The 57671-nt window shown below is 58.7% G+C and carries 48 protein-coding genes and 1 pseudogene (2 of these 49 running past the window's edge); 29 read left to right on the forward strand and 20 right to left on the reverse strand.

Features of this window, described 5'->3' with window-relative positions:
• The 11 genes from HUW35_RS02440 to HUW35_RS02490 form a co-directional block, all read left to right on the forward strand.
• Positions 1-424 carry the 3' end of a NarK family nitrate/nitrite MFS transporter gene (locus HUW35_RS02440; RefSeq protein ID WP_181254117.1) on the forward strand. It extends 1043 nt beyond the left edge of the window, so the window shows 424 of its 1467 coding nt (coding positions 1044-1467); the start codon falls outside the window, past its left edge; the stop codon is at positions 422-424.
• A 222-nt stretch (positions 425-646) separates the two neighbouring features.
• The gene (locus HUW35_RS02445; RefSeq protein WP_255463431.1) at positions 647-2368 is read left to right on the forward strand and encodes a bifunctional protein-serine/threonine kinase/phosphatase; all 1722 of its coding nucleotides are present in this window, start codon (positions 647-649) and stop codon (positions 2366-2368) included.
• 328 nt (positions 2369-2696) lie between these two features.
• Complete coding sequence (gene nirB / locus HUW35_RS02450) at positions 2697-5225, forward strand: nitrite reductase large subunit NirB (protein WP_181254119.1); 2529 nt, start codon at positions 2697-2699, stop codon at positions 5223-5225.
• Positions 5226-5486: 261 nt separating this feature from the next.
• A complete protein-coding gene (gene nirD, locus HUW35_RS02455) occupies positions 5487-5843 on the forward strand; it encodes a nitrite reductase small subunit NirD (protein ID WP_181254120.1) in 357 nt (118 codons plus the stop codon).
• A 34-nt stretch (positions 5844-5877) separates the two neighbouring features.
• Positions 5878-8589 carry a nitrate reductase gene (locus HUW35_RS02460; protein ID WP_181254121.1) on the forward strand — a complete coding sequence of 904 codons (2712 nt, stop codon included), beginning with the start codon at positions 5878-5880 and terminating at the stop codon, positions 8587-8589.
• A 269-nt stretch (positions 8590-8858) separates the two neighbouring features.
• Positions 8859-10112 (forward strand): gephyrin-like molybdotransferase Glp, encoded by a 1254-nt coding sequence (glp, locus tag HUW35_RS02465; RefSeq protein ID WP_181254122.1) that lies wholly within the window; start codon positions 8859-8861, stop codon positions 10110-10112.
• 199 nt (positions 10113-10311) lie between these two features.
• On the forward strand, positions 10312-10605 hold the full coding sequence (locus HUW35_RS02470; RefSeq protein ID WP_181254123.1) for an antibiotic biosynthesis monooxygenase: 294 nt from the start codon (positions 10312-10314) through the stop codon (positions 10603-10605).
• A gap of 213 nt (positions 10606-10818) precedes the next feature.
• Positions 10819-11505 carry a tRNA (guanosine(18)-2'-O)-methyltransferase TrmH gene (gene trmH / locus HUW35_RS02475; protein WP_181254124.1) on the forward strand — a complete coding sequence of 229 codons (687 nt, stop codon included), beginning with the start codon at positions 10819-10821 and terminating at the stop codon, positions 11503-11505.
• 145 nt (positions 11506-11650) lie between these two features.
• Positions 11651-12379, forward strand: a complete 729-nt coding sequence (locus HUW35_RS02480; RefSeq protein WP_181254125.1) for a dienelactone hydrolase family protein — start codon at positions 11651-11653, stop codon at positions 12377-12379.
• Positions 12380-12476: 97 nt separating this feature from the next.
• Complete coding sequence (locus HUW35_RS02485; protein ID WP_181254126.1) at positions 12477-13421, forward strand: ABC transporter ATP-binding protein; 945 nt, start codon at positions 12477-12479, stop codon at positions 13419-13421.
• Between the two features lie 13 nt (positions 13422-13434).
• Complete coding sequence (locus HUW35_RS02490) at positions 13435-14196, forward strand: ABC transporter permease (RefSeq protein WP_181254127.1); 762 nt, start codon at positions 13435-13437, stop codon at positions 14194-14196.
• A 115-nt stretch (positions 14197-14311) separates the two neighbouring features.
• Here the strand turns inward: HUW35_RS02490 and HUW35_RS02495 are convergent, their stop codons facing one another.
• The gene (locus tag HUW35_RS02495) at positions 14312-14965 is read right to left on the reverse strand and encodes a TetR/AcrR family transcriptional regulator (RefSeq protein WP_181254128.1); all 654 of its coding nucleotides are present in this window, start codon (positions 14963-14965) and stop codon (positions 14312-14314) included.
• 256 nt (positions 14966-15221) lie between these two features.
• Here HUW35_RS02495 and HUW35_RS02500 point away from each other — a divergent pair, with 256 nt between their 5' ends.
• A complete protein-coding gene (locus HUW35_RS02500) occupies positions 15222-16367 on the forward strand; it encodes an efflux RND transporter periplasmic adaptor subunit (RefSeq protein ID WP_181254129.1) in 1146 nt (381 codons plus the stop codon).
• Positions 16368-16455: 88 nt separating this feature from the next.
• Positions 16456-19563, forward strand: a complete 3108-nt coding sequence (locus HUW35_RS02505) for an efflux RND transporter permease subunit (protein ID WP_181254130.1) — start codon at positions 16456-16458, stop codon at positions 19561-19563.
• A gap of 67 nt (positions 19564-19630) precedes the next feature.
• Here HUW35_RS02505 and HUW35_RS02510 read toward each other — a convergent pair whose 3' ends face one another.
• From HUW35_RS02510 to HUW35_RS02535, 6 genes are all read right to left on the reverse strand, one after another.
• Complete coding sequence (locus HUW35_RS02510; protein ID WP_181254131.1) at positions 19631-20542, reverse strand: MBL fold metallo-hydrolase; 912 nt, start codon at positions 20540-20542, stop codon at positions 19631-19633.
• A 13-nt stretch (positions 20543-20555) separates the two neighbouring features.
• Complete coding sequence (locus HUW35_RS02515) at positions 20556-21368, reverse strand: glycerophosphodiester phosphodiesterase (RefSeq protein ID WP_181254132.1); 813 nt, start codon at positions 21366-21368, stop codon at positions 20556-20558.
• A gap of 22 nt (positions 21369-21390) precedes the next feature.
• Complete coding sequence (locus tag HUW35_RS02520) at positions 21391-22815, reverse strand: hypothetical protein (protein WP_181254133.1); 1425 nt, start codon at positions 22813-22815, stop codon at positions 21391-21393.
• 197 nt (positions 22816-23012) lie between these two features.
• Entirely contained in the window at positions 23013-24137 is a 1125-nt protein-coding gene (locus HUW35_RS02525) for an ABC transporter permease (protein ID WP_181254134.1), read from the reverse strand.
• Positions 24134-25087 (reverse strand): ABC transporter ATP-binding protein, encoded by a 954-nt coding sequence (locus HUW35_RS02530; protein WP_181254135.1) that lies wholly within the window; start codon positions 25085-25087, stop codon positions 24134-24136. The genes HUW35_RS02525 and HUW35_RS02530 overlap by 4 nt, the downstream gene beginning before the upstream one ends.
• On the reverse strand, positions 25071-26096 hold the full coding sequence (locus HUW35_RS02535; RefSeq protein WP_219932636.1) for an HlyD family secretion protein: 1026 nt from the start codon (positions 26094-26096) through the stop codon (positions 25071-25073). The genes HUW35_RS02530 and HUW35_RS02535 overlap by 17 nt, the downstream gene beginning before the upstream one ends.
• A gap of 557 nt (positions 26097-26653) precedes the next feature.
• Between HUW35_RS02535 and HUW35_RS02540 the strand changes: the two genes are divergently transcribed.
• The 8 genes from HUW35_RS02540 to HUW35_RS02575 all read left to right on the forward strand — a co-directional run bounded on the left by HUW35_RS02540 (position 26654) and on the right by HUW35_RS02575 (position 33104).
• Entirely contained in the window at positions 26654-27202 is a 549-nt protein-coding gene (locus tag HUW35_RS02540) for a helix-turn-helix transcriptional regulator (RefSeq protein ID WP_255463432.1), read from the forward strand.
• On the forward strand, positions 27199-27690 hold the full coding sequence (locus HUW35_RS02545) for a curli production assembly/transport protein CsgE (RefSeq protein WP_181254137.1): 492 nt from the start codon (positions 27199-27201) through the stop codon (positions 27688-27690). Before HUW35_RS02540 ends, HUW35_RS02545 begins: the two co-directional genes overlap by 4 nt.
• Positions 27690-28109 (forward strand): curli assembly protein CsgF, encoded by a 420-nt coding sequence (locus HUW35_RS02550; RefSeq protein WP_181254138.1) that lies wholly within the window; start codon positions 27690-27692, stop codon positions 28107-28109. Before HUW35_RS02545 ends, HUW35_RS02550 begins: the two co-directional genes overlap by 1 nt.
• Positions 28110-28235: 126 nt before the next feature.
• Positions 28236-29099, forward strand: coding sequence for a CsgG/HfaB family protein (locus tag HUW35_RS02555; protein ID WP_181255437.1), 864 nt, complete (start codon positions 28236-28238; stop codon positions 29097-29099).
• Positions 29100-29156: 57 nt separating this feature from the next.
• Positions 29157-29711: a hypothetical protein gene (locus HUW35_RS02560; protein WP_181254139.1), complete on the forward strand. Its 555-nt coding sequence runs from the start codon at positions 29157-29159 to the stop codon at positions 29709-29711.
• 52 nt (positions 29712-29763) lie between these two features.
• The gene (locus tag HUW35_RS02565) at positions 29764-30687 is read left to right on the forward strand and encodes a hypothetical protein (protein ID WP_181254140.1); all 924 of its coding nucleotides are present in this window, start codon (positions 29764-29766) and stop codon (positions 30685-30687) included.
• A 533-nt stretch (positions 30688-31220) separates the two neighbouring features.
• On the forward strand, positions 31221-32096 hold the full coding sequence (locus HUW35_RS02570) for a hypothetical protein (protein WP_181254141.1): 876 nt from the start codon (positions 31221-31223) through the stop codon (positions 32094-32096).
• A 123-nt stretch (positions 32097-32219) separates the two neighbouring features.
• Positions 32220-33104 (forward strand): hypothetical protein, encoded by an 885-nt coding sequence (locus HUW35_RS02575; protein ID WP_181254142.1) that lies wholly within the window; start codon positions 32220-32222, stop codon positions 33102-33104.
• Positions 33105-33170: 66 nt separating this feature from the next.
• Here the strand turns inward: HUW35_RS02575 and greA are convergent, their stop codons facing one another.
• From greA to dapB, 7 genes and pseudogenes are all read right to left on the reverse strand, one after another.
• Positions 33171-33647, reverse strand: coding sequence for a transcription elongation factor GreA (greA, locus tag HUW35_RS02580; protein WP_181254143.1), 477 nt, complete (start codon positions 33645-33647; stop codon positions 33171-33173).
• Between the two features lie 157 nt (positions 33648-33804).
• Complete coding sequence (carB, locus tag HUW35_RS02585) at positions 33805-37035, reverse strand: carbamoyl-phosphate synthase large subunit (protein ID WP_181254144.1); 3231 nt, start codon at positions 37033-37035, stop codon at positions 33805-33807.
• A 69-nt stretch (positions 37036-37104) separates the two neighbouring features.
• Complete coding sequence (gene carA, locus HUW35_RS02590) at positions 37105-38241, reverse strand: glutamine-hydrolyzing carbamoyl-phosphate synthase small subunit (protein ID WP_181255445.1); 1137 nt, start codon at positions 38239-38241, stop codon at positions 37105-37107.
• Positions 38242-38823: 582 nt separating this feature from the next.
• Positions 38824-39471 carry a YfiR family protein gene (locus tag HUW35_RS02595; RefSeq protein WP_255463433.1) on the reverse strand — a complete coding sequence of 216 codons (648 nt, stop codon included), beginning with the start codon at positions 39469-39471 and terminating at the stop codon, positions 38824-38826.
• 147 nt (positions 39472-39618) lie between these two features.
• Positions 39619-40539: a 30S ribosomal protein S6--L-glutamate ligase gene (gene rimK / locus HUW35_RS02600; protein WP_255463596.1), complete on the reverse strand. Its 921-nt coding sequence runs from the start codon at positions 40537-40539 to the stop codon at positions 39619-39621.
• Positions 40540-40623: 84 nt separating this feature from the next.
• Positions 40624-41025: pseudogene (locus HUW35_RS18815) on the reverse strand (ATP-dependent zinc protease); the annotation flags it as partial.
• Positions 41026-41082: 57 nt separating this feature from the next.
• Positions 41083-41892, reverse strand: coding sequence for a 4-hydroxy-tetrahydrodipicolinate reductase (dapB, locus tag HUW35_RS02605; protein ID WP_181255448.1), 810 nt, complete (start codon positions 41890-41892; stop codon positions 41083-41085).
• A 288-nt stretch (positions 41893-42180) separates the two neighbouring features.
• Between dapB and HUW35_RS02610 the strand changes: the two genes are divergently transcribed.
• Positions 42181-42531: a hypothetical protein gene (locus HUW35_RS02610; protein WP_181254146.1), complete on the forward strand. Its 351-nt coding sequence runs from the start codon at positions 42181-42183 to the stop codon at positions 42529-42531.
• 69 nt (positions 42532-42600) lie between these two features.
• Here HUW35_RS02610 and HUW35_RS02615 read toward each other — a convergent pair whose 3' ends face one another.
• Together HUW35_RS02615 and galU are read right to left on the reverse strand one after the other, a co-directional pair.
• Positions 42601-43950: a phosphomannomutase gene (locus HUW35_RS02615; protein WP_181254147.1), complete on the reverse strand. Its 1350-nt coding sequence runs from the start codon at positions 43948-43950 to the stop codon at positions 42601-42603.
• On the reverse strand, positions 43951-44787 hold the full coding sequence (gene galU / locus HUW35_RS02620; protein ID WP_181254148.1) for a UTP--glucose-1-phosphate uridylyltransferase GalU: 837 nt from the start codon (positions 44785-44787) through the stop codon (positions 43951-43953).
• A 257-nt stretch (positions 44788-45044) separates the two neighbouring features.
• Here galU and fabA point away from each other — a divergent pair, with 257 nt between their 5' ends.
• The gene (gene fabA, locus HUW35_RS02625) at positions 45045-45569 is read left to right on the forward strand and encodes a 3-hydroxyacyl-[acyl-carrier-protein] dehydratase FabA (RefSeq protein WP_078084640.1); all 525 of its coding nucleotides are present in this window, start codon (positions 45045-45047) and stop codon (positions 45567-45569) included.
• Between the two features lie 95 nt (positions 45570-45664).
• Positions 45665-46888, forward strand: coding sequence for a beta-ketoacyl-ACP synthase I (gene fabB / locus HUW35_RS02630; protein WP_181254149.1), 1224 nt, complete (start codon positions 45665-45667; stop codon positions 46886-46888).
• 79 nt (positions 46889-46967) lie between these two features.
• Here fabB and HUW35_RS02635 read toward each other — a convergent pair whose 3' ends face one another.
• From HUW35_RS02635 to HUW35_RS02650, 4 genes are all read right to left on the reverse strand, one after another.
• Positions 46968-47813: a sugar nucleotide-binding protein gene (locus HUW35_RS02635; RefSeq protein ID WP_181254150.1), complete on the reverse strand. Its 846-nt coding sequence runs from the start codon at positions 47811-47813 to the stop codon at positions 46968-46970.
• Positions 47814-47830: 17 nt separating this feature from the next.
• Entirely contained in the window at positions 47831-48415 is a 585-nt protein-coding gene (gene ssb / locus HUW35_RS02640; RefSeq protein WP_181254151.1) for a single-stranded DNA-binding protein, read from the reverse strand.
• 206 nt (positions 48416-48621) lie between these two features.
• Positions 48622-49794, reverse strand: a complete 1173-nt coding sequence (locus HUW35_RS02645; protein ID WP_181254152.1) for an MFS transporter — start codon at positions 49792-49794, stop codon at positions 48622-48624.
• A gap of 140 nt (positions 49795-49934) precedes the next feature.
• Positions 49935-51338, reverse strand: coding sequence for a mannose-1-phosphate guanylyltransferase/mannose-6-phosphate isomerase (locus HUW35_RS02650; RefSeq protein ID WP_181254153.1), 1404 nt, complete (start codon positions 51336-51338; stop codon positions 49935-49937).
• A 141-nt stretch (positions 51339-51479) separates the two neighbouring features.
• On the opposite strand from HUW35_RS02650, the gene uvrA reads away from it, so the two are divergent.
• The 5 genes in view from uvrA to HUW35_RS02675 are tightly spaced (at most 49 nt apart) and all read left to right on the forward strand, a layout consistent with a single transcriptional unit that may run on beyond the window.
• On the forward strand, positions 51480-54308 hold the full coding sequence (gene uvrA, locus HUW35_RS02655; protein ID WP_181254154.1) for an excinuclease ABC subunit UvrA: 2829 nt from the start codon (positions 51480-51482) through the stop codon (positions 54306-54308).
• 49 nt (positions 54309-54357) lie between these two features.
• Complete coding sequence (locus HUW35_RS02660) at positions 54358-55587, forward strand: Nramp family divalent metal transporter (RefSeq protein WP_181254155.1); 1230 nt, start codon at positions 54358-54360, stop codon at positions 55585-55587.
• 39 nt (positions 55588-55626) lie between these two features.
• Positions 55627-56376: a 5-oxoprolinase subunit PxpA gene (gene pxpA / locus HUW35_RS02665; protein ID WP_181254156.1), complete on the forward strand. Its 750-nt coding sequence runs from the start codon at positions 55627-55629 to the stop codon at positions 56374-56376.
• Positions 56370-57152, forward strand: a complete 783-nt coding sequence (gene pxpB, locus HUW35_RS02670) for a 5-oxoprolinase subunit PxpB (RefSeq protein ID WP_181254157.1) — start codon at positions 56370-56372, stop codon at positions 57150-57152. The genes pxpA and pxpB overlap by 7 nt, the downstream gene beginning before the upstream one ends.
• Positions 57149-57671: the 5' portion of a biotin-dependent carboxyltransferase family protein gene (locus HUW35_RS02675; RefSeq protein WP_181254158.1), read on the forward strand. 410 nt of this gene lie beyond the right edge of the window; only the first 523 of its 933 coding nucleotides appear in the window; the start codon lies at positions 57149-57151; its stop codon lies beyond the right edge, outside the window. Before pxpB ends, HUW35_RS02675 begins: the two co-directional genes overlap by 4 nt.

Below are 57671 nucleotides of genomic sequence, written 5' to 3' on the forward strand. Positions count from 1 at the left end.
GGGCGGTCTGATCAGTGACCGTTTTGGGCGCAAGAGTACGCTGCTGATTCTGACGGCGGGCCTGGCGATTGGTTACCTGACCATGAGCATGATCAATTCGGAGTGGCCGTTGTATCTGGCGGTGGCTGCGGCGATGGCCTGTTCTTTCTTCGTGCAGTCTGGTGAGGGGGCGGTGTTTGCGGTGGTGCCGCTGATCAAGCGTCGCCTGACCGGGCAGATTGCGGGGATGACCGGTGCTTACGGTAATGTGGGTGCGGTGTTTTACCTGACTATTCTGAGCATGGTTTCTTACGAGACCTTCTTCCTGGTGATTGCATGTACTGCGGTACTGGGCTTTGTTACCTTGCTGTTCCTGGAAGAGCCGGAAGGCCAGATGGCGGAAGTCATGCCGGATGGTAGTGTTTCTTTGATTGATGTCGCCTGAGTAATCTTAAGCGGTCCCCTGAATTTCAGGGTACCGCTAGTTGGTTACCGGGCGCGCTACGCCGATAAAGGGTTCCGAGACACGCCGTAAACCCATCCCTGGGGGCTCTGCAAAAACATCCTGTTTTTGAAGGTCTCGAAACCCTTTATCGGCGCATCGCTTAACTTCGAATCCCATACTGTTACCGACACTACTTTGAACCAAACCTGCGAAACCACCATCGTGTCAGATTCCGATCTTCAGGCTTCCAACTCTGAAAACCTGGAATTCGCCACCGCTACCGACTGCGGCCCGCGCGCATATAACGACGATGCGGTGGCAGTGTATCGGGCCACCGGCAGTGATCGACGTTATCGCGGTTCACTGGCGGCGATTGCCGATGGTGTTGGCAGTGCGGAGGCCGGAGGGGCTGCGGCGCGGGCGGCAATCAGTGGGTTTATTTCCGATTACTACAGCACGCCGGATTCCTGGTCGGTAAAGCAGGCGGCGGCGCGGGTATTGCACGCGCTGAACGGTTGGTTGTACCGGCAGAGTGGTGGTGCGGATGAAGTGCAGCGCGGCTGGTTGACGACCTTTTCGGCGGTGGTGTTGAAGGGGGCTACGGCGCACCTGATTCATATCGGTGACTCGCGGATCTATCGTCTGCGCGAGGGCAAGCTGGAGTGCCTCACCCGGGATCACAGTCGTGCGCTGGGGCCGGGGCGGACTTTTCTGAGCCGGGCGCTGGGGATGGATGCGCATATCGAGGTGGATTACCGGCGGGAGCCATTACAGGCGGGCGATCTGTTCTGTGTGACGACCGATGGAATTCACGATTTCCTGCCGCAGGCGCAGTTTGCGGAGATTCTTTCCACCCATGAAATGCAGGCGGCGCAGCCGCTTATTGCCGCGGCGCTGGATAATGGCAGCGCGGATAATCTGAGTCTGGCGCTGTGCCAGGTGAATGCGCTGGAGTCCCAGGGCACTGATGACCTGATGCTGGCCACTGGCGATCTGCCCTTCCCTCCTCCCCTGCAGCCCGGCAACAAGATCGAGGGGTACGAGGTACTACAGGAGTTGCACTCGAGCAGTCGCAGTTATCTGTATCTGGTTCGGGATATGGAATCCCAGGAGCTGCGCGCGCTCAAGGCACCTTCGGAAAACTACTCTGACGACCCGGCCTATATAGAGCGTTTTATTGCGGAGGAATGGACCGGGCGCAGGCTGGAGCATCCGGCGGTGGTCAAGGTGTTTCCGCCGCGCAAGGACCGCAAGTTTCTCTACCACATCATGGAATATGTGGACGGCCAGAACCTGCGTCAGTGGATGCAGCTGAATCCAGAGCCGCCACTGGATCAGGTGCGCAATCTGGTACAGCAGCTGGTGAGCGCGTTGCGCCGTCTGCAGCGGCTGGAGATTGTGCACGGTGACCTCAAGCCAGAAAACATCATGGTGGATAGTGATGGGCGGCTGAAGCTGATCGATCTCGGCGGCGCAAATGCGGCGGGCCTGCAGGAGCTGCTTCGTTATCAGGATAGCGCACCGCCGGGAAGCAAAAATTATTGCGCACCGGAATACTTTATGGGGGACGCGGCCAGTCATCGTTCCGATATTTTTTCCCTCGGGGTGATCGCCTATGAGCTGCTGACCGGTCACTATCCTTATAAGGAACGCTTTGGCAGCAGTCACTACCACCTGAAAAGCTACGCCAACATGCGTTACCGCAGCGCACAGCAGCACCGGGATGATCTGCCGGATTGGATCGACGGTGCCCTGCGTCGCGCCTGCGCACCGGATCCGAAAAACCGCTATCCGGCGTTGTCGGAGTTCGTGCACGATCTCAGCACACCGAATAGCAGGTTCATCAATCGTGAAAAGCCGCCGCTGATGGAACGCAACCCCCTGCTGTTCTGGCAGGTAGTGGCCGCACTGGCGATCCTGTCGCACCTTTTGTACTTCCTTTAACCGCCCAGCTGCGCCCACGTGCCAACTTGGGGCGCAAACTCTAAATCCGCACCAATTTGTCGCACCCAATTCCGAAAAATATTTAATAGCCCGCACAAACCCTGAGGTTTCCCTGTGTCTGGCACTCTTCCGCAAGTTGGCACAGAGATTGAATGTTATTTGGCACAATCCGAAATTCTTTTAGCAAGGCAACGGCGCCTGACACTCTTCGACAGAAGAGGGGACGCCCGTGCAGCCTTCCGCTATCCCGGCCCACCCCGCTTTCCTTCTGTCGCGATTGTCAGGAACCAGTACCTGGTACCAGACTTAGTTAAATACGGCAGAGATCATGGTTAAGCAAAAAATCGTCGTCATCGGCAACGGCATGGTGGGTCACCACTTCCTCGAGCAACTGGCAAACCGTCCCGAACGGGAAATGTTCGACGTGCTGGTATTCTGTGCCGAACCCCGCCCCGCTTACGACCGGGTTCACCTCTCTGAATACTTCGGCGGCCGCACCGCAGACGACCTGGCCATGGGCAAGGTTGAGCAGTACCGCGAGTGGGGCTACGACCTGCGCCTGAACGATGCCGCCGTCAGCATCGACCGCGAGGCCAAGGTAATCACTTCTGCGAGCGGTGCCTCCGAATCTTACGATCAATTGGTTCTCGCCACTGGTTCCTATCCGTTTGTTCCGCCGATCCCCGGCCACGAACACGACAAGTGCTTTGTTTACCGCACCCTGGAAGATCTGGACAAAATCCAGGCCGCAGCCAAAAACGGCAAGGTGGGTGTTGTGGTCGGCGGTGGCCTGCTGGGTCTGGAAGCAGCCAACGCTCTGAAGCAGCTGGGTCTGGAAGCCCACGTGATCGAGTTTGCGCCGGGCCTTATGTCGGTACAGCTGGACGAAGGCGGTTCAAAACTGTTGCGCGAAAAAATTGAAGAGCTGGGCGTGACTGTGCACACCAGCACCGCCACCGAACTGATCGAAGAAGTGGACGGTGGTCGTCTCCGGATGAACTTCAAAGGCGACAAATCCCTGGACACCGACCTGATCGTGTTCTCCGCCGGTATCCGCCCGGAAGACAAGCTGGCCAACTCCGCCGGCATCGAGCTGGGCGAGCGCGGCGGCATCGTGATCGACAACCACTGCCGTACTTCCGACAAGAATATCTTCGCCATCGGCGAGTGCGCCCTGTTCGACAACCGTATTTTCGGTCTGGTTGCCCCGGGTTACACCATGGCGCGTACCGCGGTATCCCTGCTATGCGGTGAAGCCGCGGAGTTCAACGGCGCCGACATGAGCACCAAGTTGAAGCTGCTGGGTGTGGATGTCGGTTCCATCGGCGATGCCCACGGCCGCGCGGAAGGTTCTGCGGCAATCACTTTTGTGGATGAGCAAACCGGCGTCTACAAGCGCATGATCACCGACAGCGAAGGCAAGAAACTGCGCGGTGCGGTGCTGGTGGGTGATACCGAAGATTACGACACCCTGCTGCAATACCACCTGAACGATATGGATCTGCCGGAGCACCCGGAACAATTGATCCTGCCTTCCCTGGACGGCGCGGCGCCGGCACTCGGCGCAGATGCACTGCCGGCTACTGCCACCATCTGTTCCTGCCACAACGTGAGCAAGGGCGACATTGTCGGTGCGGTGCAGGGCGGCTGCTGTTCACTGGGCGATGTAAAAGATGCGACCAAGGCATCTACCGGTTGTGGCGGCTGTGCGGCACTGCTGAAAAATGTGGTGGATACGGAGCTGGCGGCGCTGGGCGTAGAGGTCAACAACGACCTGTGCCCGCACTTCCCTTACACCCGCCAGGAAATTTTCCACATGGTGCAGGTGGAGGAGATCAAAACCTTCGATGAGCTGCTGCACAAACACGGTTCCGGCAAGGGCTGCGAGATCTGTAAACCCACCGCGGCATCCATTTTTGCTTCCCTGTGGAATGAACATATCCACGAGAAGCCGCACGTTGGCCTGCAGGATACCAACGATACCTTTATGGCAAATATGCAGAAAAACGGTACCTACTCTGTGGTGCCGCGTATTGCCGGCGGTGAGATCACGCCTGAAAAACTGATTGTGCTCGGTGAGGTGGCGAAGAAATACGACCTGTATACCAAGATCACCGGCGGCCAGCGTATCGATCTGTTCGGGGCGCGCCTGGAGGAGCTGCCGGAGATCTGGCGCGAGCTAACCGATGCGGGCTTCGAGACAGGCCACGCTTACGGCAAGTCCCTGCGTACCGTTAAGTCCTGTGTGGGCAGTACCTGGTGTCGCTTCGGGGTGCAGGACAGTGTGGGCATGGCCCTGACGGTGGAGAACCGCTACAAGGGTTTGCGTTCGCCGCACAAGATCAAGATGGCGGTTTCCGGTTGTACGCGGGAGTGTGCGGAGGCCCAGAGTAAAGATATCGGGGTGATTGCCACGGAGAACGGCTGGAACCTGTATGTATGCGGTAACGGCGGTATGCGTCCGCGTCATGCGGATCTGTTTGCGACGGATCTGAATGATGTGACGCTGATTAAATATATCGACCGGGTGTTGATGTTCTATGTGCGCACGGCGGACAAGTTACAGCGTACTTCGGTGTGGCTGGAGAACCTGGAAGGCGGCCTGGATTATCTGCGTGAGGTGGTGATCGAGGACAAGCTGGGTATCTGTGAGGAGCTTGAGCGCCAGATGGGCAATGTGGTTGGCACTTACCAATGTGAATGGAAAACCGCGATCAACGATCCGGAGATGCTGAAGCGCTTCCGCCAGTTTGTAAACACCGACGAAAAAGACGAGAAGATCGTGTTCGTGGAAGAGCGCAAGCAGCGCCGCCCGGCCACCCAGGACGAAATCGTCAGGATTGCAGAGCCGGCTTAAGTACTTTTTAAGCCCGGTGGCGGTAGAGCACCGGGCGGGAGGTTTCAGGACCGCTGTGAACCCATCCCTGGGCGCTGCGGCGCAAACATCCTGTTTGCGACGCTCCTGAAACCTCCCGCACGGCGCTCCACCTTCATAACGAACTATATGCTTTTACAACATCAGTTCGGTCAGAGCAGAAACCCAGCTCCCCGGAACTGGAAAAGAAAGATTTAAGAATTTCACCACCATATTCTTTCCATAACCATGTGGAGAACCAGAATGAGCGAAGTTGCCATAACCCGCGCCGAATGGCTGCAAGTCTGCAAGCGATCAGATCTTGTAGCAAATTCCGGAGTGTGCGCTCTTGTGGGCGATCGTCAGATTGCCCTGTTTTTTTTACCCGACCAGGAACCCCAGCTGTACGCCATCGATAACTGGGATCCTATTGCCAACGCCGGTGTGATCGGTCGCGGCATTGTGGCGGAAATTGACGGTGAGCTGACCGTGGCTTCGCCGCTGTACAAGCAGCATTACCGCCTCACCGATGGTCAGTGTCTGGAGGAGGAGGACATCAAGCTGGATTCCTTCCCGGTCGCGTTTGAAGGCGACGATGTGCTGATCCAGGTCGATCAGTAAGCCCGATTGAATTTACAAAAGTAAGCAGTGAAAGATGGCTTTAACAGAACTGTTCTCGGCGCGTAAGTCCTGCACTACCTGCCCTTACTGTGGTGTGGGCTGCGGGGTTGCTGCGACGCTGGAGTCGCAGCCCGCTGGTGGCGAGAGTGGCGAGGCGGTGATTCGTATTCAGGGAGATGAACAGCATCCCGCGAACAAGGGCAAGCTGTGTGTCAAAGGGTCCTCCCTGGCCGATACCCTGGGTAACCACGGACGTCTGTTAAAGCCGCGCCTGCACGGTGAGGACTGTGACTGGGACACGGCGCTGGATTATGCGGCGTCGCGTTTTCGGGAAACGATCGAGGAGCACGGGCCGGATTCGGTGGCGTTTTATCTTTCCGGGCAGTTGCTGACGGAGGACTATTACGTTGCCAACAAGCTGATGAAGGGTTTTATCGGCTCCGGCAATGTGGATACCAATTCCCGCCTGTGCATGTCCTCTGCAGTGGCTGCCTACAAGCGCGCGTTGGGTGCAGATGCGGTGCCGTGTAATTACGAGGACCTGGACGAGGCGGAGCTGGTGGTGTTGATCGGTTCCAACGCCGCCTGGACCCATCCGATTCTGTTTCAGCGTATGCAGGCCGCAGAAGCCAAGCTGGTAGTGGTGGACCCCCGCGGCAGTGCTACCAGTGAAATGGCGGATATGCACCTGGCGATTACACCCGGGAGTGATGCTGCGCTGTTTAACGGGCTGCTACATTACCTGACCGAATTCGGTGCGCTGGATCAGGCGTTTATCGACAACCATACGGAAAACTTTACCGACACTCTGTATGCAGCGGCGGAGTGGACGCCGGAAAAGGTGGCAGAATACTGCAGCGTGGAGCTGGATCAGCTACTGGCATTCTATGAGCTGTTCCGCGGCACGGAAAAAACCGTGAGCTTTTATTCACAGGGCGTCAACCAGTCCAGTACCGGCACCGACAAGAACAATTCCATTATCAACTGTCACCTGGCCACCGGACGTATCGGCAAGCCGGGCTGTGGCCCCTTCTCTATCACCGGCCAGCCCAATGCCATGGGCGGGCGCGAGGTAGGCGGCCTGGCAAATATGCTCGCCGCGCATATGGATTTTACCGAGGAAAACATCGACCGTGTGGGCCGTTTCTGGAACGCCAGCAACATGGCCCAGGGTCCCGGGCTCAAGGCGGTAGAGCTGTTCGATGCGGTGGACAGCGGCCAGGTCAAAGCGGTGTGGATCATGGCCACCAATCCGGCGGTGAGTATGCCGGATGCGCGCAAGGTGGCCGCGGCACTGAAAAAATGCCCTACGGTGATTGTGTCCGACTGTGTGGCGGATACCGATACCGCGCGCTGTGCCGACCTGTTATTGCCGGCAACCACATGGGCCGAGAAAACCGGCACCGTCACCAATTCCGAGCGCCGAATTTCCCGTCAGAAAGGTTTCCTGCCGAAACCGGGTGAAGCGCGACACGACTGGGAGATTGTGTGCGATGTGGCAAAGCGCCTCGGCTACGGCGAGGCTTTCGACTATCGTGGCCCGGCAGATATTTTCCGCGAGCACGCCGCCCTCTCCGGTTTCGAGAACAATCGCGAGCAGGCGCGGCGCGCCTTTGATATTTCCGCACTGGCGAATATCAGCGATCAGGAATACGACTTTTTCACTCCGGTACAGTGGCCGGTCAACGCTGCCAACCCCGATGGCACGGTACGCCTGTTTGCCGATGGCGATTTCTATACCCCCAGCGGCCGCGCGCGCTTCGTGGCCGTGAGCCCGCAGTGCCCGAAACAGGAAACCCGCGACGAATACCCGCTGGTATTGAACAGTGGCCGTCTGCGCGACCAGTGGCACACCATGACCCGCACCGGACGCGCGCGCAAACTGCTCGACCACAGCGAGGCGCCTGAGGTACACGTGCACCCGGACGAAGCGCAGAAATTTGGTATAGAGGACGCACAGCTGGTGCGTGTGGAAAGTGAAAAAGGCCAGTTTTTCGGTCGCGCCCGCGTTACCGCCAGCCAGAAACCCGGGCAGCTGTTTGCCCCGATCCACTGGAGCGACAGCCTCGCCCATAACGCCACCGTCAGCGCCCTGGCGCTTCCGTTTACCGACCCCGTTTCCGGCCAGCCGGAGCTGAAGCAGTTCGCGGTGAATATCGCTCCGCTCGATGCCCACAGCTACGCCTGCCTGCTACTGCGCACGCAGACCGCGGATGAATTCCACGGCCGTCTGCAGGCCGGCGACAGGCTGCTGCGGGAAACCATCCTGCACTGGTACCGGGTACCGGTGGAAGGCGGTTACCGGTTCGAGCTGGCACTCAGCCGGCAGCCGGACTGGCAGGCGATTGCCGACCACCTGTTTGCCCTGCACGGTAAACAGGTGAATCGCCAGCGGCTGCAGCTTCCCAGTGGCGAACGCTGGTTGCTGTACAGCGAGCAGATGGAGCTGCTGGTATTCACCACCTCCGACTGGCAGACATTGCCCGACCGCAAAATCCTGGAAGACGCCCTGCAAAACCCCCTGCCGGAAATGCCCGCGCAACTCTTGCAGAACGTTCCCGCCGGCGCGCAGATGGTATGTACTTGCCTGCAGGTTTCGCGCAAGGAAATCGAGGCAGCCATTGCAGACGGCGCGGCCAGTGTGGATGAATTGGGAGAACTACTGGGTTGCGGTACCAACTGTGGTTCCTGCAAACCAGAGATCTCTGCGTTGCTGAATACAAATCTTGCGGTGGCTGTTGGTTAACACTGCAGACAATGTTTCCGCCGCTGCACTGCCTGCTTAGCCTCAACCTGGCCTTGTGGCGGTACCGCTACCGGGTAGCCCCTTCCGAGACACGCCGTAAACCCATCCCTGGGGGCTCTTCTAAAACATCCCTGTTTTAGAAGGTCTCGAAAGGGGCTACCCGGTATCGCCACCTTACCCCAAAGAGTTATGCCACCATCAGGACTTGGCAAATGCTTCTCTTCACAGCTATCTTCCCGAACAAGAAATGGCGAAACAAGGGAATAAACATGTCGGACACCTGTGCAGAAAATGGCCTGCGATCCGTAGAAGCTGCCAAGCAGATACTGGTCGACAGCATCAACCCAATTACAGCGACCGAAACCATTCCTCTGGGCCAGGCCACCGGCCGTGTTCTCGCCGAACCGGTGCTGGCGGCACTCGACCTTCCCCCCTGCGATAATTCCGCCATGGATGGTTACGCCCTCTGCGGTGAGCACGATAGCTACACCGTCATCGGCAAGAGCCTCGCCGGCCACCCTTTTGCTGGCGCCCTGTCATCAGGCCAGGCCACCCGCATCACCACCGGCGCCGCGGTACCGGAAGGCGCGGACAGGGTCCAGATGCAGGAAAACTGCACACTGGATGGCGACCAGCTCAGCATGAATCGCCCCGCCAGGCCCGGCGAGAATATTCGCCGTCGGGGTGAGGATGTTCATACCGGGCAGAGTCTTGTTCCGGTAGGTTCCAGAATCAAAGTCCCCCATATCGCCCTGCTCGCCGGTGCGGGTGTGGCGGAAGTTACGGTGCTGCGCAAACTCACGGCGGCTCTGCTGTCCATCGGGGATGAGCTGAAACCCATTGGCACACCGGCCTCGGAATTGGGTGATGGGGATATTTACGATAGCAATCGCATTGCGTTGCAGGCTGCACTGGAGCAGCTGGATGTGGAGATCCTCGATCTGGGCTGCTGGCCAGATCAGCCAGATAAAATTCGCGAGGCGTTTATTCAGGCGCGGGACAATGCCGACTTTGTGATTACCAGCGGTGGTGTCTCCGTGGGCGAGGCGGACTTTACCAAAACTGTTTTGCAGGAACTGGGTGAAATCGGTTTCTGGAAACTCGCCATCAAGCCGGGCAAACCCTTCGCCTTTGGCCGCCTGCCGAAGGCCGACGGCGAAACCCTGTTCTTCGGACTGCCCGGCAATCCGGTTTCCGCCATCGTTACGCTTGATCAATTGGTTGTTCCCGCACTGGAAAAACTGCGCGGCACCTCAGACCAATTCCGCCAGCCACCACTGCAGATCCGCGCGCGCTTGCTGAACAATATCCGCAAGAAGCCCGGACGCACAGATTTTCAGCGGGGTTTCACCTATCGCGATGAAGATGGCCTACAGGTTGTAGGCACTCGTGGTATTCAGGGAAGCCATATCCTTTCTGGCTTTGCTGAAGCGAACTGTTTTGTCGTACTGCCTCGGGAGGGTAGCGACTGTGAGACCGGGGACTGGGTGACTGTGGAGCCCTTTTCTGCTCCTCTTAAGTAGTTCTGGTAGGTAATTTGGGTTACGGGGTCCCATGTAAGCGGGTTTGGTGGCGGCAAATCACCGGGTACAGGTATTCAGGACCGCTGCAAGTACATCCATGTACGCTGCGTCGGCGACGTCCCTGTCGCCGACGCTCCTGAATACCTGTACCCGGCGCTTTGCCTTCGCGTTTACGCTCATACTTTAATAAGGAAATAATGTGATACTTGAGGTTGCAATACTGGACGTTAAATCCGGCCAGAATGGGGAGTTTGAACGTGCATTTAAAAAGGCTCAATGCATCATTTCTTCAGTGCCGGGTTATATCAACCACCAACTGCAAAAGTGCCTTGAAAAAGAAGACCGCTACATCCTTTTGGTGAACTGGCAAAAACTGGAGGATCACACCGAAGGATTCCGAAAGTCTCCCGAATACCAAGACTGGAAAGCCCTGCTCCATCACTTCTACGATCCATTCCCCGAAGTAGAACATTACTCACTTGTCGAACTGTAAGAACTTCGACGCGAAGGCGCCGATACCGGGTAGACCTTTGCGGGACCGTCTGCGGCCAGGACGGCCGCAGCCGAGCCCCCACGGATGGGTATACGGCGTGTCCCGCAAAGGTCTACCCGGTAGCGGCGCCGCCACCAAACTAGTCAGGTAGGGGCCACAATACCTCAGTGCTATAATCCGCGGTCAGATCAGAAGCCCTAAGATAGAAGTACCATGAGCCGCAGCCGCTACGAGAAATTCAAACAGGTGCTCCGTCAGCGCCAGCACGACATGACCCTGCTTACCGACCAGGTGCACAAAGGCCAGAACATCTCCGCCATGCTGCGCACGGCCGATGCCGTCGGCATCCCCGAAATCCACATGGTACAACCCAGCTACGGCCACCGGATTTACCACAACACCGCCGGTGGCAGCGGCCGCTTTACCGGCAACTCCGTTTACCCGGATATCGAATCCGGCATGGCCGAACTCAAAAGCCGCGGCATGCACCTGTACGCCGCCCACTGGTCCGACCGCGCCATCGACTTCCGCCAGGCCGACTACACCAAACCCTTCGCGCTCATCATGGGAGCCGAAAAACACGGCCTGAGCGACTACGCCGCAGAGCATGCCGACGATCACGTTACCATCCCGATTATCGGCATGGTCGAAAGCTACAACGTCAGCGTCGCCGCCGCGATCATTCTGCAGGAGGCCATGTATCAGCGACAGAAAGCCGGGATGTATGACGACAAGTTACTCGATGAAGAGGATCCGGCAATCAAAGAAATCCTGTTCCGCTGGATGCACCCGAAAATGGTGCGGTACTGCGAACAGCACGGGTTGCCATTTCCAGAGCTGGATGAGGATGGGGATATCATCCCACCGAAAGACCCCAAGTACCGCCAGCCAAATACGTAAGGCTCACTTACTCTTCAACCGGTAATAACTCTGTTGCGGAGGCAAAGCCCCGGGTAGCGCGACTACCAGCGCCGTTGCTTTGCCACTCCCCCCGCACTAATCTGTGCACACCAAATTCGAACGCCCTTTCTCCAAGGAGGACTCAGTGCATACCGAAGAAATCCAATACACCGTCGACGGCGAATCTTTCACCGGCTACCTGGCCTACGACGAAACCATCGAAGGCAAACGTCCCGCCATCCTCCTGGTTCATGAATGGTGGGGACTCAACGACTTTACCCGCGAGGAAGCCGAGCGCCTCGCCGCGGAAGGCTTTACCGCCTTTGCCCTGGACATGTACGGCACCGGTGTCGGCGCCGACAATCCCGGCGATGCCGCCGACCTCATGAACAAAACCCTCGAAACCGAAGGCGCGCCCCTCAAGCGCTTCCAGGCTGCCCTCGACCTGATCAACAATCACGAAACCGTAGAAGCCGGTGAAGTTGCCGCCCAGGGCTACTGCTTCGGCGGCGCCGTGGCCCTCACCATGGCGCGCCTCGGGCTGCCGCTCAAAGGCGTCGTCAGCTTCCACGGTGCACTGGAAACCGAGGTGAAAATCAAACCCGGTGACGTCAAGGCACAGATACAGGTCTACACCGGCGGTGACGACGATATGATCCCCGCAGAGCAGGTCGCCAACTTCGTTCAGGAAATGCAGAGCGCCGGCGTACGCTTCGATGTGATCAGCTACCCGGGTGCCAAGCACGGCTTCACCAATCCCGCGGCAACCGCTCGCGGTGAAAAATTTGGCATCCCCCTCGCCTACAACGAAGACGCTGCCAACGACGCCTATGAGGGCGCTGTCGCCTTCTACAACAAGATTTTCGACTTCTAAACCTTTCAGGCTAGCCGCTTCTCACGGTATCCGGTGGCGCCGGCCACCGCCTTCGGGGCAAAATAGCCGGCGCCAGCGAATTCCATAAGGGGGAAGCGTGCAACCAATCATTTCCGTACAGAACGTCGGCAAGACTTATGCCGGCGGTTTTACCGCACTCAAATCCGTCGATCTCGAAATTAATCCTGGCGAAATTTTCGCCCTGCTCGGTCCCAATGGTGCCGGTAAAACCACCCTGATCAGTATCATCTGCGGCATCGTCAACCCGACCAGTGGCACTGTGCTGGCCGACGGCCACAATATCCAGCGGGAGTTTCGCGCAGCGCGCAGCAAGATTGGCCTGGTGCCCCAGGAACTTTCCACGGATTCCTTCGAAAGCGTGTGGGCCACGGTCAACTTCAGCCGCGGCCTGTTTGGCAAGGCGCCTAACCCGGAATACATCGAGAAGATCCTGCGTCAGCTCTCCCTGTGGGATAAAAAAGACAGCCGCATCATGGCGCTCTCCGGCGGTATGAAACGCCGCGTGATGATCGCCAAGGCCCTGTCTCACGAACCCACCATCCTATTCCTCGACGAACCTACAGCCGGGGTGGATGTGGAGCTGCGCCGGGACATGTGGGAAATGGTGCGCGGGCTGCGGGAATCCGGGGTGACCATCATCCTCACCACCCACTACATCGAGGAAGCCGAGGAAATGGCGGACCGGATCGGCGTGATCAATCACGGCCAGCTGGTGCTGGTGGAAGAGAAAGACACCCTGATGCACAAGCTGGGTAAAAAGCAGCTGGCGGTCCAGTTACAGAACCCGCTGCAGACACTGCCCGCGGCACTGAACGAGTTTGACCTGGAAATTGCGGACGAAGGTAACCAGCTGATTTATACCTTCGACACCCAGCGCGAACACACCGGTATCGCTGAACTGCTGCGCCATCTCGACCAGCAGGGTATCGAATTCAAGGACCTGCACTCCAGTGAGAGTTCGCTGGAAGAAATTTTCGTCAACCTGGTGCACCAGAACCAGACCGAACATCAGGCCGGATAAGAGGGAACAGAGTATGAATATTTATGGTATCCGCGCCATCTACAAGTTCGAAATGGCCCGCACGGCTCGCACCCTGATGCAGAGTATCGCCTGGCCGGTAATTTCCACCTGCCTTTACTTTATTGTGTTCGGCACCGCCATTGGCAGCCGCCTGGGAGATATCGAGGGGGTCAGTTACGGAGCCTTTATCATTCCCGGGCTGATCATGCTGTCTCTGCTTTCGGAGAGTATTTCCAACGCATCGTTCGGCATTTTCTTCCCCAAGTTCAGCGGCACAATTTACGAGGTGCTGTCGGCACCGGTGTCGGCGTTTGAGATTGTCGCGGGCTACGTGGGCGCCGCGGCCACCAAGTCAGTCATCATCGGCCTGCTGATCCTGATCACCGCGCGTTTTTTTGTGGATTATGAAATTGCGCATCCGTTCTGGATGTTCGGCTTTCTGGTGCTGACGGCCATCACCTTCAGCATGTTCGGTTTTATCATTGGCGTGTGGGCAGATGACTTCCAGAAGCTGCAGATCATTCCGCTGATGGTCATCACACCGCTGACCTTTCTCGGCGGCGCCTTCTATTCCATCAACATGCTGCCGGAATTCTGGCAGAAGGTGACCCTGTTCAACCCGGTGGTGTATCTGATCAGCGGTTTCCGCTGGGCCTTCTACGGGGTGGCCGATGTGAATGTGGGTATCAGCCTCGGCATGACAATTCTGTTTCTGTTGATCTGCATGGCGAGTATCTGGTGGATTTTCCGCACCGGTTACAAAATCCGCACCTGAGCAGGTAATCGGCAGGGTAATAACACGGTAAAAAAAGGCCCGTATGGTTACGCCATACGGGCCTTTTTATTGGCAACGAAGCCATCACACTTCGCCGTAATTCATCTTCTGTGCGTCATACACCATAGGCGCTGAAAAATACCTGTACCGCCTCCGCCACATGTTTGCGGTTTTCTTCTTTTCCCGGGGGCGCACAGCACCCGAGCATAATCTGAATATGCCGGCAGCCGCCCTGCAGCATGCCAAAAAACAGCTCCGCCGCATGATCCGGGTCCGGCACATTGAGCTGCTTCAGTTCGTTGGCGCGCTGGAAAAAGCTGGCCATCGCATTCTGCGTACGCTGTGGCCCCGCATCGTAGAACAGCTTCGCCATATCGGGATCGTCGGCCCCCATCGCATTGATCAGGCGCATCAGGCGCAGCGAGTCTTCGCTGTAGATCATTTCCAGGAAGGCTTCACCGATCTTCTGCAGCATTTCCGCCGCGGAGCCATCCGCTTCCAGGGTGAACATTGGCAGCGGCATCAGGTTTTCGCACTTGGCTTCGATCGCCGCGATATACAGCGTCTCCTTGTCGGAGAAGTGGCTGTATACCGTCAGCTTGGAGACGCCGGCCTCACCGGCAACCGCATCCATACTGGTACCCGCGAAGCCGTGGGTCAGAAACAGGGATTTGGCCGCGTCGAGAATCGCGCGGCGTTTGGCCGGGTCTTTGGGGCGTCCACGGCTTGCCGAGGATGTCGCGGGTGTAGGGATAGTCTGTTCGCTCATTGCTTTTGTCGTCGGGTCGCCCGTGCCGCCCTGGAAGGGCGCATACACAGTTTGCGTGGAAACACGCGCACGCGGCCACCGATTTAGTGGACTCGCCAGTTTAATATACTTACTATACTCACTAGTATAGCAATTCAGCTGCACCCGGTTCGATCGCCGGCGCAGAGACAACTGTACCAGTTTACCCCGGCTTCGACGCGACAAGCTGTCAGTTTCGCGACACCGGGGCCCCTGAACCACATGGATCGAGGTAACCATGCCCAGCGTCTACCGCCCTCTCCCGCTTCCACTCCAGCGTCTGCTGAAAGTCGCACTGGCCGCCACCCTGGGGATCTCCCTGGCGGCCTGCGCACCCGCCGAGTCTGGTCAGGAGAAGCCTCCCCGGCCGGCGATTGTCGTGCAACCCACCCCCGCCGAGTCACAGATCGCGGTCTATCCCGGCGAGGTGCACGCGCGCCACGAGCCAGCACTGGCATTCCGGGTCGGGGGCGAGGTTACCCGCCGCTTGGTACAGGTGGGCGACCGGGTAGAAAAGGACCAACCGCTGGCGCAGCTGGATGCGAAAGACCTGTTACTGCAGCGTGACAGCGCCCGCGCGCGGCTCACCGCCGCCGAGGCGGAACACCGCAATGCACAGAGTGAACACACCCGCTACCGGGAGCTGCTGGCGCGCAAGCTGGTGGGCGAATCCCAGTTCGATGCGGTAAAGACCCGGCTGGATGCCAGCGCCGCACAACTCAAGCAGGCCCGCGCACAGCTGGAAGTGGCGGAAAACCAGGCCGCCTACGCGGTACTCAAGGCCCCCCGCAACGGCGTCATTGCCCGCCGCATGATCGAGGTCGGCCAGGTGGTCAATCCCGGGCAGACGGTATTTACCCTCGCCGCCGAGGGTGAGCGGGAAGTGCATATCGATCTGCCGGAGCAGGATATCTCCCGCTTCGCCGTGGGCCAGCCGGTGACCCTGGAGCTCTGGTCTCGCCCGGGCACGCCGTTTACCGGCAAGATTCGCGAACTCTCCCCCGCCGCCGATCCAACCCTGCGCACCTTCGAGGCGCGGGTCGCGTTCGACAGTGATGCGAGCAACGCCGAACCGGGCCAGAGCGCGCGGGTGTATGTACAGAAAAACTCGGCCAACAGCCTGCTCAGCGTGCCCATGTCCGCACTCACCGCTGACGGCGACGTCCCGCACCTGTGGAAGCTCGACCACGACACCTTCACCCTGGTCAAAAGCCCGGTGGTGGTGGCGAGTTACGGCAACGAAACGGCACAGATTCAATCCGGGCTGAGCCCCCGCGACTGGATTGTGGCCGCCGGCACCCAGTTGCTGCGCGAGGGCCAGCGCGTGCGCCCGGTGGATCGCAACAATCGCCCCATCGAGTTCGAAGTTGCGCGGCAGCCCTGATTCTCAACCGATTTATCGCCATCAGTAGCGGAGACTCCCGCTACCGACCACTCCCAGTACGGACTACAAAAGTACGGACCAAGACACCATGCGATTCAACCTATCTGAGTGGGCGCTGCAAAACCGCCCGCTGGTGCTCTACGCCATGCTGCTCATCAGCATTCTGGGCGCCGTTTCCTACACCCAGCTCGGCCAGAGCGAAGACCCGCCCTTCACCTTCAAGGTGATGGTGGTCAACACCCTGTGGCCCGGGGCCAGTGCCGAGGAGGTCTCGCGCCAGATCACCGAGCGCGTGGAAAAGAAACTGATGGAGACCGGGGACTACGAAAGAATCACTTCTTTCTCCCGTCCCGGTCAGTCCCAGGTGATGTTTGTCGCCCGCGACAGTATGCGCTCCAAGGATATTCCCGACCTCTGGTATCAGGTGCGCAAGAAAGTCGGCGATATCCGCCACACCCTGCCGCCGGATATTCAGGGGCCCTTCTTTAACGACGAATTCGGTACCACCTACGGCAATATCTACGCGCTTACCGGTAACGGTTTCGATTACGCGCTGATGAAAGACTATGCCGACCGGCTGCAACTGGCCCTGCAGCGGGTCGAGGATGTGGGCAAGGTGGAATTACTGGGCCTGCAGGACGAACGTATCTGGGTTGAGATTTCCAATACCAAGCTGGCCTCCCTGGGAATTCCCATGAGTGCTGTGCAGACCGCACTGCAGGGCCAGAACAGCGTGGCCGACGCCGGCTTTGTGGAAGCCAGCAGTGACCGCGTAAGGATTCGAGTAAGTGGCCAGTTCCGCACCGTGGAAGAGATCCGCGATTTTCCCATCCGCGCCGGTGAGCGCACCCAGCGCCTGGGCGATATTGCAGAAATTCATCGCGGCTTCAGCGATCCGCCCCAGCCGCGGGTACGGTTTATGGGCGAGGATGCCATCGGCATCGCGGTTTCCATGAAAAAAGGCGGCGATATTCTCGCTCTGGGAAAAAACCTGGATGCCACCTTTGCCGAGCTACAACAGGACCTCCCCGTGGGCCTTACCCTGAGCAAGGTGTCCGACCAGCCCGCAGCCGTGGAACAGGGGGTAGGTGAATTCCTCAAGGTACTCGCCGAGGCGCTGGTCATTGTGATGCTGGTGAGTTTCTTCTCCCTCGGTGTGCGTACCGGGCTGGTGGTGGCGCTGTCGATTCCGCTGGTGCTGGCCATGACTTTTGCACTGATGAATTACTTCGGTATCGGTCTGCACAAAATTTCCCTGGGCGCACTGGTGCTGGCCCTGGGATTGATGGTGGACGACGCCATCATTGCGGTGGAGATGATGGCCATCAAAATGGAGCAGGGCCTCAGCCGACTGAAAGCCGCTGGCTTCGCCTGGACCAGTACCGCCTTCCCGATGCTCACCGGCACCCTGATCACCGCGGCCGGCTTCCTGCCCATTGCCACGGCGCAGTCCGGCACCGGTGAATACACCCGCTCGATCTTCCAGGTCGTCACCCTCGCGCTGCTCGCGTCCTGGGTTGCCGCCGTGGTGTTTGTTCCCTATCTGGGTGCCCGTCTGTTGCCCGCACCAGCGGCGGCCGGGAGCGGCTCTGGAGAACACGCGGAGCACGATCCCTACGACAAGCCCTTTTACCGTCGCTTTCGCAAGGTGGTGGACTGGTGCCTGCGCTACCGCAAAACCGTACTCCTCGCCACGGTCGTGATTTTTGTCGGCGCCATCGCCCTGTTCCGTTTTGTACCGCAACAGTTCTTCCCCTCCTCTGCGCGGCTGGAACTGATGGTGGACCTGAAGCTCAATGAAGGGGCGTCCCTTACCGCTACCAGTGAACAGGTTGCGCGACTGGAGACCCTGCTCGCCCAACAGCCGAAGGTAGAAAACTATGTTGCCTACGTGGGCACCGGCTCCCCGCGTTTTTACCTGCCCCTGGACCAGCAACTGCCTGCGGCGAGCTTTGCCCAGTTTGTGGTGCTGACCCGTTCCGTGGAAGAGCGGGAGCAGGTGCGCAGCTGGCTGATCAGCACCTTGCACGAACAGTTTCCCAGTGTGCGCACCCGTATATCGCGCCTGGAAAACGGTCCTCCGGTGGGCTACCCGGTGCAATTCCGGGTATCCGGCGAGCATATTGCCGAGGTGCGGGAAATTGCCCGCAACGTGGCAGAAAAAGTCCGCACCAATTCCGCGGTCGCCAATGTGCACCTGGACTGGGAGGAGCCCAGCAAGGTGGTCCGCCTGCATGTGGACCAGGCCCGTGCGCGCGCGCTGGGTGTGAGCAGTACGGAGCTGTCGCGTGCGCTGGAGGGCTCCCTGTCCGGCACCACCGTGGGCCAGTTTCGCGAAGACAATGAGCTGATCGGGGTACAGGTGCGCGGCGGTGAACACGAACGTCACGCACTGCATCAGCTGGGTAACCTGGCTGTCCAGACCAGCAGTGCGCGCAGCGTCCCCCTGAACCAGGTGGCAACCCTGGAATACGGCTTTGAAGAAGGCGTCATCTGGCACCGCAACCGCCTGCCCACGGTCACCGTGCGCGCGGATATTTACGGCAAGCAGTTACCGGCCACGGTGGTCAACGATATCTGGCCACAGCTGCAGCAGATTCGTACCGAACTTCCGCCCGGCTATTTGCTGGAGATCGGCGGCAGTGTGGAGGAATCTGCGCGGGGGCAGCAATCGGTCAACGCGGGGATGCCGTTGTTCCTGCTGGTGGTATTTACCCTGCTGATGCTGCAGCTGCGACGCTTCTCTCTGGCCACCATGGTGTTCCTCACTGCACCGCTGGGCATTATCGGGGTCACCCTGTTCCTGCTGGTATTCAACAAACCGTTCGGGTTTGTGGCGATGCTCGGCACCATTGCCCTCGCCGGGATGATCATGCGCAACTCGGTGATTCTGGTGGACCAGATAGAACAGGATATTGCCCAGGGACGCTCCCAGTGGGATGCCATTGTGGAATCGACGGTGCGCCGTTTCCGCCCCATTGTACTCACCGGACTGACTGCGGTGCTGGCAATGATCCCGCTTTCCCGCAGTGACTTCTTCGGTCCCATGGCCGTGGCCATCATGGGCGGGCTGATAGTAGCGACAGCGCTAACCCTGCTGTTCTTGCCCGCGCTTTACGCCGCCTGGTTCCGCGTACGCAAAGTGGATTCCGAATCCCCTGCGCAGATGCCACGGGATACCATCGCGGCGGAATAAACCGAAAAGGGAAAAGCACGAACGGTGCTTTGCCCTTTTTGTTTTCAGCGTTTTTTAATCGAGTCGATTACTGCTGCTGTTTCAGCGAGTCGAACACGATCCCGGTCCAGACATCCGGCTTCATAAAACCCTGCCCGTAGTGCTCATCAAACTCCCGGGTGGGCTTTGCCGCGATCACCTGCTCCCTGCTATTACCCGCGTCCACCAGTGTCTTGATCTTGCTGCGCAGACGCACCAGCAGGTCGTGGTATTGCTGCAGCCCTTTTTTATCACTCAGCGGGCCGTGTCCGGGAATGATCGTTGTCTGATCGTCGGCGATTTCAAGCACGCGACGGGCGTTTTCGATAACCCCATCGATACTGCCGCCCGCGGACAGGTCCACATAGGGATAGCTGCCGTTAAAGAAGGTATCCCCCATGTGAATCACATTGGCATTTTTGAACAGGATAATGGCATCGCCGTCGGTATGTGCCGGCCCCACGTGCTGCACGCGCACCTCGTCGCCATTCCAGTGAAAGGTGGTAACATCGGTAAAGGTAATCACTGGCAGTGCCGCCGCCGGCGAAGGCGGTGTGGTGCGATCCCACAACTTGGTAAATTGCTCGGTGCTCATGCGCTTGCGCACATTTTCATGTGCGACGATTAATGCACCCGCCTTGCCCATGTTCTCGTTGCCACCGGTGTGATCCCCGTGCCAGTGCGTATTGACCACAAATCGCAGCGGCTTGTCGGTCAGTTCCGCGACCGTGGCGAGGATTTTTTCACTCAGGGGCGCGAATTGATCGTCCACCATAAAAGCGCCATCGTCGCCGGTAAACAATGCCATGTTGCCGCCGGCACCCGTCAGCATATACAGATTATCTGCCACAGGCTGTGGCTCTATCTCCACCTTGGAGAAATCCCGCTGCGCATGCGCCTGCATGGCGCTCGCGGCAAACAGCGCGACTGTCAGCACCTGTATCCATTTCTGCCTTTTCATATCTCCCCTCCGGTTACGACGATGTCTGGAAAAGTTTTAGAAGTCGATCGGGGCGGTCGGTGACAATGCCATCCAGCCCCAGTGCGATAAATTTTTTCATGGCTTCCGGTTCGTTCACGGTCCATACGGAAATATGCAGACCGCAGCGACGGGCCGCGCTCACGAACCACCGGGTAAAAACCGGCAACCCGTAATAGCTGACCGGAAGCTGCATGGTCCGGAAAGCGGGCTTGAGCAGTCTTTCCGCAAAAACACACTGCGCGGCAAAAAACAGCAGAGCCTCCGGCAATGTCGCCCCGGTGGCCACTCTGGGGCAGAGACTGCGAAATGTGCGGATCACATTGCGATGGAACGAGGAGACGATCAAGCGTGCTTCACCGCCGGCCTTTTCAATGGCCCGCGCCAGCGACTGTGCTGCGCGCGGATCGTCATTCTTTAGCTCGATAACCATCGGGGTATCTGGACACGCGGCAAACGCCTGATCGATGGTAACCAGTGGCTGCGGATCCTTGCGATAGGGGAACTGCTCGCCGTCCGGGCTCCAGTGGTAGGCAGCGTTGAGCGCTTCCAGCTCCTGCAGGGTTTTGTCTTTTACCTGGCCACTGCCATCTGTGGTGCGCTCCAGGGTGCCATCGTGCAGCAAAACCAGATGGCCGTCCGCTGTCAGGTTCAGGTCTATCTCCAGAGCATCTACCCCCAGTGCCACCATTTTCTGCAGATACAGCAGCGTATTGCCCGGATAAAGTCCGCGCCCTCCCTCATCACCGTGGGCAATGACCAGGGGGCGCGCACGGCACGGTTGCAACCAGTGATCGCTATTGTTCATACCTACCAGTCGTTCACAGGATTCACGATGCCTGTTGCTGTGACTTCTCGGTCGGTTCATCGGAGCCCGTGGGACCCGTAACCGCCACCTGCTGGCGCCAGCCTATAAAGCGTGCCTCGAGCCACAGCGGGAAGAAAATCACGATGTCATACACCCGCACCAGCATGGCCCCGGTGCGCAGAATCCCAGCGCCCGCAAGACGCAGGATGACCGCCAACAGGCGCAGGGTGAATGCCGAGACAATACCGATCACCGTGCGTGCAGACGCGATAAAACTTTCCAGGGGAATCGCTGCGAATACCAGTACAAACGGCAGCGCAAAACCCATCGCCATCTGTGCCGATGCGGTTATCCACAGGGGGCCAGCCTGAATACCTGCCGCCGTGGCGTCGCCAGACGTGTCTCCCTGAATCAGGATCTCGCGCGTGAAGGCAAGCCCGCCCTCGACCAGCGCGAACACAAACAACAACGCGAATGCGCCCCACATCAAGCGCGACCGGGTTTTGTCATTGAGCGCACCAATCACCGGAAACAGGCGGGTGATCCGCACGCACTCCATGACGAACAGGCCCAAAGCGATTTCTACCAGTATCAGCACCAACGCGGAGATATCCGCTACCGAATAGCCACCGATACTGCCGGACCCGCCGACGACTTCCGCCATCGGTCGGGCAATCAGGTGAAAATTGACCAGCACACCACCAGCGGCAATGGTGAGTACAAACAGCGAAATAAAAAACTGGACGAGGGAAGATGACGACAGCATCCGCACGGCGCGGTGACTCCCCTGCACGATTTCTTCGTAGCGCTCCATGTGGCCATCCACTACCTTGGCGCGGTGCTGCACACCGACTACGGTCTTGTTGACCTTGCCCAGGCTGTTTAGGATCGCCCGCCACGCCGGCATCATGCGCTTGAGCAATTGATGTCGCTCCCGCGCAGATTCCCGATAGGCTTCGCGCGCCTTGGATTCGGCCTTGCGCATGGAGACATGGATGGCTTCCAGTACATCGCCCACCACGGAGTCGCGATCCGCGGGGATCTCAGTCACCGCCTTGATCGCCTTGGCCCAGCTGGTGGGTTCCGGGGGCACTTCCGCGCTGCGCACGTAATCTTCATCGATGGCGGCAAGCTGCTCGCAGAGCTTGCGGTGCAGTGCCGGGTACTGAGCCAGCTCTTTTTTCATTGCACTTTCTATGCGATCGAACTCGCGCTCGATATGCCGCTCGCTAACCTCGCGACCTGCGGCAATCAGCACCTCGCGATTGCGCAACTGCAAGCGCCCTTCTGCCGCCGATACCGCATTGGCGGCGAGGCGCAGGGAATGATGAAAAAAACGCGCCAGGGCCATGATTCCCTGGTGGAAAGGCTTGCGAGCGAGAAACAGTGCGATCAGTGCGATAACAAACCACAACCACGCTGGCAGGCTGTGAAAGATTTCGGTCATGGTACAGCTTCCTCCCTTGCTGACAGGCAGCAACTGTTAACGTGTGTACAGACCCGACCTCAGTCTTGTAGCGGTGCAGTGGCGTCCATTGCCACAAATCACAAAGAAGTGACTTCCGCCATCCTACCAAGGGTGACCGGCAGTTTGTGCAGGAAATCGATAACTGGAGGATTTTCGCGCCATCCCGTGAGCGGAAGTCAGTCCAGGCGCTTGCGGAAACGCGCTATGGCAAGTGTCATCATCAGCAGGATAAAGGCAACTAACGCCAGCAGGTCTGGCCAGAGTTCGAAGATACCCGCACCGCGCAGCATCACGCCGCGAATCAGGCGCAGGAAATGGGTTAACGGTAAAATTTCCGCCAGCCACTGTGCGGCCTTGGGCATGCCGTCAAACGGAAACATAAATCCAGAGAGCAGGATCGAGGGCAGGAACACGAAGAAGGTCATCTGCATGGCCTGGAACTGGGATTGGGCGCGGGTTGAGATCAGCAGCCCCATGGCCAGGTTGGCGAGAATCAGCAGCAGCGCGGCAATATACACATCCAGCAGGCTACCGCGGATGGGTACACTGAACAGCAGGGTACCCAGCAACAGGATCAGGCTGGTCTGGATCAGGCCGATCATGCCGTAGGGTAATACCTTGCCGATCATCAGCTCCGCGCTGCTCACCGGGGTGGCGATCAGCAATTCCATATTGCCCCGCTCCCGCTCGCGCACAATGGCCACCGAGGTAAACATCACCATAGTCATGGTGAGGATGATGCCGATCAAACCCGGCACGATGTTGATCGCCGATACCCGCTGGGGGTTATAAAAGCTCACAATGCTCACCGGCGCCTGCGGTAAAGGCACCGATGACTGCCGGTTGGGCTGGCTCGTATTATTTTCCGGCGGCGGCTCCCCGATGGGCACCTGCGCCAGTTGCGCCGCCGCGCTCTGCACTACCGTATCACTGCCATCCACCAATATCTGGATCGCCTGCTGGCCGTTCGCCAGACGGCGCTCGTAATCATAGGGAATCACGATACCGACACTGATCTTTCCGCGGCGCAACAGTTCCATCAATTGCTCCGGCGTCTCCGCCTGGGCGACCGGCTCGATCACCCCGGTTGCCAGCATATCCATCACCTGCTGGCGTGACGCACTGGTGCCCGACTGATCGGCAATGGCGGCGGGGAGATGGCGCAGGTTGAGGTTGATGGCATACCCGAACAGGACCAGCTGCATGATCGGAATTCCCACGATCATTGCGAGGGTCATGCGGTCCCGACGCAATTGCCGGAACTCCTTGAGCAACACCGCAAACAGCCGGCGAGCATTCACGAGTCAGCCTCTGTGCGCGCTTCCTGCTGATGTGTCGCCGCCACGAACACATCTTCCAGGCTGGGAGAGACCGGCGCCACCCTGGCATCCAGCTGCTGCGCGGCAAGTGCCCGCTCCACACTCTGTTGGCTAGCCTGCCGGGCATCAATCAGCACCCGCAAGCTGTTGCCGATCTGTGCAGCACTGATAACACCGGGCACAGCTGACAGGACACGCTTGGCATTTCGTTGCGTATCCGTCTCCACCAGCAGGGTGCGTCCCTCCAGATCTTCGGTAAGTTCGTCCGGGCTGCCGTCGGCAACCAGGCGACCGCGGTCGAGAATGGCGAGGCGATGGCAGCGCTCCGCCTCATCCATATAGTGGGTGGATACCAGAATCGTGGTGCCCGCATCGGTGAGCTCGAACAGTTTCTCCCAGAAGTCCCGTCGCGATTCCGGGTCCACCGCACTAGTGGGCTCATCGAGAAACAGTAATTCCGGCTTGTGGATAACTGCGCCCGCCAGCGCCAGACGCTGCTTCTGTCCGCCACTCATGGTGCCGGCAAGCTGGTTTGCACGGTCTTCAAAATGGTATTCCGAAATCAATTCGTCGATACGCACCCGCGCCTTGCGTGATGGAAGGTTCTGCACCGCCGCCAGAAATTCCAGGTTTTCGCGCACGGTGAGATCGGTAAACAGGGAAAATTGCTGGGTCATATAGCCGATGTGCTGGCGCAGAACTTCCGCCTGCTCGGGAATACGCAGCCCCAGTACCTCGATCTCACCGGCAGTGGGCGTCAACAGACCGCACAGCATACGGATGCTCGTGGATTTCCCCGATCCATTGGGGCCGAGAAAACCGTAGACCTGGCGCCGCTGCACCGTGAGTTCCACCTCGTCTACCGCTTTCAGCGAACCGAAGTGCTTGCTCATACCGCGCGCGCGGATGGCAATATCATTTTCCGCCGTCATAGGGCTCTTCATCGGTATCCGCGCTACCGGCAGCGGAATCTTTCTGCGGTGATTTCTCTGCACCCGTTGAAGACAAACTACGCCCGGCTTCGCCCTGTTTGCCCAAGGAAGAAAATTCCGCGCGCAATGGAAGGCCCACTGGCAGGCGTGCCGCATCCGTCTGTAACTGGATTTCGGCGATATAGCTGAGGCGGGTGGCATCGTCTCCGGTGAGTGCGTAGTACGGAGTAAAGCTCGGCTCATTGCGAACCATGCGCACCTTGCCGGCAAACGGGCCGAGCTTGTGGATGCCATCCTCACCCTTCCCCATGCCCTCCAGATAGACCTGCGCGCCACTGCCGACCTCCACATCCAGCCGCAGGGGCTGTGGGACATAGACCCGCGCGTAGGGGGTTTCTCCGGTCAGCATCACCACCAGGGACCCACCGAGGGGTGCCTGGTCACCGAGTTTGAAGGGGATGCTGTCGACGATGCCGGGCTGTGGCGCCGTAACGGTCAGTTTCTGCAGCAATGCGCGCCGCGCCTGCGCCTGCGCGCGCGCTTCCGCCAGCGCCGCCTGCCCCTGCTCTATTTCCTCGATACGGGTACCGCGCTCCAGTTCCAGTAACTGTTCACGCGCGCCGCGCACCTGTGCCTCAGCGCTTTCGGCCGAGGCCTGGGCGGCGTCGATATCGGATTGAGAGGCGTAGTTCTTTTTGCCCAGGGCCTGCAGGCGTCGGAAGTCCGCCTGGCGATCGCGCGCTTCCGCCTGCGCCGCCTCTAGCGCCGCTTGCGCGCGAGCTATTTCTTCCTCTCGCGGGCCGTCGTTCAGTTCCTGCAGCGCTGCAACCTGACGGGCCACCGCAGCCTCCGCTGCCTGCAACTCCGCGCGGGTAGTCTCTGGATCCAGCTGCAGCAATACCTGCCCTGCCACCACTCGCTCGCCTTCACGCACCCGGATATCGACGATTTTTTCTGCCACCGGCGCAGGCACGGCGATGCGGTCCCACTCCAGGGTTCCGAGGGTCACTGGTCCGCGATCACTGCAAGCTGCAATAGCCAGAAAAAAAGTGGCGGTTAGAGTGCACCGAAGAATATTTCTTATGAGTTTCCGCCTCACAGATTCGCTCTTCAATTTAACTACGCTTAAAAGTGGCAAATGAATGGATTTAGCTCCAACCGAACGGGTAAAGATTGTTCCTATATACGCCGGATTTGAGAAGAATATTTCCAAAAAACATAAAAATAGAAAGTCAGGCACAAAGCCTTCTTAAAAAATCGATTTTTAAGACAAAAAATTATGGGAAGACTGTCATCTTATTTGGCCGCCACCCCAAAAATCCCTACTACACTCCATACAAATTTCTCAAGGACTGAGATTTTTCACTTAAACGGGTCAGCGCAAATTCCTCCAAACGGGCAAAACAACAAATCGCCCACGCCAAGAAGTAAAAACGGGGAATCTTAGGGGTCATTCAACCGTCGCGTCCCGCGAGGACTATCTCGTCCTGAGAAGGTTATGGGTCAATTATGGGGTAATCTATGCCGTTTCTCTTTTTGAGCGATACCGGCCTTCACGGGGACTTGATGTTCTCTCTCATCTCGGAATCACTGCCTTTCAACTGGGAAAAATCGGATTTTGGAAAACAGAAGCACTGCCTGAAGACCTACGACGCCATTGTCGTGAATTGTTTCGCGCTAACGTCTAAATCGACACCCAGTGCAGAATTCAATTACCTGAAAGGCATTGATCACTCACGGGTATTGCTGATCAACGTGCCCAATGACCTGCCCGCGCACATCACTACACCACTGGAAGAGCGAAAATTTACCTTCCTTTGCGACAGCCGTACCGGGCAACAGGAGCTGATCCGCAAGCTTACATCGGGGTTGCAGAACCCGCGATCACAGGCAGAGGGTGATTCACGCTCCAGACTGCTCCTGACCAAGCGCGAACAGCAGATTCTGACGCAGCTTACCACCGGTGAGCCTAACAGCATAATCGCCTCGCGCCTGCATCTGAGCGAGCACACCGTAAAAAATCACATGTACAACATCTTCCGAAAAATCGGGGTGAAGAATCGCCTGCAGGCCAGCAATTGGGCAAAGCTCAATCTGCAGATGGAAAAAATATGAAACCCGCAAGCGCCTCGCGGCATACATTGCTTCCCGCTTCGCTGCTCTGTGCGCTGCTGGCAGTAAACCTCGCGCTGCCAGCAGAGAGTATCGCGCAGCAGGAGGATAGTGGTGCGCTGGAAGATACCGCGCCTTCGACTGACGACGACGCTGCGATCGAGGACGAAATCAGTGGTTTTAACATCGACCAGACCATCACCCGTACCGGGCATGACTTTGCGCGCTTTATGAGCGAGTACCGCAACCTGAATTACCCGGACAGCGACTACAACCTGACTATCCAGGAAAGGCCCTCTGCCCGCTGGGGCAACCTGATCTGGATCACCTACAACAACAAAACCGTGTTCCGGCGGTTTATCAGCCCCAGCACCAACAATATCCGAGCGCTGGCGGAAGAAGCATCCCAGATGATTCATGAAATGGTGCTTCAGGAAAAAATCCGCGCAGCCTTCACCGACCACTTCGACTTAGGCAAGGATGAACTCTGATGGCAAACAATAAAGCAGCGCACCTGCTACTCGCCCCCTGTATCGCGCTATCCAGCAGCTTGGCACTGGGGACGGAGCTGGTATACGAGCCTCGCAACCCGAACTTTGGTGGCAACCCATTGAACGGAAGTTATCTATTACAGAATGCCCAATCCCAGGACGATCACGAGGACCCAAACAATCCCGCAGACCTGTATCAACAACCCAGCGCACTGGACCGATTTACCGACTCTCTGGAGACACGTCTGCTTAACCAGCTTCTTACTGACGTGGGTAACGGCAATAGCGGCGAACTGATCACCGATGATTTTATCGTCCAGATTGTTGATAACGACGGCGTGTTGACCGTGTTGATTACCGATCGCGCCACGGGTGATAAAAGTGAAATCATCGTGAGTGGTCTCAACCCCACCAACTGATCCATTAAAACTCGAACAACCGACATCAAAATACACACAGGATATAAAGCCATCAGATCCCTATAGATGCACCCTGGACTGATCCGCAATTCCAAATAATCGCGAATAATACTGGAGACTAGCGTGATGTTTACTAGAGGTTCCAAACTCGTCACCGCCCTTACATTTATTGTTGCAATCAGTGGCTGTACTGCCGTCAAGGAAACCGGCGACGCCCTGTTTGGACCAGGGCGAGAAGAGGCCAAGCTGACTCCGCGAAACGCGACCTATCGCGACCTGCTCAACTTGCCGCAACCCAAGGGCAAAATACTTGCGGCGGTGTATAACTTTCGCGACCAGACAGGCCAGTACAAGCCAGCGCCTTCCAGCAGTTTCTCCACTGCCGTTACCCAGGGTGCTGCGTCGATGCTGATGAATGTACTGAATGAATCAGGGTGGTTTATCCCACTGGAGCGCGAGGGCCTGCAAAACCTGCTGACGGAGCGCAAGATCGTACGCGCGGCTCTGGCCAAACCCAACGCACCGGAGAACAACCCGATGCTGCCCTCACTGGTCGCTGCAAATATCCTGCTGGAAGGCGGCATCGTTGCCTATGACACCAACATTCGCACCGGCGGCGCCGGCGCGCGTTACTTTGGTATCGGTGCCGATGAACAGTACCGGGTAGACCAGATTACCGTGAACCTGCGCGCCGTGGATATCCGATCCGGTCGTGTTTTGCATTCTGTGCTCACGTCGAAAACCGTCTATTCGAAGGCGATCAGTGCAGATGTATTCCGCTACGTGAAATTCAAGCGGTTGCTGGAAATAGAGCTCGGCACTACCACCAACGAGCCCGCCCAGCTTGCCATGTTATCCGCCATGGAATCAGCAGTAATCCATCTCATCAGCCAGGGAATCATCAGTAATTCCTGGGCGCTGGATAACCCGGACGATATCAATAACCCGGTGTTGCAGTATTACCTGAATGAAAGTACCGCCGTCCTTTAAGGCGGTAGAAACTCCCGCTAGAAAAACGCGCGAATAAGCAAGCATTGAGATTTACCCATGGACAAGAATCCCGCCCAGTCCGGATTGTGGATATTCCCGATCGCCTTGGCGACCGTATTTTCTACCTCCTATACGGCCATCGCACAGGAAGTCAATGGCAGTTCCAGCGAGCTTTCAGGTATCAGCGAGCTTGACGCGCCTTTCGGATTTTCGACGGCCAACATGGCGAACATTTACCAGGAAGGTAATTTCAACCATGTTTCGGCACAGCAGCTGGGGACGGTAAATTTTCTCTCAATACAACAGGTGGGCTTCAAGAACCTGTTGATCACTAACCAGGTTGGTGAGGGCAATAGCACCATTGCCACGCAAACGGGAGAAAGCAATATCGCTGCGCTACTGCAGGCCGGTTACGAAAACATTATTTTGCTGGAACAGATTGGTTATGCCCACAAAGCGGGGATCACCCAATACGGCGTGCGCAATTCGGCGAAAGTGGAACAGATCGGGTTATCTCACAACGTGACCATCAACCAGCGGGGCAACGGATTGAGTACCGCAGTCACCCAAACCGGGGTTTCCATGACCACCACTATCAATCAATACGATTAACGGCAAGACATCCGCCGGGGCTCGCCCCGATCGGCTCGCTACAGAGGTAAACATGCCAGCTCTCGAGCTATCAGACGCGTATTCCATCAAGCCTTTTCGCACCGGAATGGCGATCATGATGCTATTCACTTGCCAGTGCATCACTGCCGAGGAAAATACCGTTTATCAGTACCAGGAGGGCCTGGAAAACTTCGCTATCTCCCAGCAACAGTTTGAAGCAACCAAAGAAAACACCTTTGAACAGGATCAGGAAGGCACCCAGAACAGCGCGTATGGCGAACAGAAACAGGAAAGCGATAGCAGTATTCGGCAGAAGCAGGATGGCGCGTTTAACGACTCCCATGTTCAGCAGCAATATGGCAGCAACAACGATATTCACAACGTGCAGGTTGGCGCAGAAAATAGCGCCACCACACTTCAGTCGGTTACCCATCAAAACCGCGCCCTGACCCGGCAAGTGGGCTTTGGCAACGAAGCCAGCATCACCCAATTGAGCGGTAACTTCAACGACGCCCGCATACACCAGGGCGGAATTGCCAACCGGGCCGACACGTCTCAGGACAGCGGGTTCTACGTAAAAAGTCACACGGAACAACAGGGAAACGATAATAACGCGGCTGTGTCTCAAACCGGCGTGGGGCACTTTTCTGTCATCGCGCAGGAAGGCGCATTTAACCGGGGGTTGGTTCAGCAATCGGGTGCGCAACAGGAAGCGGACATATTGCAGAACGGTTTGGCAAACCAGTCCATCCTGCTACAGGAGGATGATTACAACCAGGCCAGCACTAACCAGAGTGGCAACTTCAATCAAGTAGTGATTCAACAAAATGGCGTCTTTGGTCTGGGCGGCAGCCATCAATCGGTTGTGAGCCAGGTTGGTTCGTTCAACGCTACCGCGATCTCACAAACCGGCACCTCCTCCAATGCGACGGTTACCCAGTTCGGCAATGGTAATTCCGTGTCACTTTCTCACTGATAACTCCATTTGTGGATCTGGATGAAACCTTGCATCCGCTTGCCTCCATTTTCCTCCCACGGCATCCCCATCTTCGTATAAAAAGCTTTCGACGACACCACTCTGTTATTCGGTTATGAATACGGGTTTTCCAGAGCTTTTCCTGATTAAAAAATGTACTTTCTTCCTAGTTTTTTATGACTTCCCTCCTATAGCGTCCCCCCTATCCAGCAGCAACACTCAATAACAAGATGATCAACTTTTAACCTTATTGATCATTTTTCAGCTCTCAACGACGAGAGCCCGGTGTCGGAGCAACCCCTTTCACTTACTGCTGACATTCGCCAGATCAACGATCGAATGTATCAGTGGACCGTCAATCTCAGGGGGAGCCCCGACTACGACACAAACTTGGGAATGGAGTCCATCACAGGCGGGCGTACAACGCCAACCACCGACTTCTCCCCCCCAGTTATGGTGCATTCAAGCGTGCCATAAATAATCAGCACCCCCGGGGCTGGTTGTACTTAACGTCCGAAGTAAAGGAGCAACTCATGAAGACGTTTTCCCCTATCGCTGCTGCCATCCTACTGGCTGTAAGTGGTTCTGCTTTTGCCGCCAACAACACTGCCAACCTGACCCAGATTGGCGTAGGTAACAACGCCACCGCCGACCAGACCGGTCCGACTACCGATGACAACCTCATCAATCAGGTTCAGGTAGGCTTCTTCAACAATGCCTACGCAGAGCAAGACGGCGAGAGCAACAGCGTTATCAACCAGACTCAGTTTGGTGCGGTAAACAATGCTTACTCTCTGCAAACCGGCGGCGCCTTCAATAGCGCCTCCATCTTCCAGGCCGGCGCAGCGAACGGTGCGGCCACTATCCAGGCGGCCTCAGCCCTCACCAGCGCGTCCGTTACCCAGGTGGGCTTCCTGAACGGTGCACTGTCTCTACAACTGCTGAGTGCCCTGAGCTCAACTGACATTACTCAAGTTGGTATTGCCAACACCGCATCTGCTGTACAGGTGCTGAGCCTGCTGTCTTCCTCTGATATCTTCCAGTTCGGTATCGCGAACAACGCGGACTCCTTCCAGGTTGGTATCCTGAACTCTTCCAGCATGACTCAGCTCGGTGTAGGCAACGATGCGGACACCCGTCAGATCGGCTTGCTGAATGATGCGGACATCCTGCAAGTTGGCCTTGGTAACGAAGCAGACGTATCTCAGCTGGGCCTGGGCAACTCCGGCAGCACTACACAGGTAGGTCTGTTCAACGACAGCTACATCGGCCAGATTGGTATTGGCCTGACTGCCACCACCGTTCAGCTGGGTGGCTTCAACAACGTACTCGTGGGCCAGATTGGCCTGGGTGATACCGCGACCTCCCTGCAGGTTGGTTTCGGTAACAACGGCTTGATCCTGCAGTAATCCTGCGATCGCGCTTTAAGAAATGGGCAGCCTACCCGGCTGCCCATTTCTTTCCTCGATTTAAACGTCAGCAATTCACTAATTTCAAAATTCCTTTCGTAGTTTTGGAGTGAAGGAGTTAACGTGAAATCTCTCATTCCTGGTCTCATACCTGCAAGTGCAGCAGCGCTACTCGCATTCAGTTGTGCCACGTGGGCTGACAACAACACAGCGATCCTTATCCAAACCGGTAACGGCAACAACGCCGTCATAGACCAGACCGGTATGGAGGGAAGTTTTATCGTCAAGATTCAGCAGGGTGCACTCAATGAGAGCAGCACTCAGATTGCATCCTTGGGCGGCAAGATTCACCACGAGCAGATCGGGCAGTTCAACAATGCGTTTTCCCTGCAGCTCGGGGGAGAAGGTAACACCAGTACCATTTTCCAGCTTGGACAAGGCAACTGGGCCAGCACTTTCCAGGTGGATACGGTCAATAGTGATGCCATCATTTCCCAAATCGGCGACGGCAATACGGCGAATATTTTGCAGTTTGGCGGCAGCGATAACCTTGCGACCATTACACAAGTCGGCAGTTTGCATAACGGCCTGATTGGTCAGTACGGTGCCACCGATTCCGATGCGCATATTCTGCAGTTTGGCACCGCCCAGGTAGCAACCATTACCCAGACCGGTATCGGCCACTTTTCTACGATTAACCAGAGTGGCATTGCCAACTCCGCGCATACCGTTCAATTCGGCCAGTACAACAATTCCGATATTGAACAGAGCGGGATAGGAAACATGGCGTTCGTCTCGCAGACGTCAAGTTACAACACTTCCCTGGTTACCCAGGACGGCGTTGGCAACTATGCAATGGTTCTGCAAGAAGGAGTACTGGGTGGAAACTCGGCAATGGTGAACCAGCAGGGTATTCTCAACCAGGCCTACATCAGTCAATCTTCCGCATCGAACTCGGCAACGATTTCGCAGATTGGCGTTGGTAATCAGGCAAACGTTCTGCAGTAATTATTCTCTTGTCAAAATAAAAAAGGCGGCCAATGGCCGCCTTTTTTTGCTAGAGAGCAAGAGAACTCAGATATGTTCTACCGAGTCAATCTCATACTCCACCGCACCGGACGGGGTGTTTACCACCACGATGTCCCCTTCTTCCTTGCCGATCAGCGCGCGGGCAATGGGAGAGTTGACCGAGATCTTCTTGTTCTTCACGTCGGATTCATCGTCACCCACAATTTTGTAGGTTACTTCCGATTCATCTTCCATATGGATGATGGTCACGGTTGTACCAAAAATTACCTTACCGGACGGCTCGATGGCTTTGACATCGATGACCTGGGCCAGTGAAAGCTTGCCTTCGATTTCCTGAATACGTCCTTCGATAAAGCCCTGTTTTTCACGGGCAGCGTGATACTCGGCATTCTCTTTAAGGTCACCGTGTTCACGGGCCTCGGCAATGGCCTGTACCACTGCCGGGCGCTGTACTTTTTTCAGGTCATCAAGTTCTGTGCGCAGGGCTTCTGCGCCCTCGACAGTCATAGGTACTCGGTTCACAGGAACCTCCACAATCTCAGTTTTTTTACGGTAACCCAGGATGAGCCGGAATTACGCGCAACGTTATTTTGCTGTATTTCTTTAACGAAAAAGCTCCGCCAAACAGCGGAGCTTTTGCAGGTGGCGACACCGGAGTGCCGCCGATATTAACGCTCGATCAGTCTTGCAGACGTACTACACGCTGGTGCAGTTCCTGCAGGCTGCGCACCTGATGTGGCTCGGCAATCTGCATTGCCATCGCCATGGCGCGAGCCGCGGCCAGGGTTGTGGTATAGCAAACCTGGTGGTTCTCGGCACTGCGGCGGATATCCGCAGAATCGCGAATGGCCTGGCGTCCTTCGGTGGTATTCACCACCAGCGCAATCTCGTCGTTCTTGATCATATCGACGATATGCGGACGGCCTTCGCTCATCTTGTTTACCGTTGTAACGGTAATATCCGCTTCTTGCAAGACCTTCGCGGTACCGCGGGTAGCCACCAGATCGAAACCGAGACCGGACAGCTCGCGCGCCACGTCCACTACACCGGGCTTGTCCACATCGCGCACGGAGATGAATACCTTGCCGGATTCCGGCAGTGCATCGCCGGCACCGATCAGGCCTTTGTCGAAGGCTTCGGCGAAGCTTTCGCCCACGCCCATTACCTCACCGGTGGACTTCATTTCCGGGCCGAGAATCGGGTCGACCTTCGGGAACTTGTTGAACGGGAATACAGACTCCTTCACGGAGTAGTAGTCCGGCACGATTTCAGTGGTAAAGCCCTGATCCGCCAGGCTGATGCCCGCCTGGCAGCGCGCAGCGATCTTCGCCAGCGAAGTGCCAATACACTTGGAGACAAACGGTACCGTACGGGAAGCGCGCGGGTTCACTTCGATCACGTAGATCTCGCCGTCCTGGTAGGCCAGCTGGGTGTTCATCAGGCCCACAACGCCCAGTTCACGGGCCATGCCCTTGACCTGTTCGCGCATCTTGTCCTGCACGTCCGCCGGCAGACTGTAGGGCGGCAGGGAGCAGGCAGAGTCACCGGAGTGTACGCCACACTGTTCAATGTGCTGCATGATGGCGCCAATCACCACATCCTGGCCATCGGAAACCGCGTCGATATCCACCTCGATGGCGGAGTGCAGGAAGTGGTCCAGCAGTACCGGCGCTTCGTCGGAAACCTCTACCGCTTCCTTCATGTAGGTCTTGAGTTCGTCTTCCTTGTAGACGATCTCCATGGCACGGCCACCGAGCACGTAGGACGGACGCACCACCAGCGGGTAGCCCACTTCCTTCGCTTTCTGGATGGCTTCGTACTCGGAGCGCACGATGGCGTTTTGCGGCTGCTTGAGGCCGAGACGCATGATCATCTGCTGGAAGCGCTCGCGGTCTTCCGCGCGGTCGATCTGCTCCGGCGTGGTGCCGATAATCGGCACGCCCTCATTGGCCAGGAAACGCGCCAGGTTCAGCGGCGTCTGACCACCGAACTGTACGATCACGCCTTCCGGCTTTTCCTTGCGCACGATCTCCAGGACGTCTTCCAGGGTCACCGGCTCAAAGTACAGGCGGTCGGAGGTGTCGTAATCGGTGGAAACCGTCTCCGGGTTACAGTTGACCATGATGGTCTCGTAACCGTCTTCGCGCATGGCGAGTGCCGCGTGTACACAGCAGTAGTCAAACTCGATGCCCTGGCCAATGCGGTTGGGACCGCCGCCGAGCACCATGATCTTCTTCTTGTCCGACGGCTCTGCCTCACACTCCTCATCGTAGGTGGAGTACATGTAGGCAGTGCTGGTGGAGAACTCGGCCGCGCAGGTATCCACACGCTTGTAGGACGGGAATACACCCAGCTTGTGGCGGAATTCACGCACGGTTTTCTGGCTCACGCCCAGCAGGTCGGCGAGGCGCTTGTCGGAGAAACCTTTGCGCTTGAGGAAGCGCATGGTTTTCGCGTCCAGTGCAGAAGTCGGCATGGACTTGAGCGGCTCTTCGATATCCATCAGTTCCTTGATCTGTACCAGGAACCAGGGATCGATGCCGGAAAGCTCGTAGACCTCGTCGATGCTCATACCCATTCGGAAGGCATCGCCCACATACCAGATACGCTCGGCACCGGGCACGGACAGTTCGCGGCGCAGGTTCTCCATGGAGCCCACTTCCGACGGGTCGAGTTTTGGCTCGAAACCGAAGGATCCCACTTCCAGACCGCGCAGGGCTTTCTGCATGGACTCCTGGAAGTTGCGGCCGATGGCCATGACTTCACCCACGGACTTCATCTGGGTGGTCAGGCGCGCGTCGGCTTCACCGAATTTCTCGAAGGTGAAGCGCGGAATTTTGGTAACGACGTAGTCGATGGACGGCTCGAAGGAAGCCGGGGTAGCGCCACCGGTAATGTCGTTCTGCAGTTCGTCCAGGGTGTAACCCACCGCCAGCTTGGCGGCCACCTTGGCGATCGGGAAACCGGTCGCCTTGGATGCCAGCGCGGAGGAGCGGGACACCCGCGGGTTCATCTCGATCACCACCATGCGGCCGGTTTTCGGATCCATACCGAACTGCACATTGGAGCCGCCGGTTTCCACACCGATCTCACGCAATACCGCGATGGATGCGTTTCGCATCAGCTGGTATTCCTTGTCGGTGAGGGTCTGAGCCGGGGCCACGGTGATGGAGTCACCGGTGTGCACCCCCATGGGGTCGAAGTTCTCGATGGCACACACGATGATGCAGTTGTCGTTCTTATCGCGAACCACCTCCATCTCGTACTCTTTCCAGCCGAGCAGGGATTCGTCGATCAGCAGTTCATTGGTGGGAGACAGGTCGAGGCCGCGCTTGCAGATTTCCTCGAACTCCGGCCAGTTGTAGGCCACACCGCCGCCGGAACCACCCATGGTGAAGGACGGGCGGATAATGACCGGGAAACCAAATTCTTCCGGCACTTTCTTGGCTTCGTCCATAGTGTGGACGATTTTGGCACGCGGGGTTTCCAGGCCGATGGCCTTCATCGCCTTGTCGAACAGGTCGCGGTCTTCCGCTTTTTCGATGGCGTTTTTGTCCGCACCGATCAGTTCACAGCCGTACTTTTCCAGTACGCCGTGCTTGTCCAGAGCCAGCGCACAGTTCAGTGCGGTCTGTCCGCCCATGGTGGGCAGGATGGCGTCCGGGCGCTCTTTCTCAATGATCTTGGCGACCGTCTTCCATTCCACCGGTTCGATGTACGTCGCATCCGCCATGGACGGGTCGGTCATGATGGTGGCCGGGTTGGAGTTCACCAGGATGACCCGGTAACCCTCTTCGCGCAGTGCCTTACAGGCCTGGGCGCCGGAGTAGTCGAACTCACAGGCCTGACCGATGACGATGGGGCCTGCGCCGATGATCAGAATGCTTTGAATGTCTGTGCGTTTTGGCATCTTTCTTCCGTATCTAGCCGGCCGCGGCCGGTGGATCAAATTCTGGTCTTGGGAGTCGGGAGCGCCAGGTTAGCGGCGCGCTTCCATCATCTCGATAAACTGGTCGAACAGCGGTGCCACGTCGTGTGGGCCCGGGCTCGCTTCCGGGTGGCCCTGGAAGCTGAACGCCGGCTTGTCCTTCAGGCGGATGCCCTGCAGGGTGCCGTCGAACAGGGATTTGTGAGTGACTTCCACATTGTCCGGCAGGGAGTCCATGTCCACCGCAAAACCGTGGTTCTGCGCGGTGATCATCACCTTGCTGCTGTTCAGGTCCTGAACCGGGTGGTTGCCACCGTGGTGACCGAATTTCATTTTTGCGGTCTTGGCGCCAACCGCCAGGCCCAGCAGCTGGTGGCCCAGGCAGATACCATAGGTGGGCAGGCCAGTATCGAGGATTTCCTGGATCGCCTTGATCGCGTAGTCACAGGGCTCGGGGTCGCCGGGGCCATTGGACAGGAATACGCCGTCAGGATTCATCGCCAGCACTTCAGAAGCCGGCGTCTCTGCCGGTACCACGGTGATGTTGCAGCCGCGGTCTACCAGCATGCGCAGGATGTTGCGCTTCACACCGAAATCGTAGGCAACCACTTTGTAGGGCTGTGCCGCCGGCGCCGGCTTGTGGCCCTGACCCAGCTCCCAGGTGCCTTCATTGAAATCGTACTGCTCTTTGGTGGAAACCACCTTGGCGAGATCCATGCCCTTGAGGCCGGCGAACGCTTTGGCCTGGGCCAGGGCCGCATCCTTGTCGATGTTGTCACCAACCACGATACAGCCACTCTGGGCGCCTTTGTCGCGCAGTATCCGGGTCAGGCGGCGGGTATCGATATCCGCAATCCCGACAATGTTGCGCGCCTTGAGGTAATCCTCCAGGGACTGCTCGCTGCGGAAGCTGCTGGCCAGCAGTGGCAAGTCGCGGATTACCAGGCCGGCAGACCAGATCTCGGCACACTCTTCATCTTCAGAGTTGGTACCGGTATTGCCGATATGTGGATAAGTCAGGGTGACGATCTGACGGGCGTAAGACGGGTCTGTCAGGATCTCCTGATATCCCGTCATGGAAGTATTGAAGACTACCTCGCCAACAGTCGAGCCTTCCGCGCCTATGGCGCGACCGTAAAACTCACTGCCATCGGCGAGCACCAGCAGTGCCGGGGTGGTGCTGGGCATCAGGGATTCCGGCGTGGGAACAGCGTTGTTCAATTCAATCTCCAGTCGTCTAGAACAGCTTCCGGGCGGGGTGAGAGGGCGCGCTTTTGCAGGCGCGGCCAGTGCAGTTTCAGGTGTAACCTGTTACCGGATGCCTTTTATAAAAAAGCGAGATGAAACAGCTGCTTCATCTCGCTTTTTTATAAGGTTATTCACGGTTGGCTCACTGAGGCTTTCACCTGGGCTCTCACTGTGTGGCCGGGCAGCCAGTTAAGGGCTAAGCGGGCGGAATATTCCGCCACTTCCGGCACTTTAATAAGCTTGGGAGCCACGGGCCCTGCGACCGGATCTGGAGGAGAATAGAACTTCCCGACAGATCTATACGGGGGCGGGCAACTAAGGTGGGACCTTCCCAAGCCGGGCGCAGATTCTACGGGAAATCGGCACTGATCGCCAGTACAAATTTGCGCCATATGGTGTATTTAGCGCACTTCACACACCGCTCCCCACCCGGGGCCAACCCGGCCCCGGACGGAAGCGCTCAATGCGCGGAAATCAGCTGCTGAAGCCCCGAACCACTATGAAAGCAGTTTGCAGCAGCCATCAATTTACCTGGCGGCTCAGTCGAAACAGACTGTTGCCCATTTTCAGCTCCGCCCGGTCCAGTCGTGTTTTGTTCAGCTGCAGGGCCATATCTGCTCCGCTACCGGCAAACTCGACCATGCCACCAAGAATCGCGAACCGGTTGACGTCACTCACGGTCAACACCGGAAAAAATTCCAGGGCACCCACCGCCTTTGCCATGCGCTCCGCATCCATATCGCCCATCACCACGATCTGACAACTGCGCGCGCGCAGCATCTCACCATCATTCACCCGCTCCAGCGCCACCATACGCCCCTGCACCCGGTGCCGGTGCAACCGGGCAGTCAGCGGCGCCACCAGCTCATCGTCACCCATCACACAGATCCGGAATGGGGCACCGGCACCACTGAACACCTCGATAGGCCACTGCAGGTGGTGGGCGAAGTGGACGATGTAGTCGACCATGACCTTGCGCCCAAGATCAGTATCGGAAAGATGGCCCGATGCCTCGGCGCGCAGGGACGGTGACAGCAATACACACAGAGTCAGCAACAGGCGAGCAGCAGCGCGAAGAATAGTGCCAGAGGAAGGACGATGCCGGCGGCGCCACTTGCCGCGACTGCGGACTTTTGGGCAGGGAATACTCGTGAAAATTGACTTCAACATCTTTGGGGGCCACCGGCGCACTTGAAAGTGTCCCGCAGCCGGCGATTGGCTGCAGGGCTACCCCAAGGTTAGTACCGGCCCCTGCCACCCACCATGGATGAGCGGCAGCGGCGCGCCAGAATATGGCGCGGGAACGGAAACCCTGAATCAGTCAGTCGATGGGGGCTCCACCGGGGTGATCGCCGGGCGCCATTTGAGCGCCTTTTCGATTGCCAGAATCATGGATCCCGCCACATCCTTGCGGGTGGCGCTCTCGATGCCTTCAAGCCCCGGTGAAGAGTTCACCTCCAGCAACAGCGGCCCTTTCTTGGAGCGGATAATATCCACACCCGCGACCTTCAGGCCCAGCACCTTGGCCGCCTTGATCGCCAGCTTGCGCTCCTCGGGCAGTACCTTGACCACGGACGCGGTACCGCCCTGGTGGATATTGGCGCGGAATTCACCCGGCGCCGCCTCGCGCTGGATGGCGGCAAATACCTTGCCGTCCACCACAAACAGGCGCAGGTCCTTGCCCTGGGCCTCGCGAATAAACTCCTGCACCAGCAGGTTCACTTTCAGTGACTTGAAGGCATTGATTACAGACTCCGCGGCCTTGCGGGTTTCTGCAAGCACCACCCCGCGGCCCTGGGTGCCCTCCAGCAGTTTTACGATCAGCGGCGCACCGCCCACCATTTCGATCAGCTCATTGGTATCCATGGGCGAGTTGGCGAAACCGGAAATCGGAATATTCAATCCGCCCTCCTGCAGCAGCTGCAGCGAGTAGAGCTTGTCCCGGGATTGGCTAATGGCCGAGGCACCATTCAACGCATATACCCCCATGCTCTCAAAGTGGCGGGTCAGGGCACAGCCGTAGAACGTCATACTCGGCCGGATACGCGGGATGATGGCATCCAGATTATTCAGGATCCGACCGTCGCGGTAGTGCACCTCCGGCTCGGCGGAATCCAGCTTCATATAACACTGGCGAATATTCAGGAAAGTCATACGGTGGCCGCGCTCGGCACCGGCCTCCATAATCCGCTGGTTGCTGTAAAGATCCGGATTGGACGCCAGCACACCAATACGCAGGCCGGTACCGGCCATATGGTGTTCGTCGTGGTAGTACTCCTCGAGCTGGCTGGGCGGTATTTCACCGAGACAGAAGCTCTCGGAAGGGTCCACCAGCATGCGGCCCATCATCGCCTCGCGACCGAGCAGCATGCGGTAGCCCATGGAGTCGCGGTTGGTCAGGGTCAGCTCGATATCCCATACGCTGCCGCCAATGCTGATGGCAGTCCTGATCACCAGGCGCTTTTCTGAATCGCCGGACGAACTGCGTACGGTGCGCTTGTCCAGCACACGCGCCTCGCAACGCACCCGCGGGCGACGCAGGTTCTGCAGCGGGTGTGCTTCAAAGCTCACCCAGGCCTCCCCGTTGCGGTTGAACGGCTGGATATTGTACGCGTGCAGGCAGGAGGTCTTGGCCCCGGAGTCTACCCGCGCCTTGATAGCGGGAATCCCCAACCCGGGAAATGCACACCACTCTTCGCTGCCGACGATGATTTTCTTATCCAAGCAAATGCTCCTGAATGATTGGCCCGGTTATTTGCCGGTATTAATTGCCAGTTACTTTCACTTTAAAGCCAGAACATCGCGCATGTCGTAGCGACCCGCTGCGCGACCATTCAACCAGACCGCAGCGCGCACTGCACCACGGGCAAATGCCAGACGACTGCTGGCCTTGTGGGTAATTTCAATGCGCTCGCCATCGGCGAGGAACGAAACCGTATGCTCTCCCACCACGTCGCCACCGCGCACGGTGGCAAAACCGATGGTCTCGCGCTCGCGGGCACCGGTCTGCCCTTCGCGACCGTAGACAGCGACCTTGGACAGGTCACGGCCGAGGGTGTCGGCAATGACCTCACCCATGCTGAGCGCGGTGCCGGAGGGGGCATCCACTTTGTGGCGGTGATGGGCTTCGACGATCTCGATATCCACATCGTCGCCCAGCACTCGCGCCGCGGTTTCCAGTAAGTTAAAGCACAGATTCACCCCGGTGGAAAAATTGGTGGCGAAACACAGCGGGGTCCTGTCCCCGGCGCTCAACATCTGCGCCTTTTGCTCCGCGTCGAATCCGGTGGTACCGATCACGATGGCTTTGCCCTGCTCGGCACAGTAGGCCGCATTGTCGAGGGTGGCCAGCGGTGCGGTGAAATCGATCAGCACATCGAAATCCGCCTGCTCCAGGCTGTCGACGATGGTGAGGCCATTGCGCCCCAGGCCGGCAACTTCCCCGGCATCCACGCCCACCAGGCTGGAGCCCGGACGCACGATGGCCGCAGACAGCTTTGCCGTGCCGCTCTGCTCGGCCTGCGCCAGGGCCTCCGCCAGCACCCGGCCCATGCGGCCGCCAAATCCTGTGATTGCTACTTTTACTGCCATATCCACCGCCATTGCTGCTCTCCTTCGGGCCGGGCTTGAAAGGCGCGGATTCTACCCCGGTTTCCATCGCGGGCAATACCGGAACCCCGCCGGCTCACGCGCACCAACATAACAGACCACTGACTGCCGAGTACGCCTTGCGGCGCCCTATTCCTCAACTAGGCTTTAAATATTCCGTAGATTGGAGCGCCAAGCATGTCACCTGAGTCTCGCCACCCGTTTTGGTCCTCATTTTGTGCTGCACTGTTCGCTCTACTGCTATTCACTGTGATATCCACGGGAAAGGCGGTGGAAAACTCCGGCCTCGGCAGTGACTTCTGGGAAAAGTACGATGACATTACCGACTGGGTCTCCCTGCGCCTGAAGCTGACGCCAGAGCAAGAGGAGAAAGCACTACCGCTGATGGAGAAGAACTTCGAACTGCAACTGAATATTCTCGAGGACTACGGCTTCGCCCGTGGCAAGATGCCCAAGCTGACGCGGGAACAGAAAGAGGAACTGGATGCAAAAATCATTGCCGTGCGCGCCGCGACGCGGGTGGAAATGGTGAAAATCCTGAATGCGGAGCAGCTGGAAGAGCTGAAAAAAATCCAGCAGGAGTATCACGAAGAATTCCGGCGCAGGCTCAATGAAAACTGACAGGCAATCGATAGAAATGGCAAGGGAAAGATAACCGGGAGCGCAAGCGCGCTCCCGGCAAACGCGGTGTCAACCGCGAATCAGGGCGAGCAACTCTTCGGTCTTGGCTTTCATCAAGGCTTCATCCCCACGGGATTCCACATTCAGGCGCACAACCGGCTCGGTGTTGGACATACGCAGGTTGAAACGCCACTCGTCAAAAGCGACGCTCAGCCCATCCACGTGTTCCACACTGACAGCATCCGCTGCATATTTTTCTTCCGCCGCTTGCAACAGCGCCTTGGGGTCTTCCACTTTGGAGTTGATCTCGCCGCTGCACGGGAAGGCAGCCATGCGCTCACCTACCAGCTGCGACAGAGACTTGCCACTGCGGCTCACCAGCTCTGCTACCAGCAACCAGGGGATCATGCCGCTATCGCAGTAAGCGAAATCGCGGAAATAATGATGCGCGCTCATCTCGCCACCGTAAATGGCATCTTCCTTGCGCATGCGTTCCTTGATAAAGGCGTGGCCGGTTTTGCTCTGCACCGGCTGGCCGCCGGCGTTTTTGACGATATCTTCGGTGTTCCAGGTCAGGCGCGGGTCGTGTACCACTTTGGCCCCGGGGTGCTTGACCAGGAAGGCTTCCGCAAGCAGGCCCACCACGTAATACCCTTCGATAAATTCACCGTTCTCATCGAAGAAGAAACAGCGGTCAAAATCCCCATCCCAGGCGATGCCGAAATCCGCACCACTCTCACGCACTGCCGCCGCAGTGGACTCGCGGTTTTCCGGCAGAATCGGGTTGGGGATACCGTTGGGGAAATTGCCGTCCGGCTCGTGGTGCACGCGCACAAATTCCAGAGGCAGGCTCGGAGCCAACGCATCGACTACTGCGCCCGCACCACCATTACCGGCATTGACCACCAGCTTCAGCGGTTTCAGCTCGGCCACATCCACGTAACCCAGCAGGTGTTTTACGAAATCCTCGCGATGGGCAAAGGTGTGCAGGTCACCGCGCTTTTCCACCGCGGCAAAATTGTTTTCTTCCGCCATGCGCTTGATATCCAGCAGACCGGTGTCGCCGCTGATGGGGCGCGAGCCGGAGCGCACAAACTTCATGCCGTTGTAATCCATAGGATTGTGGCTTGCGGTCACACAGATACCGCCGTCAAAGTCGCCGTGGAAAGTGGAGAAATAAATCTCCTCGGTGCCGCACTCGCCAATGTGGTAAACGTCGGCACCCGCATCGCGCAGGCCGTTGGCAAGGGCATCGGTCAGTTCCCCACTGGTAAGGCGGATATCGTGGCCAACCACAACCCGGCGGGCGTCGAGAAACTGGGCAAAAGCGCGCCCCACTCGGTAGGCGACGTCGGTGTTCAGTTCATCGGGCACACGGCCGCGCAAATCGTAGGCTTTAAAACAGGTTAATTCAGACATTCAGCCCTTCTCCCCAGGTAAATAGACATTCTTATAAACGTAATTGGTCGCTTCGATAAAACCGTCGACCGATCCACAGTCGAAACGGCGCCCCCTGAAGCGATAGGCCAGCACGCAGCCGCGCTTGGCCTGGGTCAGTAACGCATCGGTGATCTGCACCTCACCGTTTTTGCCCGGCGGCGTCTCGCGGATCAGATCGAAGATATCCGGTGTCAGCACATAGCGACCGATGATCGCCATGTTGCTCGGCGCATCTTCCGCCTTGGGCTTTTCCACCATATCGGTGACCTGATACAGGCCCGGTTTGATTTCATTGCCGGCGATAACACCGAACTTGTGAATCTGATCCTCCGGTACCTCCTCTACCGCGACGATACTGCAGCGAAACTGTTTATACAGCTGCACCATCTGCCCCAGCACACCCAGCTCGTCGTTCAGGCACAGGTCGTCGGCCAGCACCACCGCAAAGGCCTCGTCGCCGATCAGGCGCTGGCCCTGCAGGATTGCGTCTCCCAATCCGCGCATTTCCCCCTGGCGGGTATAGGAGAAGCTGGCGCTGTCGATGACCTTGCGCACGCTGTCCAGCGCGCGCTCCTTGCCGGTCCCGGCAATCTGGTGCTCGAGTTCGAAGTTGGTGTCGAAGTGATCTTCGATGGCGCGTTTACCACGTCCGGTGACAAACCCGATCTCGGTAAGGCCCGCTTCAATGGCCTCCTCCACCCCGTACTGCACCAGTGGTTTATTCACCAGCGGCAACATTTCCTTGGGCATCGCCTTGGTTGCGGGCAGGAAGCGGGTTCCATACCCTGCGACCGGAAACAGGCACTTTTTCAGCATGACATCCCTCTCTCGACTTCGCGAACGGCGCTATCCCGCGCCGATTTTCGGCAACTTATCACAAAAGTATGGCAAGAATCAGTCCAGACGCGCGATCACTGTTTACTGCGGCCAACCCAGTAGTGACGCGCTCCGCGAACGGTCAAGGGCTAATTGGGACAGTTCTGGTCACAAAAAGGGTTATGACCGACTGGACAAGCCATCCCTAGCCCTTAGAATGCCGGCTCGTGTAAAGATTGCCCAGAATCGGGGACCCAATGAGTAATTTTGTTCAAAAAAGCAGCTACACCCGCGAAGAACTCCTGGCCTGTGGCCGTGGCGAGATGTTTGGCCCGGGCAACGCGCAGCTGCCCGCTCCCAATATGCTGATGCTGGATCGCATCACCCACATTTCCAAAGATGGCGGAGAGTTCGGTAAAGGGGAGCTGATCGCCGAACTGGATATCACGCCCGACCTGTGGTTCTTTGACTGTCACTTCCCCGGTGACCCGGTCATGCCCGGCTGTCTGGGCCTCGACGCCATGTGGCAGCTGCTGGGATACTTCCTGGCCTGGAAAGGCAACCCCGGTCGCGGACGCGCCCTCGGTTGTGGCGAGGTCAAGTTCACCGGCCAGATCCTACCGACCAACAAGAAGGTCACTTATCATATCGAGATGAGCCGACTGGTAGAGCGCAAGCTGGTTATGGGTATCGGTAACGGCTCCGTATCCGTTGACGGACGCGAAATCTACACCGCCAAAGACCTGCGTGTAGGCCTGTTCACCCGCACCGACAACTTTTGATCTTTCTGCCTGTCATACATTCCCTGACAGGCAGATAGAAACACTGTCATATAAAAAAATAACAATTCACTCTACAAGTTTTATTGGAGATCACTATGCGCCGTGTAGCCATTACCGGAATGGGCATAACTTCCTGCATCGGCAATAACACACAGGAAGTGCTGGCCTCCCTGAAAGCCGGTCGCAGCGGCATCCGCTACATGGAGGAGTACGCCGAACTGGGTCTGCGCAGCCAGATCGCCGGCGTGGTCGACATCGATATCAAGGAGCATATCGACCGCAAGCACCTTCGCTTCATGGGCGACTCCGCCGCCTACGCCTACATTTCCATGGCCGAAGCCATCGCAATGTCCGGCCTGGAAGAATCGGATATTTCCAATCCGCGCACCGGCCTGGTGATGGGTTCCGGCGGCACCTCAACCGCGGCCATCATTGAATCCGCGAACATCCTGAAAACCAAGGGTGTGCGTCGTGTAGGCGCCTTCCGCGTACCCCAGGTGATGGGCAGTACCGTATCTGCGTGTCTGGCCACCCCGTTCAAGATCAAGGGTGTGAACTACTCCATCTCCTCCGCGTGTGCCACCTCTGCACACTGTATCGGCAATGGTGCAGAGCTGATCCAGATGGGCAAGCAGGACGTGGTATTTGCCGGCGGCGGTGAAGAACTGGCGTGGAGCCTGACCCACCTGTTTGATGCCATGGGCGCACTGTCCTCCAAGTACAACGACACCCCGACCACGGCATCCCGCCCCTACGATGCCAACCGCGACGGCTTCGTCATCGCTGGTGGTGGCGGCTGTGTGGTGCTGGAAGAAATGGAGCACGCCAAGGCCCGCGGTGCGAATATTCTCGCCGAGCTGGTGGGCTACGGCGCAACTTCCGATGGCTACGACATGGTCGCACCCAGCGGTGAAGGTGCGGCGCGCTGCATGCAGCAGGCACTGGCAGGTATGGACGGCAACGGCCTCGAGGGCGGCGTCGACTACATCAACACCCACGGCACCTCCACCCCGGTGGGCGATGTCGCGGAACTGCGCGCGATGAAAGAAGTGTTCGGCGACAAGGTACCGGCATTCGCCTCTACCAAGTCCCTTACCGGCCACTCTCTGGGGGCAGCGGGTGTTCAGGAAGCCATCTACACCCTGCTGATGATGCAGAACGACTTTATCGCTGCTTCCGCCAATGTGGAAACGGTGGACGAAGCCGCTCAGGGCCTCGACCTGGTGACCGAACTGCGCAACACCGAAGTGCGCCGCGCGCTGTCCAACAGCTTCGGCTTCGGCGGCACCAATGCCAGCCTGGTGTTCGACAAGGTCTGATTACTGCCGCACATAAAAAAGGGCGAGCCGCATTGCGACTCGCCCTTTTTTATTGCCGGCTGTTCGGCATCGATAGCTCTCAGGATACGGGTTTCTGCAGGCGCTCGAGCCACAGCTCAACCTGTCGGGTCAGCCCCTGGCGCCAGCTGCGCTGCTGGATACCAAACACATCCCGCAATCTTTCACAGCTCAGCACCGAAGAGCGATCCTCTCCCTCGGTCTCCAGCGCGACCAGTTCCGCGGCAAAATCTTCGCCGTAGAGTGAGCGCACGCGGTCTACCACCTCGTGCCCGAACTCCATGGAACTGCAGGTATCCGCGGAACCGTAGTGATATACACCAGACCGGGGACCACCGCTGGCCAGCTGCTGGGCAATGGCGACGGTAACGCGGACCAGGTCGGAAACGGTGACCGGGTTGCCGCGGCTGACATCTTCCAGATTGACCGGCTGACCGTCCAGCAAGCTGCGCAGAACCCGCCCCAGCAGTGCATTTTCGCTGCGATCCACCAGCCACCCCAGTCGCAGGATGCTCGCGTTTTCCACAGACGAAAAGGTTTCCTCACAGGCCAGCCACTCGTGGCCGCGCTCTGATGCGGGTGCGGGCTCTTCCTCTTCATCAATCTTCTTGCGGCGGGCGCGGCCGAAAACCGCGTAAGAGGACAGGTGCAGCAGCGCAGTACAGGGCAGTTCGCGCACCGCTTCACAGACCGCGCGCGCCTCACCGGGGGCGGCACTGCCGCAGCTGGCAGCATTGATCACGATGGCGTCGGAGCGTGTGGATACAGTATCTCCAATCAGCTGCTCGCGACCGAGCAGCTGCACACGAAAACCAACTTTCTGAAGGCCCTTCTGCAGGGCGCTGTCGATGGCGTTACCGGCACCGATCAGCACCACGCTTTCCGGCTGATAGCCTGTGTGATGCATGGAGGTCTCCCCTCCGATCAGAACGGGATATCGTCGTCGAAGCTGTTATCGAATCCACCCGCCGGCGGCTGATTGCCTGCTGGCTTGTTCTGCGGCTGGCCCGCGGGCTGGTTGGCCGGCGCCATGGGAGAAGGTGCGGAGCGGCCCTGGGAGAACTCGTCCTGATAACCACCGCCCTGCTGGCCCTGCTGACCGTATCCGCCACCCTGCTGCTGGAAGCCCTGGCCACCGCCCTGCTGGAAGCCACCGCCACCCTGCTCACCGCGGCCATCCAGCATCTGCATTTCACTGGCAACGATTTCGGTGGTGTAGCGATCCTGGCCGGAGGTCTTGTCCTGCCACTTGCGGGTGCGCAGGGAACCTTCCAGGTAAACCTTGCTGCCCTTGCGCAGGTATTCGCCAGCAATTTCCGCGAGGCGGTTGAAGAACACCACACGGTGCCACTCGGTGCGCTCCTGCTGCTGGCCGGTCTGCTTGTCTTTCCAGGTTTCGGACGTCGCCAGGGTGACATTGGTGACGGCACCACCACTGGGCATGTAGCGGGTTTCCGGGTCACCACCCAGGTTGCCAATCAGGATTACTTTGTTAACGCCCCTGGCCATAAGCCTCTCCTCTCCGTGAGCCTCCCCCGGGTACAGGTGGAGGCCCGTTCAGTATTCAAAAGTTCAAAATAGGGAAAAGCGGCGGCGCACCGGGTTGTGCCCGGTGCGCCGCCGCCGACAGTGTATTTATATCCAGCAGCATACAACACTCGCCCGGGGGGCGTCACCGCCGCCGAGCGGTGGGCGATGTGCCGCCGGTGCCGGACTCAGCTACCGACCACCGTGACCCGCGCTCCACGCATCTGCCACCAGGCCAGCGCCCACAGCACCAGCACCCCCAGCGCCAGGGTGGCCACCGCACCGGCGCCCCCCTGCCCGTAAACCACGCCGCCCAGGCTGCCGCCGACAAAAGCACCGAGGAACTGGAGCGTGGCGTAGAGACCGGTGGCCGCGCCGCGGCACTCTGCGGGGGCGATACGGGTCAGCTGCGCCGGCAGCAGGGCCTCGAGTAGATTGAAGGCGAGGAAGAACAGCCCGAGACAGGCCACCATCCAGCCCCCGTGTACCGGCGTCATCAGCGCCACGCCACCGAAAACCAGTCCCAGCAGCGCCAGGCGCATGGCCGCAGGCACCTGCTGACGCTTTTCCGCCATGCGCATCAGCGGCAACATCAGGATAAAGGCGCCGAGCATGAGCGGACCGTAGAGCTTCCAGTGCGCATCGCTGGCCATATGCAGTCGCTCCACCAGCAGCACGGGCAGCGGCACGAAAAGCATGGTCAGCAGTAAATGCAGGAAAAACACCCCGCACACCAGGCGCCACACCTCCCCCTGCGACAGCAGGCGCGCAAAGTCGCCCTTTTGCGGCGCCCTGCGCTGGAAGTCTTGCGGTGTGGGCACCAGTCGCCACACCAGCAACATACCGAACAGGGCGAGCACGGCGGTGAGCCAGAAAATGGCCGACAAACCGCCGAAGCCCGCAAGCAGCGGCCCCAGAACCACCGCCAGCACAAAAGCCACACCGATGGAGGCACCGATCACGGCCATCGCCTTGCCGCGATTCTCATCGCGAGTAAGGTCCGCCGCCAGCGCCATGGTGGCTGCGGCAATGGCACCAGCCCCCTGCAGGATACGCCCGGCAATGAGGCCGTATACAGAATCGGTGAGCGCCGCCACCACACTGCCGAGGGCAAATACCGCCAGGCCGAGAAAGATCACCGGCTTGCGACCCCAGCGGTCGCTCAGCACCCCCAGGGGAATCTGCAGCAAGGCCTGGCTAAGGCCATAGGCCCCCAGCGCCAGCCCCAGCAGGGCCGGAGTACTGCCCTGATAATCCGCCCCGTACAGGGACAGCACCGGCAGCACCATAAACAGGCCCAACATGCGGAAAACATACAGGGAGGCGAGACCGGCGAGGGCGCGGCGTTCAGTGGGGTTCATGCGAAATTCCGGACACGGCGAAAAACGGGCCGCATTGTATCAGCGGTAGCGGCGGAGTTTGATACCCCGCCGCCTAACCGGTGGATAGCGAGTGACTAATAGCGAGTAACTATGGGAGGGTAACGACCGATCGCGAACGATCAATCGCGGCCATATTTGTCCTCGAAGCGGACAATGTCATCCTCACCGAGGTAGCTACCGGACTGGACCTCGATCAACTCCAGAGGAATCGCGCCCGGGTTTTCCAGACGGTGCACGACCCCGAGAGGGATGAAGGTGGATTCGTTTTCGGTAAGCAGTAGCTGGTCGTCGCCACGGGTTACCTTGGCGGTGCCACGCACCACGATCCAGTGCTCTGCGCGGTGGTGATGCATCTGCAGGGACAGCTGGCAGCCGGGCTTGACCACAATGCGCTTGACCTGGAAACGGGGACCGGCGTCGATGGAGTCGTAATAGCCCCAGGGACGGAATACCTTGCGATGATTCTGCGCTTCGCTGCGCTCACTCTGCTTGAGCCGCTGTACCAGGGTCTTCACTTCCTGCACCCGGCTTTTGTCCGCCACCATCAGCGCATCATCGGTATCCACAACCACCAGGTCACGCACCCCCAGGATGCCCACCAGGCGGTCACCACCGTGCACCAGACAGCCGGAAGCATCCTCGGCCATCACATCGCCACGCAACAGGTTTTCATTTTCGTCGCGCTCGGCCAGCTCCCACAACGCAGACCAGGAACCGACATCACTCCAGCCGGCCTGCATCGGCACCACCGCCGCGGATTCGGTCTTCTCCATCACTGCGTAGTCCACGGAATCCGACGGGCAGCGGCCAAAGGCCTCGGCGTCGATACGGGTAAAATCCAGATCCCGCGCAGCGCCGGCAATGGCGGCGCGACACGCTTCCAGTATTTGCGGGTGGTGCAGTGACAGCTCTTCCAGGTAGCGCGAGGCGCGGAACAGGAACATACCGCTGTTCCAGTTGTACTCACCGCTGGCCAGGTACTTCTCCGCGGTCGCCAGATCCGGCTTTTCCACAAACTCGGCAACTTTCCAGCCATCGGCCACCACCTCGCCACTGCGAATGTAGCCATAGCCGGTCTCGGGGCTGGTGGGCACGATACCGAAGGTCACCAGATGACCGCTCTCCGCCAGTTCAGTAGCGGCGGTCACCGCCTTGCGGAAACCGTCGGCATCCGCGACCACATGGTCAGCCGGCAGTACCAGCAACAGCGGGTCATCGCCCTGCTCCACCGCAGTCAGCGCTGCCAGGGCAATGGCCGGGGCGGTGTTGCGCGCACAGGGCTCCAGCAGGATTGACTGGGCTCCACAGCCCGCTTCCTGCAGCTGTTCCGCCGCCGCAAAGCGGTGGTTTTCATTGCACACCAGGATCGGCGCCTGGACATCCGCGATGCCGTCCACACGCAGGGCGGTAGCCTGCAGCATGGTATGGCTGCCGGCCAGGGGCAGGAATTGTTTCGGGTAAGCTTCGCGAGACAGCGGCCACAGGCGCGAGCCACTGCCGCCACAGAGAATGACGGGGATCATGATTTCCGTGTATCCAGACTGGTTTATTGGTCGGTATTGATTGCGGGGCATTTTCGCACACTGGCACGCCAGATTATACTTGACCGTTTTCGCCCGCCCGGCCACTACCCCGGGCAACATCCCAGCAAAGCAGGAAACCCATTGGACACGATTTACGTCAGAGGTGCCCGCACCCACAATCTCAAGAATATCGATCTGGATATTCCCCGCGACAAACTGATCGTGATTACCGGCCTGTCTGGCTCTGGTAAGTCCTCACTCGCGTTCGACACCCTGTACGCCGAAGGTCAACGCCGCTACGTGGAATCCCTGTCCACCTACGCCCGCCAGTTCCTGTCGATGATGGAAAAGCCGGATGTGGATACCGTGGAGGGGCTGTCACCGGCCATCTCCATCGAGCAGAAGTCCACCTCCCACAACCCCCGCTCCACCGTGGGCACCATCACCGAGATCTACGACTATCTGCGCCTGCTGTTTGCCCGCGTGGGCGAGCCGCGCTGCCCGGAGCATCACGAGCCGCTGCAGGCCCAGACCATCAGCCAGATGGTGGACCAGGTGCTGGCACTGCCGGAAGGCAGCAAGGTCATGTTGCTGGCGCCGGTGATTCGCGACCGCAAGGGTGAGCACTTGCATGTATTCGAGCAGCTGCGCCGGGACGGTTTCGTGCGTGCGCGCATCGACGGCACCGTGTGCGACCTGGACGACACTCCCAAGCTGGACAAGCGCAAGAAGCACACCGTCGAGGTGGTCGTCGACCGCTTCAAGGTGCGCGACGACCTGCAACTGCGACTGGCAGAATCCTTCGAGACCGCACTCAACCTGACCGACGGTATCGCCTCCATCAGTTTTATGGACGGCGACCAGGAAGACCGGCTGTTCTCCGCCCGCCACGCCTGCCCGGTGTGTGATTACTCACTGGACGAGCTGGAACCGCGCCTGTTCTCGTTCAACAATCCCGCAGGTGCCTGCCCGGCCTGTGACGGCCTGGGCGTGAAGCAGTTCTTCGACGAGGACAAGGTGATCCTGGACCCGGAAAGCAGCATTTCCGAGGGCGCCATCCGCGGCTGGGACAGACGCAACGTTTACTACTACCACATGCTCGACTCCCTGGCCGAGCATTACGACTTCGACCTGGACAAGCCGTGGAAGAAGCTGCGCAAAAGGGACCGGGAAGTGATCCTGCACGGCAGCGGTGACGCCCAGGTGGACTTCAGCTACGTCAACGACCGCGGCGACGTCACCATCCGCCGCCACACCTTCGAGGGCATCATTCCCAACTTCCAGCGCCGCTACCGGGACACCGAGTCCCAGTCCGTGCGCGAGGAGCTGGCCAAGTACCTGAGCACCCAGAAGTGCCCGGATTGCTCCGGCACCCGCCTGCGCCGCGAAGCGCGCAACGTGTTTGTGGATAACCAGACTCTGGCCCAGATCACCGAACTGCCGGTGGGAGATGCCTTCGAATACTTTGCCCACCAGCTCAAGTTCAAGGGCGCGCAGAAAGAGATCGCCGACAAGATCCTGAAAGAACTGCGCGATCGTTTCCGCTTCCTGGTGGACGTGGGGCTCAACTACCTGACCCTGAACCGCAGTGCCGAGACCCTGTCCGGGGGCGAGGCCCAGCGCATTCGCCTGGCAAGCCAGATTGGCGCCGGCCTGGTAGGGGTCATGTACATTCTCGACGAACCGTCCATCGGCCTGCACCAGCGCGACAACGAGCGCCTGCTGAATACCCTCACGCACCTGCGGGATATCGGCAATACCGTGATCGTTGTGGAACACGATGAGGACGCCATCCGCGCTGCGGACTTCATTGTGGATATCGGTCCAGGTGCCGGGGTACACGGGGGCGAAGTGGTGGCCGCCGGCACCCACGACGAGATCGCCGCCTGTGAACGCTCACTCACCGGCCAGTACCTGTCCGGCGTCAAACAGATCGCGATACCGAAAAAGCGCAATCCCGCCACTGGCGAGGTACTGCGTATCGAGGGTGCCAGCGGCAACAATCTCAAGGATGTGGATCTGGAAATCCCCGTGGGGCTGTTCACCTGCGTTACCGGGGTATCCGGGTCCGGCAAGTCCACCCTGATCAACACCACCCTGTATCCACTGGCTGCCACCGCACTGAACAAGGCCACCACCCTCAAGGCTTCGCCGTTTAACAAAATCGAGGGGCTGGATCATTTCGACAAGTGTGTGGATATCGACCAGAGCCCCATTGGCCGCACACCGCGCTCCAACCCCGCCACCTATACCGGGATTTTCACCCCGATCCGCGAACTGTTCGCCGGCACCCAGGAAGCGCGCTCCCGCGGTTACAAGCCGGGTCGTTTCAGCTTCAACGTCAAGGGTGGCCGCTGCGAGGCCTGTCAGGGCGACGGTGTGATCAAGGTCGAGATGCACTTCCTGCCGGATATTTATGTGCCCTGCGATACCTGTAAAGGCAAACGCTATAACCGCGAGACCCTGGAGGTACATTACAAGGGCAAGAACATTCACGAAGTGCTGGAGATGACCGTGGAGGATGCACGGGAATTTTTCGATCCGGTGCCTTCGATTGCCAAGAAATTGCAGACCCTGATGGATGTGGGCCTGTCCTACATCAAGCTCGGCCAGGCCGCGACCACCCTGTCTGGTGGTGAGGCACAGCGGGTCAAGTTGTCCCGCGAGCTGTCAAAACGCGATACCGGGCAAACCCTGTACATTCTCGACGAGCCTACCACCGGCCTGCACTTTGCCGATATCCAGCTGTTGCTGGACGTGCTGCACCGGCTGCGCGATCACGGCAATACCATCGTGGTGATCGAGCACAACCTGGATGTAATCAAGACCGCGGACTGGATCGTCGACCTGGGCCCGGAAGGCGGTTCCGGCGGTGGCGAGATTATTGCCAGCGGCACGCCGGAACAGGTGGCCAAGGTGAAGGGTTCGCACACCGGGCGCTTCCTGAAGCCCATGCTCAAGGCCAGCTGATCGCGCAACCGGGCAAGCGGCTGGGACGCAGGCAACACAAGGGAAACCAATGCTAAAAATAAGAAAATCCCTGAGTATCGGGCCCGCCACCATGGTGGCGGCGGCGTTTATCGGGCCAGGCACGGTGATCACCGCAAGCCTGGCCGGCGCCAACTACGGCTACGCGCTACTGTGGGCCCTGCTGTTCGCAATCGTGGCCAGCATCATTCTGCAGGAAATGTCTGCACGTCTCGGTCTGGTGACCGGTGAGGGGCTCGGCGAAAACATTCGCGACGTACTGCGGCAACCACTGTTGCGCTGGCCGGCAATGGCACTGGTGATCAGCGCGATCGTGATCGGCAATGCCGCCTATGAAAGCGGCAACCTGGCGGGCGCCAGCGCCGGCCTGAAATTACTCGCCGGCAGCGAAACGTCACCCGCTGATTCCCGCACCCTGTGGCCGCTGCTGGTCGCGGCGATTGCCGCCACTCTGCTGTGGAGCGGCAGCTACCGGGTTATCGAGCGCGCCCTGATCGCCCTGGTCGCGCTGATGAGTCTCGCTTTTCTGTTTACCTTTGCGCTCACGCGGCCGGATTTGGGCGGATTGTTTTCCGGACTATTGCTCCCCAATCTTCCCAGCGGCGCCACGCTTACCGCCATAGCACTCATCGGTACCACGGTGGTGCCCTACAACCTCTTTCTGCACAGCTCCAGCGTCAGCCAGAAATGGCAGTCCGCAGAGCAGCTCCCCCTGGCCCGCCGGGATATTTTTTTCTCCATTCCCCTCGGCGGACTGATTTCCATCGCGATTGCCGCCACCGCGGCATCCGCATTTTTTACTCACCAGTTGTCCATCTCCAGTGCCAGTGAGATGGCGCGCTCGCTGGAGCCACTGTTCGGCAGCGGGGCGCGTTACTGCATGGGCATCGGCCTGTTTGCCGCGGGAATTTCCTCGGCACTCACCGCGCCGCTGGCATCGTCCTACGCGCTGTGCGGGGTACTGGGGAAACCGGCAGACCTCAAAGCGCTACACTTTCGCGCCATCTGGCTGACCATCATTGTGATCGGCGCGGTGGTAGCGATTCAGGGCATCCGCCCGCTGCGCCTGATCTGGTTCGCGCAGATTGCCAACGGCCTGTTGCTCCCGATCATCACGGCTTTTCTGCTGTGGACAATGAACAGTGTGCGGCTCGGGCAGCACCGCAATACCTGGTGGCAGAATACCCTCGGCGCTGTGGTACTGCTGATTTCCCTGGTGCTGGGCGGACGCAGCCTGCTCAGCGCCCTCGGCTGGCTGTGATCCAGCAATACAAGTAGCAGCTTTTTAGACGGAACGACTATGCACACCATCGATATCAATTGCGACCTGGGCGAAGGCGCAACTGCGCAAGACTGCGCGCGCGATGCGCGTATCATGCCGTTTATTTCCCGCTGTAATATTGCGTGTGGCGGTCACGCCGGCAACGCGACCACTATGGCGCTATCGTTGCAGAATGCGCGCGCTGCCGGTATCGCCGTCGGCGCACATCCGGGTTATCCGGACCGGGAAAACTTCGGCCGCGTGTCCCTCGAACTCCCCCGCCAAGCCCTGCTCGCTTCTCTGTGCGAGCAGGTGCAAACCCTGCAAAAACTGGCAGCCGAAGAGGGAGTGACTCTCGCCCATATCAAACTGCACGGTGCACTCTATAACGATGCCGAGGCCAATGACGGCCTCGCCGATGATCTGGTGCAATTGATCGCGCAAGAATTTCCCGACCTTAAAATTCTCGCCCTGGCCAATGCTGCGATGGAAAAAGCTGCGCAAAAATACCGGCATCCGGTATTGCGCGAAGGCTTTATGGACCGCCGCTATCAGAACGACCACCAGCTTGCTCCGCGCGCCGTTGCGGGCGCAGTTATCCGGGAGTTCGACCAGTGCCTGACTCAGGTGCTGGCGCTGACCCGTGGCGAAGCTTTTGCCTCCATCGGTGATGAGCTGCTGAAATTTTCCGTCGACAGTATCTGCCTGCACGGCGACAACCCGCAGGCAGAAGTCATCGCCCGCAAGCTGCACACGGAATTGTCGCGCGCCGGAATCCGTATATGCTGACCGGCCCCGCTTTCGAGTTGCTGGCGAATGGAGACACGGCACTGGATATCCGCTTTGCTGCGGATCCCAGCGAGGCGCTGAGCGAACGCATCATCGCCCTCGCGGAGGTCATCGAGTCCTGTGCGCAGCTGCCGGCGATTACCGAGCTGGTACCCGCCTACCAGTGTCTGACCGTCTGCTACGATCCGCTGCAGCTTCCCTGCGGCAAATCCGGCGCACCGGATACCGCTTTTCTTACACAGACACTGCAATCACTGACCGGAGAAGTGCTCGCGCAGTCAGGCCGTGCGCGTGGCGAGCATCACCTGATCCGCATACCGGTGTGCTACGACGCAGCCTTTGCACCGGATATACACAACCTGTGCGCATCCTCAGGCCTCGCCGTGGACGAAATTATCCGTAGACACACCGCCCCCCACTACCTGGTACATATGCTCGGCTTCACCCCCGGATTCCTGTATCTCGGCGGACTCGACAAAAGCCTGCACTGCCCGCGCAAGGCGCGCCCGGAGTTGCAGGTGCCTGCGGGTTCCGTGGGTATTGGCGGTGCACAGACCGGTATCTACCCCCAGGCTACCCCGGGGGGCTGGCAGATCATCGGCCGCACTCCGCTGGCCCTGTTCCGTCCGCAACAAGAGCCGGCATTTATCGCCCGCCCACTGGACCGGATACAGTTTGTCGCAATCAGCGCCGCAGAATTTGCCGCAATTGATCCCATGTCCCCGCTGGAAAAAGTACCACTGGATAGTGGAATTAAACCGGAGGGCAGACGGTGAGCCTGCACATTATCAAACCGGGGTTACAGACCACCATTCAGGACGGCGGCCGTCCGGGAAATTTGCGCTGGGGACTCGCCCGCGGCGGTGCCGCGGATACTTTCGCCATGGCCCTGGGCAACCTGTTGCTGGGCAATCCTGCGTCTCACCCGTGTCTGGAAGTGGCCGTCACCGGCCCGGAAATTGAATTCACCTGCGATGTATCCATCGCCGTCACCGGTGCCCGTTTTGACCTGACCCTCAACGAACAGGCGATCGCCAACGACCGGGTAATTGCGGTGCGCCCCGGCGATCGCCTGCGCTTCGGCGCCCTCAAGTCAGGCGCACGCGCTTATATTGCCCTGGCCGGCCATATCGGGCTGCCCCCCATCCTGGGCAGTCTTTCCACCCATGTGATTGCCGGTTTCGGCGGATTGCAGGGCCGCCCCTTGCAGGCGGGGGACCGGATATCCCTGCGCCAGTGCCGCCAGGAATCCGCGCGACAACTGCCCCCCGCATACCGGCTGGATTACTCCACGC

The sequence above is a fragment of the Microbulbifer sp. YPW1 genome, from assembly GCF_013367775.1.
GTDB lineage: Bacteria > Pseudomonadota > Gammaproteobacteria > Pseudomonadales > Cellvibrionaceae > Microbulbifer.

Bases quoted from the DNA above. Each gene is read 5' to 3' on its own strand.
- ssb (WP_181254151.1), bottom strand. From the start codon at position 48,415: ATGGCCAGGGGCGTTAACAAAGTAATCCTGATTGGCAACCTGGGTGGT.
- pxpA (WP_181254156.1), top strand. From the start codon at position 55,627: ATGCACACCATCGATATCAATTGCGACCTGGGCGAAGGCGCAACTGCG.
- HUW35_RS02515 (WP_181254132.1), bottom strand. From the start codon at position 21,368: ATGAACAATAGCGATCACTGGTTGCAACCGTGCCGTGCGCGCCCCCTG.
- glp (WP_181254122.1), top strand. From the start codon at position 8,859: ATGTCGGACACCTGTGCAGAAAATGGCCTGCGATCCGTAGAAGCTGCC.
- HUW35_RS02545 (WP_181254137.1), top strand. From the start codon at position 27,199: ATGAAACCCGCAAGCGCCTCGCGGCATACATTGCTTCCCGCTTCGCTG.
- HUW35_RS02510 (WP_181254131.1), bottom strand. From the start codon at position 20,542: ATGAAAAGGCAGAAATGGATACAGGTGCTGACAGTCGCGCTGTTTGCC.
- carA (WP_181255445.1), bottom strand. From the start codon at position 38,241: ATGCCCAGCACCACCCCGGCACTGCTGGTGCTCGCCGATGGCAGTGAG.
- galU (WP_181254148.1), bottom strand. From the start codon at position 44,787: ATGCTGAAAAAGTGCCTGTTTCCGGTCGCAGGGTATGGAACCCGCTTC.
- HUW35_RS02550 (WP_181254138.1), top strand. From the start codon at position 27,690: ATGGCAAACAATAAAGCAGCGCACCTGCTACTCGCCCCCTGTATCGCG.
- HUW35_RS02490 (WP_181254127.1), top strand. From the start codon at position 13,435: ATGAATATTTATGGTATCCGCGCCATCTACAAGTTCGAAATGGCCCGC.
- HUW35_RS02500 (WP_181254129.1), top strand. From the start codon at position 15,222: ATGCCCAGCGTCTACCGCCCTCTCCCGCTTCCACTCCAGCGTCTGCTG.
- HUW35_RS02560 (WP_181254139.1), top strand. From the start codon at position 29,157: ATGGACAAGAATCCCGCCCAGTCCGGATTGTGGATATTCCCGATCGCC.
- HUW35_RS02645 (WP_181254152.1), bottom strand. From the start codon at position 49,794: ATGAACCCCACTGAACGCCGCGCCCTCGCCGGTCTCGCCTCCCTGTAT.
- nirB (WP_181254119.1), top strand. From the start codon at position 2,697: ATGGTTAAGCAAAAAATCGTCGTCATCGGCAACGGCATGGTGGGTCAC.
- HUW35_RS02615 (WP_181254147.1), bottom strand. From the start codon at position 43,950: ATGTCTGAATTAACCTGTTTTAAAGCCTACGATTTGCGCGGCCGTGTG.
- nirD (WP_181254120.1), top strand. From the start codon at position 5,487: ATGAGCGAAGTTGCCATAACCCGCGCCGAATGGCTGCAAGTCTGCAAG.
- HUW35_RS02460 (WP_181254121.1), top strand. From the start codon at position 5,878: ATGGCTTTAACAGAACTGTTCTCGGCGCGTAAGTCCTGCACTACCTGC.
- HUW35_RS02635 (WP_181254150.1), bottom strand. From the start codon at position 47,813: ATGCATCACACAGGCTATCAGCCGGAAAGCGTGGTGCTGATCGGTGCC.
- dapB (WP_181255448.1), bottom strand. From the start codon at position 41,892: ATGGCAGTAAAAGTAGCAATCACAGGATTTGGCGGCCGCATGGGCCGG.
- HUW35_RS02540 (WP_255463432.1), top strand. From the start codon at position 26,654: ATGTTCTCTCTCATCTCGGAATCACTGCCTTTCAACTGGGAAAAATCG.
- HUW35_RS02495 (WP_181254128.1), bottom strand. From the start codon at position 14,965: ATGAGCGAACAGACTATCCCTACACCCGCGACATCCTCGGCAAGCCGT.
- HUW35_RS02520 (WP_181254133.1), bottom strand. From the start codon at position 22,815: ATGACCGAAATCTTTCACAGCCTGCCAGCGTGGTTGTGGTTTGTTATC.
- HUW35_RS02505 (WP_181254130.1), top strand. From the start codon at position 16,456: ATGCGATTCAACCTATCTGAGTGGGCGCTGCAAAACCGCCCGCTGGTG.
- fabA (WP_078084640.1), top strand. From the start codon at position 45,045: ATGAGTAATTTTGTTCAAAAAAGCAGCTACACCCGCGAAGAACTCCTG.
- HUW35_RS02660 (WP_181254155.1), top strand. From the start codon at position 54,358: ATGCTAAAAATAAGAAAATCCCTGAGTATCGGGCCCGCCACCATGGTG.
- HUW35_RS02565 (WP_181254140.1), top strand. From the start codon at position 29,764: ATGCCAGCTCTCGAGCTATCAGACGCGTATTCCATCAAGCCTTTTCGC.
- carB (WP_181254144.1), bottom strand. From the start codon at position 37,035: ATGCCAAAACGCACAGACATTCAAAGCATTCTGATCATCGGCGCAGGC.
- pxpB (WP_181254157.1), top strand. From the start codon at position 56,370: ATGCTGACCGGCCCCGCTTTCGAGTTGCTGGCGAATGGAGACACGGCA.
- fabB (WP_181254149.1), top strand. From the start codon at position 45,665: ATGCGCCGTGTAGCCATTACCGGAATGGGCATAACTTCCTGCATCGGC.
- trmH (WP_181254124.1), top strand. From the start codon at position 10,819: ATGAGCCGCAGCCGCTACGAGAAATTCAAACAGGTGCTCCGTCAGCGC.
- HUW35_RS02555 (WP_181255437.1), top strand. From the start codon at position 28,236: ATGTTTACTAGAGGTTCCAAACTCGTCACCGCCCTTACATTTATTGTT.
- HUW35_RS02530 (WP_181254135.1), bottom strand. From the start codon at position 25,087: ATGACGGCGGAAAATGATATTGCCATCCGCGCGCGCGGTATGAGCAAG.
- HUW35_RS02595 (WP_255463433.1), bottom strand. From the start codon at position 39,471: ATGTTGAAGTCAATTTTCACGAGTATTCCCTGCCCAAAAGTCCGCAGT.
- HUW35_RS02650 (WP_181254153.1), bottom strand. From the start codon at position 51,338: ATGATCCCCGTCATTCTCTGTGGCGGCAGTGGCTCGCGCCTGTGGCCG.
- HUW35_RS02570 (WP_181254141.1), top strand. From the start codon at position 31,221: ATGAAGACGTTTTCCCCTATCGCTGCTGCCATCCTACTGGCTGTAAGT.